58 protein-coding genes and 1 pseudogene (1 of these 59 running past the window's edge) are annotated in these 57,671 nt (G+C 34.7%); 47 read left to right on the top strand and 12 right to left on the bottom strand.

Annotated elements, in window-relative coordinates; all coding sequences use genetic code 11:
- Positions 1-267 carry the start of an aldo/keto reductase gene (locus tag AAIE21_RS20220; protein ID WP_343268434.1) on the bottom strand. 660 nt of this gene lie to the left of the window's left edge, so only the first 267 of its 927 coding nucleotides appear in the window; the start codon lies at positions 265-267; its stop codon lies off the left edge, out of view.
- Positions 268-550: 283 nt separating this feature from the next.
- On the opposite strand from AAIE21_RS20220, the gene AAIE21_RS20215 reads away from it, so the two are divergent.
- The 7 genes from AAIE21_RS20215 (at position 551) to dltD (ending at position 7,747) form a co-directional block, all read left to right on the top strand.
- Positions 551-907, top strand: coding sequence for an FtsB family cell division protein (locus tag AAIE21_RS20215; RefSeq protein ID WP_343268433.1), 357 nt, complete (start codon positions 551-553; stop codon positions 905-907).
- A 179-nt stretch (positions 908-1,086) separates the two neighbouring features.
- The gene (locus AAIE21_RS20210) at positions 1,087-1,842 is read left to right on the top strand and encodes a serine hydrolase (RefSeq protein ID WP_343268432.1); all 756 of its coding nucleotides are present in this window, start codon (positions 1,087-1,089) and stop codon (positions 1,840-1,842) included.
- Between the two features lie 129 nt (positions 1,843-1,971).
- The gene (locus AAIE21_RS20205; protein WP_343268431.1) at positions 1,972-2,298 is read left to right on the top strand and encodes a DUF3870 domain-containing protein; all 327 of its coding nucleotides are present in this window, start codon (positions 1,972-1,974) and stop codon (positions 2,296-2,298) included.
- Between the two features lie 68 nt (positions 2,299-2,366).
- Positions 2,367-3,416, top strand: a complete 1,050-nt coding sequence (locus tag AAIE21_RS20200; RefSeq protein ID WP_343268430.1) for a dipeptide epimerase — start codon at positions 2,367-2,369, stop codon at positions 3,414-3,416.
- A gap of 70 nt (positions 3,417-3,486) precedes the next feature.
- Positions 3,487-4,488, top strand: a complete 1,002-nt coding sequence (locus AAIE21_RS20195; RefSeq protein ID WP_343268429.1) for a C40 family peptidase — start codon at positions 3,487-3,489, stop codon at positions 4,486-4,488.
- Positions 4,489-4,526: 38 nt separating this feature from the next.
- The gene (locus AAIE21_RS20190) at positions 4,527-6,149 is read left to right on the top strand and encodes a peptide ABC transporter substrate-binding protein (protein ID WP_343268428.1); all 1,623 of its coding nucleotides are present in this window, start codon (positions 4,527-4,529) and stop codon (positions 6,147-6,149) included.
- Positions 6,150-6,565: 416 nt separating this feature from the next.
- Entirely contained in the window at positions 6,566-7,747 is a 1,182-nt protein-coding gene (dltD, locus tag AAIE21_RS20185; RefSeq protein WP_343268427.1) for a D-alanyl-lipoteichoic acid biosynthesis protein DltD, read from the top strand.
- A 53-nt stretch (positions 7,748-7,800) separates the two neighbouring features.
- On the opposite strand, the gene AAIE21_RS20180 is transcribed toward dltD, so the two are convergent.
- The gene (locus AAIE21_RS20180; RefSeq protein ID WP_343268426.1) at positions 7,801-8,025 is read right to left on the bottom strand and encodes a hypothetical protein; all 225 of its coding nucleotides are present in this window, start codon (positions 8,023-8,025) and stop codon (positions 7,801-7,803) included.
- A gap of 294 nt (positions 8,026-8,319) precedes the next feature.
- On the opposite strand from AAIE21_RS20180, the gene AAIE21_RS20175 reads away from it, so the two are divergent.
- Positions 8,320-9,474, top strand: coding sequence for an HD domain-containing protein (locus AAIE21_RS20175; protein WP_343268425.1), 1,155 nt, complete (start codon positions 8,320-8,322; stop codon positions 9,472-9,474).
- A gap of 216 nt (positions 9,475-9,690) precedes the next feature.
- On the opposite strand, the gene AAIE21_RS20170 is transcribed toward AAIE21_RS20175, so the two are convergent.
- Positions 9,691-9,864, bottom strand: coding sequence for a hypothetical protein (locus AAIE21_RS20170; protein WP_343268424.1), 174 nt, complete (start codon positions 9,862-9,864; stop codon positions 9,691-9,693).
- A gap of 181 nt (positions 9,865-10,045) precedes the next feature.
- Here AAIE21_RS20170 and AAIE21_RS20165 point away from each other — a divergent pair, with 181 nt between their 5' ends.
- Entirely contained in the window at positions 10,046-10,732 is a 687-nt protein-coding gene (locus AAIE21_RS20165; protein ID WP_343268423.1) for a DUF421 domain-containing protein, read from the top strand.
- A gap of 65 nt (positions 10,733-10,797) precedes the next feature.
- Here the strand turns inward: AAIE21_RS20165 and AAIE21_RS20160 are convergent, their stop codons facing one another.
- Positions 10,798-11,562: a DUF1836 domain-containing protein gene (locus AAIE21_RS20160; RefSeq protein WP_343268422.1), complete on the bottom strand. Its 765-nt coding sequence runs from the start codon at positions 11,560-11,562 to the stop codon at positions 10,798-10,800.
- Positions 11,563-11,818: 256 nt separating this feature from the next.
- Between AAIE21_RS20160 and AAIE21_RS20155 the strand changes: the two genes are divergently transcribed.
- The 3 genes from AAIE21_RS20155 (at position 11,819) to AAIE21_RS20145 (ending at position 14,384) form a co-directional block, all read left to right on the top strand.
- The gene (locus AAIE21_RS20155; protein ID WP_343268421.1) at positions 11,819-12,268 is read left to right on the top strand and encodes a hypothetical protein; all 450 of its coding nucleotides are present in this window, start codon (positions 11,819-11,821) and stop codon (positions 12,266-12,268) included.
- A complete protein-coding gene (locus AAIE21_RS20150; protein WP_343268420.1) occupies positions 12,256-12,564 on the top strand; it encodes a YxcD family protein in 309 nt (102 codons plus the stop codon). The genes AAIE21_RS20155 and AAIE21_RS20150 overlap by 13 nt, the downstream gene beginning before the upstream one ends.
- 329 nt (positions 12,565-12,893) lie before the next feature.
- The gene (locus AAIE21_RS20145; protein WP_343268419.1) at positions 12,894-14,384 is read left to right on the top strand and encodes an alanine/glycine:cation symporter family protein; all 1,491 of its coding nucleotides are present in this window, start codon (positions 12,894-12,896) and stop codon (positions 14,382-14,384) included.
- A gap of 210 nt (positions 14,385-14,594) precedes the next feature.
- Here AAIE21_RS20145 and AAIE21_RS20140 read toward each other — a convergent pair whose 3' ends face one another.
- Positions 14,595-15,401 carry an alpha/beta fold hydrolase gene (locus tag AAIE21_RS20140; RefSeq protein ID WP_343268418.1) on the bottom strand — a complete coding sequence of 269 codons (807 nt, stop codon included), beginning with the start codon at positions 15,399-15,401 and terminating at the stop codon, positions 14,595-14,597.
- A 181-nt stretch (positions 15,402-15,582) separates the two neighbouring features.
- Between AAIE21_RS20140 and ppaC the strand changes: the two genes are divergently transcribed.
- The 3 genes from ppaC to AAIE21_RS20125 all read left to right on the top strand — a co-directional run bounded on the left by ppaC (position 15,583) and on the right by AAIE21_RS20125 (position 17,688).
- Positions 15,583-16,515 carry a manganese-dependent inorganic pyrophosphatase gene (ppaC, locus tag AAIE21_RS20135; protein ID WP_343268417.1) on the top strand — a complete coding sequence of 311 codons (933 nt, stop codon included), beginning with the start codon at positions 15,583-15,585 and terminating at the stop codon, positions 16,513-16,515.
- A gap of 240 nt (positions 16,516-16,755) precedes the next feature.
- Complete coding sequence (locus AAIE21_RS20130; protein WP_343268416.1) at positions 16,756-17,208, top strand: DUF6884 domain-containing protein; 453 nt, start codon at positions 16,756-16,758, stop codon at positions 17,206-17,208.
- A 96-nt stretch (positions 17,209-17,304) separates the two neighbouring features.
- Positions 17,305-17,688 carry a hypothetical protein gene (locus tag AAIE21_RS20125; protein WP_343268415.1) on the top strand — a complete coding sequence of 128 codons (384 nt, stop codon included), beginning with the start codon at positions 17,305-17,307 and terminating at the stop codon, positions 17,686-17,688.
- Between the two features lie 41 nt (positions 17,689-17,729).
- Here the strand turns inward: AAIE21_RS20125 and AAIE21_RS20120 are convergent, their stop codons facing one another.
- Both AAIE21_RS20120 and AAIE21_RS20115 read right to left on the bottom strand, forming a co-directional pair.
- The gene (locus tag AAIE21_RS20120; RefSeq protein ID WP_343268414.1) at positions 17,730-18,089 is read right to left on the bottom strand and encodes a cytoplasmic protein; all 360 of its coding nucleotides are present in this window, start codon (positions 18,087-18,089) and stop codon (positions 17,730-17,732) included.
- Between the two features lie 1,076 nt (positions 18,090-19,165).
- Positions 19,166-20,428, bottom strand: a complete 1,263-nt coding sequence (locus AAIE21_RS20115) for an APC family permease (RefSeq protein WP_343268413.1) — start codon at positions 20,426-20,428, stop codon at positions 19,166-19,168.
- Between the two features lie 133 nt (positions 20,429-20,561).
- On the opposite strand from AAIE21_RS20115, the gene AAIE21_RS20110 reads away from it, so the two are divergent.
- The 12 genes from AAIE21_RS20110 (at position 20,562) to AAIE21_RS20055 (ending at position 32,889) form a co-directional block, all read left to right on the top strand.
- On the top strand, positions 20,562-21,476 hold the full coding sequence (locus AAIE21_RS20110) for a LysR family transcriptional regulator (RefSeq protein ID WP_343268412.1): 915 nt from the start codon (positions 20,562-20,564) through the stop codon (positions 21,474-21,476).
- A gap of 49 nt (positions 21,477-21,525) precedes the next feature.
- Positions 21,526-23,643 (top strand): DNA helicase RecQ, encoded by a 2,118-nt coding sequence (gene recQ / locus AAIE21_RS20105; protein WP_343268411.1) that lies wholly within the window; start codon positions 21,526-21,528, stop codon positions 23,641-23,643.
- 23 nt (positions 23,644-23,666) lie between these two features.
- Complete coding sequence (locus tag AAIE21_RS20100; RefSeq protein ID WP_343268410.1) at positions 23,667-24,056, top strand: gamma-glutamylcyclotransferase family protein; 390 nt, start codon at positions 23,667-23,669, stop codon at positions 24,054-24,056.
- 279 nt (positions 24,057-24,335) lie between these two features.
- Positions 24,336-26,420, top strand: coding sequence for a TerD family protein (locus tag AAIE21_RS20095; RefSeq protein ID WP_343268409.1), 2,085 nt, complete (start codon positions 24,336-24,338; stop codon positions 26,418-26,420).
- Between the two features lie 173 nt (positions 26,421-26,593).
- Positions 26,594-28,690, top strand: coding sequence for a HelD family protein (locus AAIE21_RS20090; RefSeq protein ID WP_343268408.1), 2,097 nt, complete (start codon positions 26,594-26,596; stop codon positions 28,688-28,690).
- 81 nt (positions 28,691-28,771) lie between these two features.
- The gene (locus tag AAIE21_RS20085) at positions 28,772-29,113 is read left to right on the top strand and encodes a DUF952 domain-containing protein (RefSeq protein WP_343268407.1); all 342 of its coding nucleotides are present in this window, start codon (positions 28,772-28,774) and stop codon (positions 29,111-29,113) included.
- Between the two features lie 89 nt (positions 29,114-29,202).
- Complete coding sequence (locus AAIE21_RS20080) at positions 29,203-29,982, top strand: serine hydrolase (RefSeq protein ID WP_343268406.1); 780 nt, start codon at positions 29,203-29,205, stop codon at positions 29,980-29,982.
- 131 nt (positions 29,983-30,113) lie between these two features.
- The gene (locus AAIE21_RS20075; protein ID WP_343268405.1) at positions 30,114-30,530 is read left to right on the top strand and encodes a GNAT family N-acetyltransferase; all 417 of its coding nucleotides are present in this window, start codon (positions 30,114-30,116) and stop codon (positions 30,528-30,530) included.
- A 63-nt stretch (positions 30,531-30,593) separates the two neighbouring features.
- Positions 30,594-30,971 (top strand): MmcQ/YjbR family DNA-binding protein, encoded by a 378-nt coding sequence (locus tag AAIE21_RS20070; protein WP_343268535.1) that lies wholly within the window; start codon positions 30,594-30,596, stop codon positions 30,969-30,971.
- Positions 30,972-31,014: 43 nt separating this feature from the next.
- Positions 31,015-31,626 (top strand): DUF4241 domain-containing protein, encoded by a 612-nt coding sequence (locus tag AAIE21_RS20065; RefSeq protein WP_343268404.1) that lies wholly within the window; start codon positions 31,015-31,017, stop codon positions 31,624-31,626.
- Positions 31,627-31,781: 155 nt separating this feature from the next.
- A complete protein-coding gene (locus AAIE21_RS20060; protein ID WP_343268403.1) occupies positions 31,782-32,261 on the top strand; it encodes a PRK06770 family protein in 480 nt (159 codons plus the stop codon).
- Between the two features lie 238 nt (positions 32,262-32,499).
- Positions 32,500-32,889 (top strand): ribosomal maturation YjgA family protein, encoded by a 390-nt coding sequence (locus AAIE21_RS20055; protein WP_343268402.1) that lies wholly within the window; start codon positions 32,500-32,502, stop codon positions 32,887-32,889.
- A 70-nt stretch (positions 32,890-32,959) separates the two neighbouring features.
- Here AAIE21_RS20055 and AAIE21_RS20050 read toward each other — a convergent pair whose 3' ends face one another.
- On the bottom strand, positions 32,960-33,412 hold the full coding sequence (locus tag AAIE21_RS20050; protein ID WP_343268401.1) for a GNAT family N-acetyltransferase: 453 nt from the start codon (positions 33,410-33,412) through the stop codon (positions 32,960-32,962).
- Between the two features lie 223 nt (positions 33,413-33,635).
- On the opposite strand from AAIE21_RS20050, the gene AAIE21_RS20045 reads away from it, so the two are divergent.
- Both AAIE21_RS20045 and ppsA read left to right on the top strand, forming a co-directional pair.
- Positions 33,636-33,881, top strand: coding sequence for a hypothetical protein (locus AAIE21_RS20045; protein ID WP_343268400.1), 246 nt, complete (start codon positions 33,636-33,638; stop codon positions 33,879-33,881).
- Between the two features lie 310 nt (positions 33,882-34,191).
- Positions 34,192-36,807: a phosphoenolpyruvate synthase gene (ppsA, locus tag AAIE21_RS20040; protein ID WP_343268399.1), complete on the top strand. Its 2,616-nt coding sequence runs from the start codon at positions 34,192-34,194 to the stop codon at positions 36,805-36,807.
- A gap of 331 nt (positions 36,808-37,138) precedes the next feature.
- Here ppsA and rpiA read toward each other — a convergent pair whose 3' ends face one another.
- The gene (gene rpiA / locus AAIE21_RS20035) at positions 37,139-37,804 is read right to left on the bottom strand and encodes a ribose 5-phosphate isomerase A (protein ID WP_343268398.1); all 666 of its coding nucleotides are present in this window, start codon (positions 37,802-37,804) and stop codon (positions 37,139-37,141) included.
- 12 nt (positions 37,805-37,816) lie between these two features.
- Positions 37,817-38,137, bottom strand: coding sequence for a 2Fe-2S iron-sulfur cluster-binding protein (locus tag AAIE21_RS20030; protein ID WP_343268397.1), 321 nt, complete (start codon positions 38,135-38,137; stop codon positions 37,817-37,819).
- Positions 38,138-38,285: 148 nt separating this feature from the next.
- Between AAIE21_RS20030 and AAIE21_RS20025 the strand changes: the two genes are divergently transcribed.
- On the top strand, positions 38,286-38,984 hold the full coding sequence (locus AAIE21_RS20025; RefSeq protein ID WP_343268396.1) for an RNA polymerase subunit sigma-70: 699 nt from the start codon (positions 38,286-38,288) through the stop codon (positions 38,982-38,984).
- Positions 38,985-39,005: 21 nt separating this feature from the next.
- Positions 39,006-39,587 carry an ATP-dependent Clp endopeptidase proteolytic subunit ClpP gene (gene clpP / locus AAIE21_RS20020; RefSeq protein ID WP_343268395.1) on the top strand — a complete coding sequence of 194 codons (582 nt, stop codon included), beginning with the start codon at positions 39,006-39,008 and terminating at the stop codon, positions 39,585-39,587.
- Between the two features lie 50 nt (positions 39,588-39,637).
- Here clpP and AAIE21_RS20015 read toward each other — a convergent pair whose 3' ends face one another.
- The gene (locus AAIE21_RS20015; protein WP_343268394.1) at positions 39,638-40,495 is read right to left on the bottom strand and encodes a glycine betaine ABC transporter substrate-binding protein; all 858 of its coding nucleotides are present in this window, start codon (positions 40,493-40,495) and stop codon (positions 39,638-39,640) included.
- A gap of 349 nt (positions 40,496-40,844) precedes the next feature.
- Here AAIE21_RS20015 and AAIE21_RS20010 point away from each other — a divergent pair, with 349 nt between their 5' ends.
- The 6 genes from AAIE21_RS20010 to AAIE21_RS29635 all read left to right on the top strand — a co-directional run bounded on the left by AAIE21_RS20010 (position 40,845) and on the right by AAIE21_RS29635 (position 45,234).
- The gene (locus AAIE21_RS20010) at positions 40,845-42,050 is read left to right on the top strand and encodes a quaternary amine ABC transporter ATP-binding protein (RefSeq protein ID WP_343268393.1); all 1,206 of its coding nucleotides are present in this window, start codon (positions 40,845-40,847) and stop codon (positions 42,048-42,050) included.
- Complete coding sequence (locus AAIE21_RS20005) at positions 42,043-42,882, top strand: ABC transporter permease (protein ID WP_343268534.1); 840 nt, start codon at positions 42,043-42,045, stop codon at positions 42,880-42,882. Before AAIE21_RS20010 ends, AAIE21_RS20005 begins: the two co-directional genes overlap by 8 nt.
- Positions 42,883-43,127: 245 nt before the next feature.
- On the top strand, positions 43,128-43,607 hold the full coding sequence (locus tag AAIE21_RS20000) for an HIT family protein (protein WP_343268392.1): 480 nt from the start codon (positions 43,128-43,130) through the stop codon (positions 43,605-43,607).
- On the top strand, positions 43,591-44,451 hold the full coding sequence (locus AAIE21_RS19995) for a PP2C family serine/threonine-protein phosphatase (protein WP_343268391.1): 861 nt from the start codon (positions 43,591-43,593) through the stop codon (positions 44,449-44,451). Before AAIE21_RS20000 ends, AAIE21_RS19995 begins: the two co-directional genes overlap by 17 nt.
- The gene (locus AAIE21_RS19990; protein ID WP_343268390.1) at positions 44,448-44,894 is read left to right on the top strand and encodes an NUDIX domain-containing protein; all 447 of its coding nucleotides are present in this window, start codon (positions 44,448-44,450) and stop codon (positions 44,892-44,894) included. The genes AAIE21_RS19995 and AAIE21_RS19990 overlap by 4 nt, the downstream gene beginning before the upstream one ends.
- Before the next feature lie 13 nt (positions 44,895-44,907).
- On the top strand, positions 44,908-45,234 hold the full coding sequence (locus tag AAIE21_RS29635; protein ID WP_481858698.1) for a DUF4181 domain-containing protein: 327 nt from the start codon (positions 44,908-44,910) through the stop codon (positions 45,232-45,234).
- Between the two features lie 107 nt (positions 45,235-45,341).
- Here AAIE21_RS29635 and AAIE21_RS19985 read toward each other — a convergent pair whose 3' ends face one another.
- Positions 45,342-46,184, bottom strand: coding sequence for an oxidoreductase (locus tag AAIE21_RS19985; protein WP_343268389.1), 843 nt, complete (start codon positions 46,182-46,184; stop codon positions 45,342-45,344).
- A gap of 212 nt (positions 46,185-46,396) precedes the next feature.
- On the opposite strand from AAIE21_RS19985, the pseudogene AAIE21_RS19980 reads away from it, so the two are divergent.
- The 10 genes and pseudogenes from AAIE21_RS19980 to AAIE21_RS19935 all read left to right on the top strand — a co-directional run.
- Positions 46,397-46,612: pseudogene (locus AAIE21_RS19980) on the top strand (MFS transporter); the annotation flags it as partial.
- Between the two features lie 211 nt (positions 46,613-46,823).
- On the top strand, positions 46,824-47,642 hold the full coding sequence (locus tag AAIE21_RS19975) for an alpha/beta fold hydrolase (RefSeq protein ID WP_343268388.1): 819 nt from the start codon (positions 46,824-46,826) through the stop codon (positions 47,640-47,642).
- Between the two features lie 304 nt (positions 47,643-47,946).
- Positions 47,947-48,945, top strand: a complete 999-nt coding sequence (locus tag AAIE21_RS19970) for a thiamine pyrophosphate-dependent dehydrogenase E1 component subunit alpha (protein ID WP_343268387.1) — start codon at positions 47,947-47,949, stop codon at positions 48,943-48,945.
- Between the two features lie 17 nt (positions 48,946-48,962).
- Entirely contained in the window at positions 48,963-49,997 is a 1,035-nt protein-coding gene (acoB, locus tag AAIE21_RS19965) for an acetoin:2,6-dichlorophenolindophenol oxidoreductase subunit beta (RefSeq protein WP_343268386.1), read from the top strand.
- Positions 49,998-50,024: 27 nt separating this feature from the next.
- The gene (locus AAIE21_RS19960; RefSeq protein WP_343268385.1) at positions 50,025-51,230 is read left to right on the top strand and encodes a dihydrolipoamide acetyltransferase family protein; all 1,206 of its coding nucleotides are present in this window, start codon (positions 50,025-50,027) and stop codon (positions 51,228-51,230) included.
- Positions 51,231-51,245: 15 nt separating this feature from the next.
- Entirely contained in the window at positions 51,246-52,625 is a 1,380-nt protein-coding gene (gene lpdA, locus AAIE21_RS19955) for a dihydrolipoyl dehydrogenase (protein WP_343268384.1), read from the top strand.
- A gap of 168 nt (positions 52,626-52,793) precedes the next feature.
- Positions 52,794-53,342, top strand: a complete 549-nt coding sequence (locus AAIE21_RS19950; RefSeq protein ID WP_343268383.1) for a GNAT family N-acetyltransferase — start codon at positions 52,794-52,796, stop codon at positions 53,340-53,342.
- Positions 53,343-53,695: 353 nt separating this feature from the next.
- Positions 53,696-55,552 (top strand): sigma-54-dependent Fis family transcriptional regulator, encoded by a 1,857-nt coding sequence (locus tag AAIE21_RS19945; RefSeq protein WP_343268382.1) that lies wholly within the window; start codon positions 53,696-53,698, stop codon positions 55,550-55,552.
- A gap of 263 nt (positions 55,553-55,815) precedes the next feature.
- Entirely contained in the window at positions 55,816-56,253 is a 438-nt protein-coding gene (locus tag AAIE21_RS19940; RefSeq protein WP_343268381.1) for a hypothetical protein, read from the top strand.
- Positions 56,254-56,596: 343 nt separating this feature from the next.
- A complete protein-coding gene (locus tag AAIE21_RS19935; RefSeq protein ID WP_343268380.1) occupies positions 56,597-57,283 on the top strand; it encodes a PspC-like choline-binding domain-containing protein in 687 nt (228 codons plus the stop codon).
- The last annotated feature ends 388 nt before the right edge of the window (positions 57,284-57,671 follow it).

Genomic DNA, 57,671 nt, shown 5'->3' with positions numbered 1-57,671 from the left:
GTGATGGCCAATTAAACCTCCCTTTGTGGAAAGAACGATATCATTTCGATGTTCTTTTATTGCTTGTGCTACTAATTTCTCACTATGACCCAAACCATACACATCAGCGGTATCGATATAATTTACTCCGCATTCAATTGCCTTTTTCATTGCAGTAATAGAATGTTTGTCATTTACAGGCCCCCATTCATCACCACCAATTGCCCATGCTCCAAATCCGATTTCAGAAACAGTTAAACTGGTTTTTCCTAATGTGCGGTAGTTCATTTGTTTACCTCCTTAATAAAAGGAATCTCTAATAAATTATTCAGTGAAAAAGCGAATGTGTTTATGAGATCCTTTTGTTTAGCTTAAAAACATAAAACACTAATTTATAGCACAAAAAATAAAATTTTCATCTGAAATATAGAGATGTCGTCGAAAGCTATCTCTAATTGGTTAATTTATGAGATTTTTTTATGGAGGAGCTTATTTTACAAAAAGAGAATTTAGGTTAGTAAGAAAGTATGTCTGTGGTAGTGAAATAAAATGGGTTAGGGGGATTTAAAAAATGAGGAAACTCAAGAAAGTAAATGTTCCTAATACACCACAACAGCAAATACAGTCCAATGAATATCGAGTTATGAATAAGAAAAAATTACGCCGGTTTATTTTCGTTTTTATTTTTATTTTTTTCGCCACATTTTATGTTCAATATATTCTTAATAAGCAACAAGAAATAATTGTAGAAAAGCGAGATACGATTAACAATCAGCAAAAGCAATTAATTTCTTTAAAAAAAGATTCACGGTATTTAAAGAGCGAAGTTAAAAATTTGACAGACGATGAAGAAGAAATTTTAAAGTTTGCGAGAAAAGAGTATCAATTCTCTAAACCGAATGAAACTATATTTGTACTACCTAAGTAGATAAGCAGTGTGGAAAAGGAAAACGTCTGTTTAAAAAACAGTTAGCAAATTGAACAGCACCTCTAATTGTTAGACACAACCTAACAATTGGAGGTGCTGTTTTTTTGACTGCTTTTAAGGCGAAGTGTGTCATAATTGAACATTTGTAGGTGATATAATTTTCAAAAAGGAGGGGTTATATGAAAAAAGCGAACTTTATATATGAACTAGAGAAACGAATTAAAAGTATAAACGGAAATGTAAGCATCATGATACAAGGAGAAATTATATATCGGTACAATGAACAATTGGTGCATCCATCAGCTAGCCTTATTAAGTTACCTATTCTTTCATACGCTATAGAAAAAGTAAAAGATGGAACTTTAGAACCATATGAATTAATTCCTATTTCATCTCTCGAAAAAACTGGAGGAAGCGGTATTGTTGCTTCATTACATACACCAAATATAACGATACAAGATCTTATTACACTGATGATTACGGTTTCTGATAATACTGCGACAAATTGGCTTATAAATAAGTTGAAAATGAATTGCATTCAAAAACATATTGATTCACTGCAGTTAAATGGAACGAAACTGCAACGATATATGATGCAAACACCTAAAGAAACAGGAAAGAATGATAATTTCACAACAGCTGAAGATATTGTATCTTTACTAAGACAATATGAAAACGAAGAACAGTTTTATAAACCACTTCAAAATCAACAATTTACATATAAATTATGTGGAAAATTAGAGGGGATTAAAGGGGTTTCCATAGCGAACAAAACGGGAGAACTGCAAACTGTTACACATGATGCTGCAAGGCTGAACATAAATAACCGAATGCTATATGTAGTTGTTTTAACTTCAAATGTTGACTGTGTAAGTCATACGAATTATATATTTTCAGAGATTGGAAGTCTAATCGTGCAATATTTACTAAAATAAATATTGTTAAAATTCTGTTAATTGTATATAATATACGGTAAGCGGATACATTTCTTAATTAACGATGAGTATACAGCTTATTCGCCTGTTAAGAAAACCGTTATCCTTGTATAAGAAAGGAAGATTTATGTGTACGCTTCTAATACGGTTTATATCGTAGGGGACGCAAAAGCACCTCAAAACAATCCTATTACAGAAAAGTTTAAAAGTTACTTTGTTGCATTTGTTGTGGAAAAAGATACAGGGAAAATTGTGGATGCGGATTGCTCAGCAACCATTTCCTTAACTGCCCAATTTGTAAAACATTTATTTCTACATAGGAATATAAATGATTCACAATTAATAGAAGAAATAAAAAATCGTTATTTCGGATCATCTCAAAAAGCATTGCTTGTAGCATTAAAAGATGCACAAAAAAAATATAATCAAATCGCTGCTTTGTCTACACATTCATAGACAAAATCCAGCCATAAGATTTCATTCTTATGGCTGGATTTTTTTATTGGACAGAAAGGATGAATGAAATGAAAATCATGGATCTAACAGTAAAACGTCGTTATATCAAGCTTCATACACCATTTAAAACAGCCTTGCGCACTGTAACTGAGATTGAAAGTATTGATGTTTTGATTCACACAGATGAAGGGGTTGTAGGAAAAGGGGCTGGGGCTGCGACTCCGGTTATTACCGGGGATTTTGCGAGTGGAATGGAAGAAGCTATTTTAGGACCAATTCGCTCTGTATTAATCGGGAAAGATTTGCAACAATTTCAAACATTGTTGTTACAGATTCAAATGAGCTGTATAGGAAATACGAGTGCGAAGGCAGCAGTTGATATGGCTTTATATGATGTATATTGCCAGTTTCATAATATCCCATTATATGCGTTACTAGGTGGACAGAAAGAGATTCAAACGGACATTACAGTAAGTGTTGATGACCCTATATTAATGGCAAAAGAAGCAAAAAGTCATGTAGAAAAAGGATTTCACACATTAAAAATTAAAGTTGGTAAATCAGCAGAATTAGATTTAGAACGCATTGAAGCGATTAGAAATGTTGTGCCGAAGGATGTAACTTTACGATTAGATGCAAATCAAGGGTGGAGTCCAAAAGAAGCTATATCGATTATTCGAGAAATGGAAAATAGAAATTTAAATATAGAATTTGTGGAACAGCCCGTTCATGCGAAAGATTGGGAAGGAATGAAATATGTAAAAGATCATGTGCAAACACCAATTATGGCTGATGAAAGTGTTTTTTCGGCGCAGGATGCTTTAAAACTTGTTCAAGGACAGTACGCTGATTTATTAAATATTAAATTAATGAAATGCGGCGGGATACGAGAAGCGTGGAAGATTGCTGATATTGCTGGCGCTGCCGGTGTAAAATGCATGGTTGGTAGCATGATGGAATCATCGCTTTCTGTGGCAGCAATTGCACATGTAGCGGCCGCTCACCCAAATATTCATTACTTTGATCTTGATGCTCCTTTATGGTTAATGGAAGAGCCAGGCGGAATCATATATAACGGACCAAAGGTAAACCTGCATCATGCAGTGAATATAAAATAAAGCTTTAGTTGTTGTCTTACAAGCTATAACCTGTTTGAGCAGGAAAAATATGAATAAAGGGGATGTGCTTATGAGGAAACTCATTACTGGGCTTTTTAGTAGTTTGTTAGTATTTTCATCTTTTTCTGTTGTAAAGGCTGAAGAGGTGAAAAATAATCAAGCGTATGTTGATGTAGCAGCTGCAACATTATGGACTGGACCAAATCTACTTCGTCCAATTGATGAGCCAAGTGCGACGAATCCTGTTAATCTATGGAAATGGACGAAATCGATGACACTCGATGAAAAGCTTTGGTTAACAAGTACAAATAAATTAGAAACACAAGCTTTATTGGGGCAGGAAGTAACAATCATTGACCGGCAAGGTGAGTGGGCAAAAGTAGTTGTCCATGGTCAGCCAACGCCAAGAAATGAAGCTGGTTATCCAGGATGGGTGCCTGTAAAACAGTTAACCTATAATCAAGAATTTGCAGAGAAAAAAGAGCAGCCATTTGTTCTTATTACAAAACCGACAGCTATTTTATACATTAATCCATCTGATAAGTATAAATCTTTAGAGGTTAGTTATAACACACGCCTACCACTAATAAGTGAAGATAATATGTCGTATCGAGTATTGTTACCGAACGGACAAAAAGCATGGTTACGGAAAAATGATGGGAAGGTTTATAAATCGCAAAATGACATTCCTGTTCCAACAGGCGATGATTTAGTGAATACTGGGAAGTTATTTTTAGGATTGCCGTATATATGGGCTGGAACAAGTGGTTTCGGCTTTGACTGTTCTGGTTTTACACATACGATTTATAAATCTCATGGTATTACAATTCCACGTGACTCCGGTCCACAATCCAAAGCAGGCATCGCTGTTGGAAAAGAAAACTTACAAAAAGGTGACTTAATATTCTTTGCTTACAATCAAGGAAAAGGAAGTGTTCATCACGTAGGAATGTATATTGGCGATGGGAAAATGATCCACTCTCCAAACGCAGCGAAGACGGTTGAAATTATTCCTGTGAACACGCCAGGATACATTGAAGAATATGCAGGAGCACGTCGCTATTTACCTTAATATGAAAGATTAGTAGACATTTAAAAGGGGGGGTTAAAGTGAAAAAGGTTGTTCGTTTTTCATTAGTTAGTACTTTACTACTTTCTTCATTTTTAGCTGGTTGTGGAAAAGAAAAAACGACTACAAAACCAAAAGAAGAGAAGAAAATATTACAGTTAACAGAGACAGGGGAAATTCCATCATTGAATTCCTTAAAAGTAACAGACGCTGTTTCATTTAACGTATTAAATAATGTAATGGAAGGATTGTTTAGACTTTCAAAAAATGATGAGGTCATTCCTGGGATTGCTCAAAAGCATGAGGTTAGTAAAGATGGGAAAATATACACATTTCATTTGCGTGCTGCGAAATGGTCAAATGGCGATCCTGTAACAGCCCATGATTTTGTGTATGCTTGGAAGCAACTTGTTAATCCAGAAACGGGATCTGAATATGCATATATTATGTATGATGTGAAAAACGCAGAAAAAATAAATAAGAAACAAATCGGATTGGATGAATTAGGAGTAAAGGCTCAAGATGATAAAACATTTACTGTAGAATTAGAACATCCGGTTCCGTACTTTACAAAATTACTTTGTTTACCATCCTTTTATCCAATTAATGAGAAGTATGCAAAAGAAAAAGGAGATAAATACGGTTTAGAGGCAAATACAACTGTATATAACGGTCCATTTACATTATCAGAATGGAAGCACGAAGCAAGTTTTACGATGAAGAAAAATAATCAATATTGGGATAAAAAAGAAGTGAAATTAGATGAAGTAAACTACCAAATTGTTAAAGAAATTTCGACGGTAGTAAATCTATACCAAACAGATAAAATTGATCGTGCTGTTATTTCAACAGAATTCGTTGATAAATATAAAAATGATAAAGAATTGAAACAATATACAGATCCGGTCATGTATTTTTTCCGCTTTAATGAAAATGTCCCAATTCTAAAAAATAAAAATGCACGCCTGGCACTTAGTATGGCTTTTGATAAAAAAGGGCTTGCAACTTCCTTTTTAAACGACGGATCAGTACCTGCCAACTACTATGTTCCAAACGGCTTTTTAAAGGGGCCAGATAAAAAAGATTTTAGAGAGACTGGGGCGGAGTTTAATAAAACGAATGTGAACAAGGCAAAGGAATATTGGGAAAGAGCAAAGAAAGAAACAGGAACGAATGAAGTTACGTTAGAAATGCTAAACTATGATTTAGAAAACTTTAAAAAGGTAGGAGAATATATTAAAGAGCAACTAGAAAAGAGTTTACCAGGCCTCACGGTGAATGTGAAACTACAACCGCATTCTCAAAAACTAGCGTTAGAGAAAAAGAAAGAATATGAAATGTCATTATCACGTTGGTTGCCTGATTATCCAGATCCGATGACTTACTTAGAAGTCTTTATTTCAGAAAGTGGTGTCAATAATACGGGTTATTCAAATCCAGAATATGATGCATTAATTAAAAAGACAAAAATGGAACTAGGAAATGATGAAAAGGCACGCTGGAAAGCGATGCAAGATGCAGAAAAAATGCTGCTTGACGATGCGGTAATTGCACCGGTGTTCCAGCGCGGATTATCTTATTTGCAAAAACCATATGTGAAAAATTTATATGTACATCAATTTGGACCCGCTACTAGTTTGAAATGGACGGATGTGAAAAAATAAAATGAAGTATACAAAACAGACTGTGCTTGGACAACAGTCTGTTTTTTTGTGTGTGGAAATGTCTCATTCTTGAAATAAAGTAGAGGAGATTCATGCTATAATTTACTTAATTTGTCGAAAAATAAAATTATTACTGAATTTAGAGTGTGAAATGAATAGAAAATCTTGTATAATTAAAATGTTTATTTGGAAATATTTTCTACAAACGATGCGCACATGGGGTGTTATGGGAGGGGGAAATACATGTAAATGATAGATGAATAGAATGGAGCATTTTTTACGTACTAAAGGAGAAGAATAAGAATGATGACGTGTCGTAAACAAGGGTTAGAGTTATTAGTAGACATGAAATACCGAGTTAGTAAGAGTGTGATTATAAGCGGCTCTATTATTGGTAAAAGAAAGCGGGTCAACAAATGAAGATGAAAAATGCTTTTGGCCCAATTATTGTAGCGTGTGTAATCTTTATGGTTATATTGCTTATTCCATCTAAACATTTAGTGTCACTCATTAGTAATGAAAAGGTAGAAGATGCGGCGACTTCATTACAAAAAGAGAAGTTACAAGGTGTTTTCTTACAACAGAAAATGTTAGAGAATTCGAAGTATTTACCGATGTATGGTTCCTCTGAATTTTCCCGGATGGATGCATATCATCCGTCTAATTATTTTAAAGTAAAACCAGAAGGATTTACACCATTTCTAATAGGGACGGGCGGGACGCAGAGTCTTGCTCATATTTTAAATGTGACTTCTACGATGGATCAATTAGAAGGAAAAAAAGTAGTCTTTATTCTTTCACCACAATGGTTTACACAGCATGGAGTAAATGAAGGCAACTTTAGTAGTAACTTCTCTAAACAGCAAACATATCATTTTATTTTTAATGATGAGATAAAACCTGAAATGAAAAGGAAAATTGCGAAGCGGTTGCTAGATTTTAAGGTTGTCCGCGACGATTATATATTAAAAACCTCATTAGAAGGTATTGTATATAATGATACAACTCATAAGATAAAAGCCGGAGTATTTCAGCCGGTTGCCTATATAAACCGAAACATTGCGGATCATAAAGATTTAGTGAAATCTTTATTCAATATAAAACCTAAAAAAGAACAAAGAAATATGGAATTACGTTCACTTTCTTGGGAAGAAACAAGAAGGCATGCTGAACAAGTTGGGAAAATCGAGTCTACATCAAATACATTTGGAATTGAAAATCCATATTACTACAAAAACAAATTTCAAAAGAAATTACATGGATTTAAAGGATATAAGGCAAAAGAATCTTATGATAAATCGCCAGAATATGGAGATTTACAAATTGTTTTAGAGATTTTCAAGCAAAAGAACGTGAAACCGCTCTTCATTTCTGTTCCTGTAAATGGACCATGGTATGACTATGCAGGATTTCCAAAAGAACGCCGTGAGGTTTATTATAAGAAAGTTCGGGAACAAGTTGAAAAAGCTGGATTTCCAGTTGCAGATTTTACTGGTCATGAATATGATAAGTATTTCTTAAAGGACACCATTCATTTAGGATGGAAAGGCTGGGTATACGTGGATGAAGCATTACAGCAATTTCATGCAGGACAATAAATTTTAGAGTGAAGCAAAAAAACAGGAACAGCTTTTTTAGCTGCTCCTGTTTTTTAATATAAAGGATTTTGTTGTGGACACTTTGGAAATGGATGTATATCTTGAATTTGTCTAAAATCATAATGTTTCATTGCGAATTGCGATTGATATAAGTATTCATACAAATAAATATGTCCACCATGCACACCGCATAAAACTCCAGAGGTTCCTTGACCATTTACTAGCGAAACACCGACAGGTTGACCAATTAAATATTGTACTTTTTGTTGCCAGGGCATATGTGTATCACTCCTTTTAATGTAATGTACGATGTGGAGCGCTAAATGTTGCTTATCCTGGTGCTTATTTCTTAGGGGTGTCTATTTTATTATCTGTTAATCTATAAGTAATGTTTAAACAGTGTTATTTATATGGAATGCCCCTTGTTAAAATGACGGAAAATTCATATAATATATAATTGAATTTATCCCGCTATTTGCGGGCAGTAAGAGCCCGATTCGTTCAACTAATAATTAGTGGGGGATGAAGACCCCCCACTGATTAAAGTTTCACTTTATCTTTGGGAGGTTTATATGAAATTTACAGACCCTATTTATAAAGCAATCCATATTCAAGATACAAAAATTTTAGATTTAATAAATACAAATGCTTTTCGGAGATTATCGTCAATTAAACAACAAGGAAATACTTATTTCCTACATCCTAGTGCTGTACATACAAGATTCGGACATTCTTTAGGCGTATATGAATTAATGAATAAAGTAATAAACCATCTTACTTCTATTGGAGATATTAGAATTTCTGAGCATGATAAGAAGGTGGCAACTGTTGCTGCACTGTTACACGATATTGGACATGGGCCTTTTTCACATTGTTTTCAAAAAATTTCTGGAGAAGATCATGGTGAGTGGACAATAAAGATTATTGAAGAAGACGAACAAATTCGTGGCATCTTAAACAGAATTCCAAACTTGTTAGAAGATGTTGTGAAGGTGCTAAAAGGAGAAGGGGAATTTCAAGTTATTGAAGAAATTATGTATTCATGGCTTGGCATTGATCAACTAGATTATTGGAACAGGGATTTATATTATTCATCATTGCAGCTGGAACCAGTCTCAATTGATAACCTTATATTGACGCTGCGCTTTGTGGATGATCGATTAGTTATGGAAGAAGAAGGAATTCCGTATATTGAGCATTTAGTGAAAGTGAAGAAAAATCTATACGATACAGGATTTGGACATCCTTTTGTTGTTGGGAAAGATTTGTTATTACGAGAGATTTTCCGCATAATGCAAGAAGAAAAGATTCCATTTGTTACTTCTGATTTAAAAGTGTTCTTTAATAAGCAGGAAGGAGAACGACTTCTAATAGATTTCTTAATTTTAAATGACGAGACCATTTACAATGAGATAAAAATACTCTCAATGAATAAAGACACAGAGGCAGCAGCTTTAGCACATCTCTATCTTTCCTCATCCAGTAGTCTACAATGGATGGAAGGTAAGCCGCTTAACGCTAAAATGAATAGAGAAGATGTTTCAATTTTAGACGTTATCATTGAAAAGAAAAATTACAGCTCTTACACAGGTGGTATCTTTGTACAAAAAGATGATGGTCTATATGATATTATGCACAGCTCAAATTATATTAGAGAAATAGCTAGCCTGCCGTTAAAAGAACATATTTATTTTTTGGAAAAAGATAGAATAACCATAAAAAAATAGGGGCAAAAGTGCTCCTATTTTTTTATGATCTCGTAGAGACATGGAAAAGTGATTCTAAAAATCGATATGATCTGTTACTAGCAATAACAATTATGGATAAATTCAAATACATTTTTCTAACATGTGTCATCCTAATATTGGAAAGGGATGTATATTAATAATTCTATGTTTAATGTATGAAAAATTTATCTGTGGCCTTTGTATTACGATAATCAATTATTGATTGTTGTTTGTATTATTTTCATTTTGTCTTTCATCTTGCTGTTTTTGTTCAGAAGGCTCTTCTGTTGGATCTGGTTCTTGTTCATCCACACCATTATTGCAACCAAATAATAATCCTGTTGATAAAACTGTAGCCATTAGGGCAAATAAATATTTTTTCTTTTTCATGAAATGTTTCCTCCTTTTTATCAAACTGCCATTAATATTTACTTGGAAAGAGGATACTATGTAGTATTTAGGATTACTTTTTTTTCCATTCCATTTGGAAATATCATATTTTGGTGAAATCAATAAAATTTAAAGAATAGGACAAAATTGTACTAACATCAATTGTTAGGAGATATTAGTGATGAAGCTGTCTTATTTAACACTAGAATTAATAACTGGATTTTTTCTTTTATTTGTCCTTATAAAAGTACTTGGTAAAAAAATAATAAATCAAGCTACACCATTCACATTTATTGCGGCGATTGTTTTAGGAGAGTTACTAGGGAATGCGTTATATGATGATAAGGTCGGAGTGCGATATGTTATCTATTCCATGTGTTTATGGGGAACTTTATTGTTTGGGGTTGAAATTTTTGGGCAAAAGTTTTTAAAAATGCGCGGATTTTTTGAAGGGAAACCGGCGGTGTTAATTCGAAATGGGATAGTAAATCGCGATCAGCTCAAAAAAAGTCGTATGAACTTAAATCAGCTTCAAAGTTTATTACGACAATCCGAAACTTTTTCAATGCGTGAGGTGGCATATTGTTATTTAGAAGCAAATGGTTCGCTTAGTATATTGAAAAAGTCAGCTTATCAAAAGACAACGCAAGAGGACTTCAATCTTCCGAGAACGTCTGTTCATGTGCCTGTAACAATTATTAGAGATGGAGAAGTATTACAGGATGAACTAAGTGATCTTGGAAGAGATGAACAATGGATAAAATATGAACTGAAAAAACAGGGGGTTACTGCGTATAAACATGTATTTATTGCAGAATGGTTAGAAGGAGATGGATTATTCGTTCAAACTTTCGATTGTAAAATATAGTGGTTTGAGATTGCTGTTTATACCCTCGTATAATAAAAAATAGGAGCATTGTATGCTCCTATTTTTTATGGTTTCACATCTAAGTTTTGTAAAAATAATGTTGCGGATACATAGCGCTTTGCTAACATTTGTACATATGCCGTATGCACAGAAAGCGTTGCGATAATAATCGCATTCCGAATGGCTTCTCGTTGTTCGTTATTGATTTGATCAAACTTGCTTGCGATTTTATCGGCTTTTTCTTTTACAGTATTTTCAATTGTGTGAATGGTATCAGTTGCGTTTAATTGTAAACAGCCACCTTGATTCAATTCTTCAAATAATGAGGAATAAGCGACGTATAAATGAACAGGATTAATTAAATCATCACTACGATCGGCTGGGTCATTTACAATCAGCCTTAATAACTTACGTATGGATTCAAAGTCCAGTGCGGTTTTTAAATCTTCTACAATGAATAGTAGTGCTGCTTGTTCAATTGAGTATTTCTTTCCTTTTTGCGGTGAACCAATCATTTCTTTTATATCTCGTTTTACCCAGTTTTGCATAGCTGTTACAGAAAAACTGGTATTTTCAATTTGATTACCAAGCGCGACAATCTCATTTAAAGAAAAACCGATATCTGTATCTTCAATTTTAATCAGTTTTTCAAAAATAGGTGAAAGAGCGGTTGTAATAAAAGCTGTAACACTTTGTCCGCTTTCAATATCTTTTTTATGTGACTTTGCCCAAGCTTCTTGTAAAATACCAAGAGGCTTTTTTGTATTCCATCCTCTTAGAGAAAGAAGGAGCGTTGCCATTTCGTTTCGTGTGAGATGAAATGTTTCCATCTTTTCACCTCCAAAATTTAAAAAGTTCTTATGACCATATAATATGTTTTGTTTCGTTTAAAGTCAATTCTGTTTTGCTTAATTTTTCCTGTTTCATTAAATTGTCATGAATAAATAATACTTGCTAATTTTAATAAAAGTTCATATAATGAGTTCATAAGAACTTTTTAATTGTCTTTAAAATAAATCTATCATTCTTATTTTAAAGAAAGATAGATTTAATATATATCTATAGTAAAAGGAGAATGGATATACTATGTTGAAAAAACTCGTTACAGTAATGACTGCATTAATGGTCGTTTTTGGGGCTAGCAGCTTTGTTTTCGTAGATCATGCAGCAGCGAAAAGTTACAAATCTGGTAAAAAATCATTTACACCAAGTTCAGGTCAAAAGTCAAAAGTTGATTTAAACAAAAAAGATTCCAATGTAAATGCACAGAAAACAAATCCTGATACAAAAACAAAAGCATCAAACACAGCACCAAAAAGTAATAAAGGAAGCTTTATGAAAGGTTTATTACTTGGTGGTCTTGGTGGCTTACTAATGGGAAGTTTATTCGCGAACATGGGAGCACTTGGTTCTGTATTAGCATTCATGGTAAACATGTTAGTAATGGCTGGTATCGTAATGTTAGCGATCCGAGCATTTAAATACTTTAAAAACCAACGTAAGAAACAGGCGGAAGAAGCAACATGGAGACGATAAAAATTTCGGAACAAGAGCTGATAAATGCGCTATGTGTATATATCGCTGAAAAGCGTCAAGTTGGCCCAGAAGAGGTATTAGCTGAATTGATGTATGATGATGACTATGGTTTTTCTGCGGAAGTAGAAGTAAATGGTCGCAAACAAATATTAATTCAAGCAAACTTAATTGAAGCACTTCGCTTATGGCTTGATAGGGAATACAGTGTCAATCCATTTGCGGTAAGATTACAGCTTGAGTTAGATGATGAAGAAGGTATTTTCGCATTAGCGAATTTAAATAATTCGGATGAGTAGTGAAAAGGAGTTGTTGAGAGTAATCTCGGCAGCTCTTTTTATGTAGATTTTTAAAAGAAAGGAAAAGTAAGCAAAGGTGAATGCCTTTGCTTTTTGTTTAAAGATAATTATTAATCAATCTGCATCTATATGGGGGCTCTTTTCTGAATTTTGAAGAAAACAATACTTAAACATATATGTAAAAAAGTAATAAAAATTCAAAAAAAGTTTACACGGATGTGTAAAAATATTCTGTCTCACAAATAGGCATCCCTAAGTATGCAAAGATTTATCATGAGTTGGTATGTGAATTGCATGATGAAATGGTGAAATTATTTAGGGGGGATTGGATGGAGAAATTGGTAGAATGGTTAGTTGGACAAGTTTGGAGTATTGGGCTAGTCATTTTCGCGTTAGGAGCAGGGGTATTTTTTTCGATTGTTACTCGTTTTTTGCAAATTAGGTACTTTAAAGAGATGATCAAGTTATTGTTTGAAGGGAAGACTTCAGAGACAGGGATATCATCTTTTCAAGCTTTTTGTTTAGCTTTATCAGGGCGTGTCGGAATCGGAAACATTGCGGGTGTCGCAACAGCGATTGCTTTTGGAGGTCCAGGAGCTGTTTTTTGGATGTGGGTCATGGCTTTATTAGGGGGAGCGAGCGCTTTTGTCGAATCGACTCTTTCTCAATTATACAAAAGTAAAGTGGGAAATGAGTACCGAGGCGGGACACCTTACTTTATAGAAAAAGGTCTAAAGTTAAAGTGGTTCGCTGTACTTGTGGCAATTGTTGTTACTCTTTCATATGGCATTTTATTACCGGGAATTCAATCAAGTAGTATTGCGGTTGCATTTGAAAACTCCTCAAGTGTAGGTAAAAATATTACAGGTATTTTATTGGTAGTATTACTTGCAGCTATTATTTTTGGTGGTGTTAAAAGAATTGCCGGCGTTTCACAAACTCTTGTACCTTTTATGGCAATCGGATATGTAATCGTAACGTGTATTGTATTATTTGCAAATATTACTGAAATTCCTAGTATGTTTGCCCTTATTTTCTCTAGTGCACTCGGGATGGATCAAGCTTTTGGAGGGATTGTAGGTGCAGCGATTGCTTGGGGAGTAAAAAGAGCTGTGTTTTCCAATGTCGCAGGTGTAGGAGAAGCAACGTATAGTTCTGCGGCAGCTGAAGTATCACATCCAGCTAAACAAGGGTTAGTACAAGCGTTTTCTGTTTATATTGATACGATTGTAGTTTGTACAGCAACAGCGCTTATGATCTTGATTACGGGGATGTACAATGTCATACCAGAAGGGAAAGCTCCAATTGTTCAAAATATGGGAAGTGTTGAAGCAGGTCCTATCTATACACAGCAAGCTGTTGAAACTGCATTACCAGGTTTTGGCCCATTGTTTATATCGATAGCTATTTTTTTCTTTGCGTTTACAACGCTATTAGCCTACTACTATATTGCAGAAACTACACTCGTTTATCTTGATCATAAAATGAAGTTGCATTGGTTAAAGGCAGTATTAAAGGTTGTTTTCTTAATTATGGTTTATATCGGAAGTGTCGAATCTACTTCTTTTTTATGGAATCTTGGTGATTTAGGGATAGGAAGTATGGCTTGGCTTAACCTTCTCGCAATTTTACTTTTAACAAAACCGGCTTTAAAAGTGTTGAAGGATTATGAAAATCAGAAAAAAGAAGGGAAGGATCCGGTGTTTGATCCAAGAAAAGCAGGATTTGAAGACATTGAATTTTGGGAAGAAAAATGCAAAGAACTAGAAAGAAAAAATAGTAAGGAAAAAGTTACGATTGATCAAAGTGTAAAATTTTAATTCTGAAAATTCTTTCTGTTTTAAGTTGATTAAAAATCGAGAACAAAGGTTTGTTCACCTTTGTTCTCTTTGCGTTGGATTTTTTTCATAACTGATAAAAAATTCATTGATATTCACTGGAATAGGTAATGCCGATATAACGAAAAAAATGGTATACATGTATTTACTGTACAAACAGATGGCGCTTGGACGATTGCAATGAAATTCCAACTATGAAAGTGATTGAATAAAAGAGTGTAACACACTGTTAAAATGATCAGCTTCTTCTAAGAACGGACAATGACAGCTGTTTTCGAAAATAACAAGTTGGGAATTAGTAATCTGTTCATGTAAATGTTCTCCCGCAGCCACTGGAATTAATTTTTCTTCTCTGCCGAAGCAAAGTAAAGTTGGTTTGGTAATTGTCTTTAATTCTTCACGGTAATCCACAACAGATTGATCAAACAAAATAGCGCTCGCAATAGATGCTGGGACTTTTGTTACCTCTTCAAGCATCCAAGTTGCATCTTCTGTAGAAAGGGGGTTTTTAAACATGAGAGGAATAAATCCCTTTAGAAATTCAGTTTGATTTGTTTGAACTTCTCTCATGAAATGTATAAGCGTTGGGAAATCAAAGGCACCGATGGGAAAATCAGGCCATTTAAAATCTGATGCAAGTTCATCTACAATAACAGAAGCTTTAATATTTTCCTCTCCAAATTGTTTTATATATTCCCATATAACAAATGCTCCCATTGACCAACCGACTAAGATAACATCTTTTAAAGATAAACTTTCTATAAAATCATGTACATCTTGGGCGTAGTTTGCAATTGTATGCCCATTTTCAATATGTGGAGAGCGCCCGTGACTTCGTAAATCAATTGAAATCGCACGATATTTTTCACTAAAATAAGGGATTTGTTTATGAAAAAAACGGCTGCTCATCCAAACACCGTGAATAAAAAGAACAGGCGTACCTTTTCCTTGCTCTTCATAGTATAATTCCACACCATTTTCAAGCTTTATAATAGGCATAATAATAAACCTCCTTTTCATGATTTTATTCGTTTTTTCAAACTTTTTTCCTCTTATATAAGAAAAGAGAGATGTTTTTTTGTAAATATGATAAAAACTTGATTTTATTTATAAAAAATGTGTTTAAAATATTGTCATATTTGCTTCTTTAAGATATCCTTTTCATGAAGAGGTGGAAATCATGGAAAAAGTACTAGTTTTCGGGCATAAAAACCCAGATACAGATGCAATTTGTTCTGCAATTGCTTATGCAGAGTTGAAAAAAGAATTAGGAATGAATGCTGAGCCTGTACGTTTAGGTGAAATCAGCGGTGAAACTCAATTTGCGTTAGATCATTTCAAAGTAGAAGGACCGCGTTTTGTTGAGACAGTAGCAAACGAAGTGGAAAACGTTATTTTAGTTGACCATAACGAACGTCAACAAAGTGCTAACGATATCGAATCTGTTCGTGTGTTAGAAGTTATCGATCATCACCGTATTGCTAACTTTGAGACAAGCGATCCTTTATACTACCGTTGTGAGCCAGTTGGTTGTACAGCTACAATCTTAAACAAAATGTACAAAGAAAATGGCGTTGCAATTCGTAAAGAAGTTGCAGGTTTAATGTTATCTGCAATTATCTCAGATTCTTTATTATTTAAATCTCCAACTTGCACAGAACAAGACGTAGCTGCAGCTCGTGAATTAGCGGAAATCGCTGGTGTTGACGCAGACAGCTACGGTTTAGAAATGTTAAAAGCTGGTGCAGATTTAAGCGGTAAAACGATGGAGCAATTAATTTCTCTTGATGCAAAAGAATTCCAAATGGGCGATGCAAAAGTTGAAATTGCACAAGTAAACGCTGTTGATACAAACGACGTTCTTGTACACCAAGCAGAATTAGAAAAAGTAATCTCTGCAGTAGTAGAAGAAAAAGGTTTAGACCTATTCTTATTCGTTGTAACTGATATCTTAACGAACGATTCTGTTGGTCTTGCTATCGGTAAATCAGTACAAGCTGTTGAGAAAGCTTACAACGTATCATTAGAAAACAACACTGCTACATTAAAAGGTGTTGTATCTCGTAAAAAACAAATCGTTCCTGTATTAACAGAAACGTTCCAAGCTCTATAAGAGTAACTTTGGATGTAAAAGAACAAGCAGATGTACAGTCTGCTTGTTCTTTTTTGTTTTTAGGAAGGATAAAATTTCGGATATTAAGGTCTGTTCTTTTCATATTTCATTTAGGAAAAATAGAACTTGGGTAGGAAGAAAAGTAAAAACTGATATTTTTATCTATGGATGAAAACTGATATGTTTTATTATGAAGTAGATTATAGGGGATTGAAGGAGAAAAGAGGTAAAAAGGTAATAATGAATAGATTATGTATTATTCCATGTGGAAAAAAGAAAATTTGGGACAAATACCCTGATAAGGGACCAACAGAAGCGAAAAATGTATACACTAGTCCATTCGGAAAAGCGTGCCAAGCATATGCTTCTCAGTTTTTTACACACTGGGTTATTTTATCGGCAAAGCATGGCTTTTTACGACCGACTGATATAGTGAAAGAAAACTATGATCTTGCTTTCGACTCGAAAAGCGATGAGATTATTGGTATAGAACAATTAAAAAAGCAGATGATTGATAAAGGGCTGCTAGAATTTGATGAAATTGTTTTACTTGCAGGAAAGAAGCATAAAAAAGTAGTGACAAAGTTATATCCGGAAGAAAGTATTTCGTATCCATTAGAAGGCTGTAAAGGGATTGGATATATGTTGCAGAAGTTGAAGTGTGCGGTTGAAAATCATAACGAGATTCAGTAAAAGTTAAAAACCTCGATTGATACTTTACATACAAGTGTTGCGTATCGTTAGAATATAGGCTTATAAAAAAGAAAAGCTGGATAAGGAGATAGTAAAATGTCCTACAAAAATGAAATTGATAAATTACTATGTATGCTTGATCGGTTAAAAACTCATGAGGTAGAAATCTTAGATATTACTGATGAAATGATGCCTGTTTACATATTTTCTAGAGATGAGTTTGAAGAAGGACAATTAGGTTATCGTGTAGGAGGGGTAGAGAATGAATCTCTTATTGGAAATGAAGAAGGAGATTGGAAAGAAAGCTGGTTTGTTATTGGATATGAAGAATTAATGGGTGATCCATTTTTTGTTGATGTAAAAGATGTTAATTTTCCAGTGTATACAGCTGAACATGGAGTAGGCGAGTGGGAGCCACTTTTACATAGTGAGTCACTAGAAGAATTTTTAGCTGAATTAACATATCGAGATGAAGATTAATAATTCGTTCATGAAAAAAAGGGGCTGTAGAAATCCCCCTTTTATTTATAACTTATTACTTGCTCCATAAGTTTTCTTATCTCTTTAACTGGTGGTTTTTTATCGTATACATCAACATATGAAAAATGATAATTTAAATTTCTAATAAGACCTTTTCCAACTTTTGCACTTAGGAAAGGAAATACTTGTCCAGTGTAGTCTTCGAGAGATTTACAATAGTATTTTTCATCCAAATAAATACTATATTTACATGTTAGCTCTACTAGTGGGTTACCTTCAGAATCATATACATCTTTAGATTCAATAATGTCTATTAGTGCAAATCTATCATTAAGATAAACTTTTTTCTTTTTTTCAGGCTTATTAGAAAGAATAAAAGCGAGACCTAGTGCGTTAATCAATACGTTTCCTCCTACAAATAAAAAAGATATTAATAAAATATATCGATATATGTTAAATGTAAAGTGGTAAGACATATGGTAAAAGATTACTGTAAATATTATTAAGGGATTTCTAGAAGATAAAAATAGTATAGGGTTGGATTTATATAGAATTTTTAAAAAAATAGTCTGGAGTAAATTGTAGGAAATTTAGTTGAAGTAGATGTTAATAAAGTGAATATAAAAGAAATGAAGCCCTGCAAGGGAAGTTGCAGGGCTTCATAAGGGTATTGTCGAGAATGTCGAACTCGACAAAGTAATCGTAACATGAACTTCTTGGAAAGAAACCTGGTAAATGTGTCCAAATTAATGGAGGTCTAGTGCGGATTATATAAGAAATCTTTCAACCAAAGTCAAAGAGACCTACTTCCCGCAGCAGGTCTCTTTGGCTAGATAATGTTGATGAGCAATAACCCATCTGGAGTACCTTTATCGTAACAAATGAAATTAATTTTGTGTATTGAGAAAAAATGAAACTGTAATTTATATTGGCTTTATTTATATCAAATTTCTTTATTATAATGTTTTGCACTACTTGTATATTGAATAATACAATGAAAATGACCTGCAAGTACAAAGCAGGTCGTAAGAAGGGTTTTAGTTCAACAGATTACTTACATGCTACCAATTGTGATGAATGAAGTCTATAGGTTACATGTTGAGAAACTTTGTATAAAAGGAATTTAAGGTGAAACGATACAACCTTTTATTAAACATATTGGATGATAAATAGTCATTCATTATCTCAAATGTATAGTGAATAATGAACGATATCAACGTTTTGTATTCTTGAAAAAGAGATTGAAAAGAGATGTGAAAAGCTTCCTATATGAGAATAAAGGTCGATATTTATAAAGAGATTCATATTTCCAATCATCGCAATTAGGAACTTTGAGTTGTTTATTTGAAGAACGAAAACCAATTAGATTATTGTTACGTTTCATAAATAAACCTCCCTTAATTTGATGCAGATATATTATGAAAATGAATGTGTAATTTGTGTGCGAAATCGTTTTAATGAGAATCTTTTCTTTTCATTATCGTATTGAAATTTCCTTTTCATAAGTATTTGGTCTGTTTTTGAAGTACTGTAATCCATAGAAAGCAACTAGTATTCCAATACTTATTAAAATCCAGATGGAAGAGAAAGAGAGAATGATAAGGAAACAGACAATTAAACTTAAAGAAAGAACTTTGTTAAAGAGACCTGGTAATAATTTATATGCTGCAAAGATTCCACAAATGGCATTACAGATAAAGAAAGCATTTGCAATGGCTACGATTTGTTCAACTGTAATAAGATGGTTATACAGGCAGATGAATACAGTAGTATGTATACTTATTAATAACAGTAAAGAAATGATTGGTACATTCGATTTTGTACGATAGGAAAGTTTAGATAATTTCTTTATATATTTTGCCTCAGAAGCGATGAGCCGTGAGACACCGCCAACAACCAATAAATATGTACTCATGCAAAGTACAGTAGTAATAAAGGCAATAAGAGGAATAGCAAACTCTCCAAATAAAGTAGTTAATATGGCTGTTATTCGTAAGTCTTCTTGATTTGAACTGGGAATTTCAATCCATTGTGTGGCGCTTGCTACGACAAGACAAACAATCGTTACAGTAAGTGTACTTATCGCAATTGCTTGCGGAATCGTTTTCTTTCGGTTTTTGACATCCATACTGTAATTCCCAATAATCTCCCAACCTACTAAAGCCCAAAAGAGCAATAAAATACTATATCCAAAATCTCCAAAAGAAAAAGATGTTTGAAATAGCTGTTCCGATCGGAAATGAGGGATAGAACGAATTCCACCGCTTAGTAAAAGAACGGTTGCAGCTGTTGAAAATACAAATGATATTTTTCCAATAGATGATATATCTAATAATAAAATCAATACACAAAGGCTCATTAAAAGAAAACCAATTCCCTCTAACGGAACATTAAAGTGTGGAAATAAAGCAGCGATATATTGACTGGCTGTCATAAGAACAGCCGTAGGTCCTAGACATCCTGCTATGATAAAGAAAATAGCAGTTAATTGTTTCATAGAAGGTCCAAAAGCTTGATCTACTGCATGTGCAACTCCAGATTCACTAGGGAAGTGAATGCTTAACTTACCAAACAAGGAAGCAAAAAGAAATCCAACTCCCATAATAAGTAGCCAAGCGATAATGGCATAATCTCCAGTTGTTTTGTAAATAAGTGGGGGGAGTAAAATGATTCCTGATCCTAAAATTGGACCAATAATTAAACCACTGAGAAGTACAGGCCCTAATTTTTTCTTTCTCATATTTACATACATCTCCTTTTGAAAAGTTAAAATATTGCGTTTCTTTTATTGTAATTGGAGTATATCTATCAGTAAAATAGATATATATGAAGTTAATAATCGGAAATCATGATGTTAGAATGGGGAGATTGAAGTGGAGATTCGACATTTGAAAACTTTTAAAACGATTGTTGAGTTAGGAGGATATACAAGAGCAGCCGATTATTTAGGATATGCACAATCTACTGTAACAGGGCATATTCAAGCAATTGAACAAGAAATGGGACAGCCTTTATTCAATCGGTTAGGGAAAAAAATGGTGTTAACAGATGTAGGAAAGCATTTACTGCCTTATGCAAATGAAATGATTGCTTTGTCTGAGAAAGCAAAACAAATCCCAAGTGTGGATAATGAGATTACTGGAAAAATTGTAATTGGTGCTCCAGAGTCATTAACAATTTACCGACTGCCCTCTATTCTTCATGAATATAAAAAGAAGTATCCAAAAGTAAAAATCACATTAAAAGCTTCAACGTGTTGGGAATTGCGAAATGATTTAAAGAGTGGAAATATAGATATTGCTTTCCTCTTAGACACCGAGCGCCGTGAAGAGGATTTATATATCGAACAACTTGTTATGGAGCAAATGGCGTTTGTTTTTCCGAAAGATTACACTGTGAGACAAACAGATTCGCAAAATGTCCAATTTTCTCAAGAGGAAACTTTTTTGTATACAGAACGTGATTGCAGTTACCGAGCATTCTTTGAACATTATTTACAAAAACAAGGCATCCAACATGAAAGTACATTTGAATTTTGGAGCATTGAGGCAATAAAACAATGTGTAATGTGCGGATTAGGGATTTCTTTATTACCAATTATTACGGTCCAGCAAGAGTGGAAAGATAAGAGATTAAACGCTGTTATTTCAAATGAAACAAAGTTTGCAACGCAACTTGCGTATCATAAAAACAAATGGTTTTCTCCAGCCCTGCATGAGTTTTTAACGATTATACGTAAGCACGCAAAGGTATGGAGAGAAGTAGAGAGTACAATGACTTTTAAGTAATGATATAATACTAGTAGACGAAAGACTAAGAAAAGCAGGTGAATCTTTTTTGTTTACAAAAGCACAAGAACTTTTAGCGTCCTATTTTGGTTATCCATCATTCCGCAGAGGGCAAGATGAGACAATTAAAAATGTATTGGATGGAAAAGATACCGTTTGTATTATGCCAACAGGCGGTGGTAAATCGATTTGTTATCAAATTCCGGCGTTAGTATTTGAGGGGACGACATTAGTTATATCGCCGCTCATTTCCCTTATGAAGGACCAAGTAGATACGTTAGTACAAAACGGAATCTCAGCTACATATATTAATAGTTCTATTTCAATTACAGAAGCAAACCAACGAATTCAATTAGCAAAACAAGGTCATTATAAATTGCTATATGTGGCGCCAGAGCGGCTTGATTCAATGGAATTTGTAGATCAATTAATTGATATGAAGATACCGATGATCGCAATTGACGAAGCACACTGTATTTCGCAGTGGGGACATGATTTCCGCCCAAGTTATTTACATATACATCGTATATTAGATTATCTTCCAGAAAAACCGCTTGTACTTGCGTTAACTGCGACTGCAACGCCACAAGTGCGTGAAGATATTTGTCGTGCTCTTGAAATTAATCAAGAGAATACAATTATGACAACCTTTGAAAGGGAAAATTTATCATTTTCAGTAATTAAAGGGCAGGACAGAAATGCATATTTAGCAGATTATATTCGTCAAAATAAAAAGGAATCTGGAATTATTTATGCAGCGACAAGAAAAGTTGTGGATCAATTGTATGAAGATTTATATAAAGCAGGCGTTTCAGTTGCACGTTATCATGCAGGAATGAGTGATCATGATCGCAATGAACAGCAAGAGCGATTTTTACGTGATGAAGTAAGTGTCATGGTAGCGACATCTGCATTCGGTATGGGAATCGATAAATCAAACATTCGTTACGTGATTCATTATCAACTTCCAAAAAACATGGAAAGTTATTATCAAGAAGCAGGACGTGCTGGTCGTGATGGATTAGATAGTGAGTGTATTTTGTTATATTCTTCTCAGGATGTACAAGTACAGCGCTTTTTAATTGATCAGTCTACCGGGGAATCACGTTTCTCAAATGAACTGGAAAAACTACAACATATGACAGATTACTGTCATACAGAACAATGTCTACAATCATTTATTCTAGAGTACTTTGGAGAAGAACCGAAAGAAGATTGTGGGCGCTGCGGGAATTGTACAGATGAACGTGAAAGTATAGATGTTACGCGAGAATCACAAATGGTATTATCATGTATGATTCGAACAAACCAACGATTTGGAAAACAAATGATTGCGCAAGTGTTGACCGGATCAAAAAATAAAAAAGTGATTGAATTTAATTTTCATACGTTACCAACTTACGGTCTTTTATCGAATCGTAGTGTAAAAGAGGTAAGTGAGTTTATTGAGTTTTTAATTTCAGAAGAATGTATTGCGGTAGAACACGGGACGTATCCAACCTTAAAAGTAACAGCGAAAGGGAAAGAAGTATTACTTGGAAATGAAAATGTGTTACGTAAAGAAAGAGTGGAAACAAGACAAATTGTCCAAGATCACCCATTGTTTGAAGTACTTCGTGAAGTGCGCAAAGAAATCGCACAAGGAGAAGGTGTACCACCGTTTGTTATTTTCTCTGATCAAACGTTAAAAGATATGTGTGCAAAAATGCCGCAAAGCGATGCAGAACTCTTACAAGTAAAGGGGATTGGGGAACATAAACTTGCGAAGTACGGTTCTCACTTTTTACAAGCGGTCATTCATTTTATCGAACAAAACCCTGATTACGCTGATACGATTAAAACAGAAATTGTTACGGAACGAAAAAAATCTGGAAAAGCATCAGCAAATTCTCACTTAGAAACATATGCAATGTATAAACAAGGAACTGAATTAAATACGATTGCGAAAGAACGAGGCTTATCACGTCAAACGGTTGAAAATCATTTAATTCGTTGCTTTGAAGAAGGAATGGAAGTGGATTGGCCAAGTTTCGTTCCAGCAGAATACGAATCTTTTATTGAAACAGCAGTACAAAACGCAGAAGGCGGATTGAAATCTATTAAAGAACAACTTCCAGATGAAGTGAGTTACTTTATGATTCGAGCTTATTTACAAATAAGAAAATAGAGAAGAGCTAAGGGGATAGGGAAATGCACTATGTATTTGTTTACGGTACATTAAGAACACAACAAGCAAATGCGCATTACTTATATGGATCAGTATGTGTTGCTGAATTCGCTTGGACATGTGGCCGATTATTTGATACAAATGAAGGATATCCTGCGATGATTTCTTCTGCAAAGGAAAAGGTGTATGGAGAAATATATGAAGTCAATGATGAAGTGTTGCGAAAGTTAGATGAACTCGAAGAATATACAGGGAATCCAAAGAGCGATTTGTATAATAGAATTACGCAACTGATTAATTTTGAAAATAAAGAAGTACATGCATATGTATATACGGCACAGAATAAAAAAATGTTACAGAAACCAATCACTTCTGGCGATTGGGTAAAGTATAAACATGAAATAGAAATGTAGCGAAATTGTTAAAGGAAGGATTCAATCATAGTAATCCTTCGTAAAGCTAATAATCAGGAAGCATCTTTACTTGGCAAAATAATTTGCATCTTGTATACTATATGTGCACAGGCCATCACGCTCCTTCCTTCTATTCACTCTTTGGAAATTAGGGGTGTGGCTTTCTTGTGCATTTTATATTACATACTAACTTTGAAAATCAGGAACAGCTTTTTGCAAATAGTGGCAAAAAAGTTAGTCCCTGATTTTTTTATTTTTACATATAGAGGATGATGAAACTTGAAACAATGGAACAAGATGTATTTGAAACAATCAAAAGTAATGCTTCCGGACGGGAACAGGTCACTTCCTGCACCAATACTTGCTAGTGCACTGAAGAATATTCATAGCCTAGGTTTTACTTTTTCATCTAGGCTGTTGCAGGCAATACAATTACTAGCGATAGAGGAGTTTCTACCGTGGTATCAAGACCTACTATCGCTATTAGAAGAGAGAGTAGGTAGTCATGTCACATATAAACCATTTTATCCGAATTTTCCAGAAGAGGTGATGGATGAGGAGGAGAGTAAGCTTTATATAAATGCGATTTTGCATTATTGGTTTGGATTAAGACCAGACACAATAAAGATAGAGCGACCACCTTTTGCAGAAAAACATGAATTGCGAGTATTGTCACTTGGAACATTTTCAGGCTTTTTAAGCACGATAAAAGAACGTATAGCTGCCAATAGTAGTTTATCCCAAGATGATAAAGAAGATATAAGTGAAGTATTAGCAAACTATAAATATTACTATGAATTATTGCCAAGTGAAATTCCTCACCATGAAAATAAAGCTGTAGTATTAAGTACGCTTGTAAAATATCGTGATGTATCGTTTGATCTACTTACTCCTTACATACAAACATGTACAGATGTACTGCGGCTTATTGTTGCATACAGTGAAGGTGATGTAAGTTTAGCAACTCCAACAAAGTTTCAAAGAATACCAAGGAAATTACGCCGTCTATTTTTATCTTGCATTGAGAAATGTGGAGATTCAAGTGAAGATATGGTTCGTCATAGAGAGATGTGGAAGCGTGTAGCAAAAGAACTACACCCTTTTCAATATAAAAAACGATATCCAAAAGCTTGTGCGGCATTTCATGTTGTCGTGAATGATATGCGAATTCACACGTACCGAAGTGAAGTAGAAGCATTATTAAACGAAGGGGATATTACAAAAGCTGCTCAAGTTTTAGCTTCACGTCCTGGTGAATTCGGAAGACGGTTAGATCAATTTTTGCGCCGAGGTGATATAGAAGAAATTTTATCACAATATAGTGCAATAGCCACTCAAATCAGCACGCCCGTTCTACTGCAAATACACTCGCATTTTCAAAATCGTGTTGTACAAGAGCCGATGCGTGTCTTTTTTCCAAAAGGAAATATAGCAAACGTATTTGCAAGAGAAAATACACTTCCTCTACTTAGTGAGAATGTATGCGAACGGGTAGTAAAAATTACTGAAGAAGCATTGTGTACACATTTTAAATCACTTCCTTCGTTAGGGAAAGTATATGTGGATCCAAATTTAAAACAATATTTGGTTCCGTTTTCTCAACGTTCTGCGAGTAAAAGTTTGCGGACACTCGTGCGAGGCAGTGTTGAACCAATAGCGAATGGTCATACACTTCGTTTCTTTTTATATTGGAGCGAAGGGGTAGTGGATGGAAAGAAAACGGGTCGTGTAGATATTGACTTATCAGCTGTTTTATACGGAGATGATTGGAACTATATGACGCATATTGATTATACAGCTCTTAAATCAAATTTATTCCAAGGTGCTCATAGTGGGGATATTACGTCTGCGCCAAAAGGAGCATGTGAATTCATAGACTTAGATATACAATCGATTCGAGATTGTGGCGGAAGATATGTTGTAATGAACGTTTTTTCTTTTACAGGACATTTATTTGCAGAATTGCCAGTCTGCTTTGCAGGCTGGATGTTGCGAAGCAAACCGCAGTCAGGAGAAATATTTGACCCACGAAGTGTGATAGATCGTTTAGATTTAACAAGTAACTCGACAATTTCAATCCCGATTATCTTTGACTTAAAGGAAAATAAAATGATATGGGCTGATATCGAGTTAAAACAGTACCCGATGTATGCGAACAATGTGGATGGTAATGAGAAAGGAATTGTATTAATGGGGAAAGCTTTAACATCTTTAATGAAACCACATTTATATGACTTATTCGTTCTACATGGAAAGGCTCGTGGTATTCTCGTAGATAAGAAAGAAGATGCTGATACAGTGTTTTCCGTAGAGGCCGAAACGATGTTGCAACATGGTACAATTATGTCCGAATATATGAAATGAAAAATATGTTTTATTCAGATAAACATTATTTTTATAAAAGAGGCAAAGGATTCACCCTTTGCCTCTTTTATATTTTAGAAAATTCCCAATTAAACTATTGACTTTATAAATGTATTTTTTATACAATTATACTTCGACTGAAAATTTCGAACGGACAGGAGGGAATCATCACAATGAGTACTATATTTGAAGAAGAATTACAGAGAATGAAAGATACTTTATCTACAATGGATGAGCAGCTAGACAAACTAGAAAAGGTACCGGTTTATTATGGAGAGGATTTTAAAGAGCAAATCCTTGAGAGTATGAGGGAGTCAAGTCGGAGAAACTTACGTGTTGGCGTACAAGAACCATACTTTGGTCGACTAGATTTTCAGGAAGATGGACAGTCAGAGCCAAATCCGATTTATATCGGTAAAGTCGGTGTTTCAGATGAAGAAACGATGAAACCAATTGTTATTGACTGGCGTGCACCTGTTGCGAGTATGTTTTATTCATTTACTGGTGGTGAAGAGCCGGCTTTTTATCATTCACCAGATGGATTAGTAGAAGGTGATGTGTATTTAAAAAGAAACATTGCCATTCGTAAAAGAGAACTAGAACGTGTTGTTGATACATATGTAAAAGGAAGTGAAGATGTATCTCTTGCAGATGATTTTCTTCTATATCGATTAGGTGAGAATAAAGATAATAAATTAAAAGATATCGTTTCGACGATACAATCTGAACAAAATGATATTATTCGTGCAGAGAAGAACTTGCCACTATTGATTCAAGGGGTTGCAGGGAGCGGAAAAACAACAATCGCTTTACATCGCCTTGCTTTTTTAATTTACGAATATCGTGAGCAGCTTGAGGCGGAACGAATGATTGTATTTGCACCAAACAGTTTGTTTTTAGATTATATTTCTAGTGTACTTCCTGAACTGGGCGTCGGAAATATTAGGCAAACAACATTTCAAGATTGGGCACTGCGCACATTAGATGATGCGGTGAAGTTAAAAGATACGGAAGAAAAATTGAAAGAAGCTTTTTCAATCAATCGTGATGATAACAAGGTTATGCTTGGTAAATTAAAAGGGACGATGAAATTCAAGGGATTTATTGAAAAAAGTATAATTCACTTTGAAGAAAATTTAGTGCCAGAAAAAGATTTTGAAGCATGGGATCAAGCTATTATTACAGTAGAAGAGATCAAAAAATGGTTGCAAGTGGAATATAAGCACTATCCATTAATGAAGCGTAGAGAAAGATTGGTTGGCCGAATAAAACGTTGGATGGAGATTGAACTTAAAAAGTTTGAAGGAACAAATGAGAAAAAGGCATTAAAAAAAGAGGCGACCAAGAGATTAAATGCTTATATGAAATTTTGGCCTAAAATGAGTCCATTGTCACTTTACGGTTCGATGATGAAGCAAAAAGAAATACTGGACGTGTTACCAGAAGAACTTGTTCAAGAAACAGAAAAGAATTGCCGTAAAAAAGAAGTGTATGTAGAAGATTTAGCACCTCTTATTCATATTCACCATCGATTGGCAGGTATCGAAATCGGACAAAAATTCCACCATGTTGTGATTGATGAAGCGCAAGATTTTTCACCCTTCCAAATTCATATATTAAAAGAAATTACAATGGGTAACTCGTTTACGATTTTAGGTGATTTATCGCAAGCGATATATGATTATCAAGGAATTGAAAACTGGAATGACTTTAGAGAAGTATTTCAAGAAACAGGTTATTATGAACTGACGAGAAGTTATCGATCTACAAAAGAAATTATCGAGTTTGCAAATGAAGTCATTAAAAACGCGGACATTCCAGTAGGGCTTGCAACGCCTGTTTTTCGTAGCGGTGAGAAAGTAAAGGTTATTTCTACAGATGACCAATTTGCGGAGATTGTACAAACACTACAAAAAATGCAACGAGAAAATGTGAAGACGATTGCTGTAATAGGAAGAACAGATGATGAGTGCCGTGATATATATGAGAAGCTAACTGCTGTAGGAATAACTGTCAATGTCATTGAAGCAAATCAAAGTAAATATGAAGGCGGTATTTCAGTTGTACCAGTTTATTTAGCAAAAGGATTAGAATTTGATGCAGTTCTTCTTATTGATGTTGATGAAGTACATTATAAAGGTACAAAGCATGATGCAAAGTTATTATATGTTGGATGTACGAGATCTCTTCATGATTTACGGATTTTCTATTCTGGGGAAGCATCACCTTTAATCCAAGGAATATCAGAAGAGTTTTATGAAAGTAAATAGTAGATGTTTAAAGAGGATTTTCAAGTAATAAGCAGGAAAGTCCTCTTGTTTTTTTATAAATAGGGAAGAAGGAGATTGAATATGATTACAAAGATAATGAGAAAAAGTGCATGGGAAGTAGCGAAAGTAAAAAGAGAAATAATTGAAGACTCACTTACGAAAGAAGGCTTTATTCATTGTTCTTTTTTAGAACAATCGCTTGAAGTTGCAGAAAAGCATTTTAGTACTGACATAGAACTAGTTGTACTTGTAATTAATCCAGAATTCGTTCATGCGGAAATAAAATATGAACTGGCGTCGAATGGTCAAAATTATCCACATATATATGGAGCTGTAAATGCTGATGCTATTGTGAAAGTAGTAGAACTTCAGAAAGAAAATGGCGTCTATGTTTTACCAGTAGATTTAGAACAAAAAAAGTAGAATACATTTGTTAACCTTATAAAAGGATTTTCGATTCGTATTATCGAAGTACTGAAAGGGATAAAACGAAATCGAGAAGAGGCGTACAAATGGAGGAAGTAATCAAGAAAATAAAAGAAATAAAAACGGGTCAGGTAGGTATCGTTGTTTATTCAGCAGAAAATCAAAATATTGTCGCTTTATATAATGATGACATTTTGGTTCCATTAGCGTCAGCAGCAAAAATTGCAATTGGATTTGCTGTAGCTAAAATGGTTGAAGAAAAACAGATACGCTGGAGTGATGAAATCGAAAATATAGCATTTAGTCATAAAGAGGATAGTAAAGAAATATATCCACATCTACAAAAAAGAACTGTATTAACATTAAGAACTGCCGTAGAAGTAATGATTGCATGTCATGACAATTTTATTGCACAATCAGTTGTGGGCTTTTGCGGGGGATGGGAAGAAGTAAATAAGAGAATTCAAAGTTCTTTTTCAAAGATTCATGTTACGAAAGACCCAAGGGATGCGAAAAACGTTGGGAAATTAAAACAAGTTCTTAAACTTTTAATTCAAATATTCCAAGGATATGAATCGAATCCGGTATTATGGGAACCAATTATAAATGGAATGGTGAGACAACAAGGGAACTATGAGGGAATACCAAGTTATCATTTGGCACATATGACAGGTGGATTACCTACTGCTTTTATAAATGTCGGTATACTAGGAACATTTCATGAAAATCCATTACTTTATGTGATTGGTGGAATGGAGTTACCCGATCGTAATGAGAATCAAGAAGCTGATTCTAAAATAATGGAAGTTTTAAGGTGTCTGTATAAAGAGTGTTTTAGAAAAGAAATGAAATATATTCATATATAAGAAGAGGGATTTGTTATTGTTAGTATTTTGGCTAGAAAAAATAAAGATAATTAAATAGTGTGGACTAAAAGTTTCTTAAATAAAAGAACTTTTAGTCCTTATTTCATTGATAGGAAAGGAAGTAGTATTATATGAAAATTACTGAACAGTACACGCCAAACGAAAATGAGTATATAAAAAATAAAGTAATTCAATACAATATGTCTGTACTACCAGATGAAGTAAAAAGCCCATTAGAGTATGTAAGCTTTCTAGTAAAAGACGATGCTGGCAAAATATTTGGCGGCATAACAGGAACGATGTATTTTTATCATCTTCATATTGATTTTTTATGGGTGGATGAGTCAGTACGCCATGAAGGATATGGTAGTCAACTATTAAATAAAATAGAAGAAATTGCAAGAGAAAAAGGATGTAGATTGATACTGCTTGACTCATTTAGTTTTCAAGCCCCTGAATTTTATAAGAAACATGGTTACAGGGAGTTTGGGGTAGTTGAAGATCATCCGAAAGGTTATAGTCAGCATTTTTTAGAGAAACGTTTATAAGTTTAATATAATTATATTATGTAAATTGTTAGTTAGAAGATAATTATAACTATGCATTAGAAGATAAGAGGTGAAAAAGAAAGGGAGTCAACACGTACATACTGTCTTTCAAAAAGAAAAGCAACGGAAGATTCTCCAGACGGTTGGAATGCAACATGTATGAGAATTCATAATAAAATATTTGCGATTGTTAATCATGAAAAAGGGGAGAAAGCAGCGATTACATTGAAATGCGATCCAAATGTCGCATTGAGGATTCGAGAAGAATATCCAGATTCAATTATCCCTGGCTATCATATGAATAAAAAGCATTGGAATACTGTTTACATAAATAAGGGGTTAGGTCAAGACGAAATTAATAGAATGATAGATTGGTCTTATAATTTAGTTCTGCAATCTTTCTCAAAAAAGAAGCAGAAAGAGATTTTGGGAGAGAAATAAACGATGTCTTATCCATTAAGAAAATGAAAGGAAGAGAAACAGTATGTCAAGACTATTACATGAATTATCTAAACCGGATAGTGAAGTTTTACGTCCTGAAGTATTGGAGCATTTGAAAGTTACTTCGGGTAAACTGGTTGCTTGTGATCCTCTTATCTTTAATAAAAGTCACTTCGAACATACAATTCAGCCCGGTACATATCCAGTTGTGGCTTGGTGGAACGACGGCTTAATTGCGGGCACTGAATTGAAATTAGCGGAATCAAAAGTGATTGAGTGGAAGATGGCAACAAAACCAGGGCAGAGTGTAGATGAGCTAGAGGAAGGATATATTTTTGGTTACCCAGTCGATACAGGACTAGGATGTTTTGCAGATGTGGAAGCAATTGATAAATTAGAAGAAATAGAAGATAGGCTACAACAAGAATTAGGAGACGAATTTATAAGCTTGTATGATGATTTGATAGACGACATTCTAACAGAACATGATGATGAATGGGGAAACTGTGTAGTTTGTGAGGAAACAGGAAGTAATGTGATTATGTTCCGTTCCGGTTATGGTGACGGTTTTTACCCTTCTTATTGGGGGATTGATGAAAGAGGGAATATCGTTTCAATTGTTACTGATTTTAATGTGTTATATAACGAGGATTGAGAATGAAAGAATTGCTGTTTTTTCATGAGATAAATTAGATTTCTAAGAGGGATCTAAATGTACCTAGTAAAAAAATATAATTGCAAATGATACATTATATAAATACCGCAATATAGATATAGGTATATAGTTCTTCTTTTAAGGAGAGAAAAGGTTTGAAAAAGTGGATTAAAATCATATCAATCTTAGTTATTACTATAGTTACTGGTATTTTTATTGGTTACAAAGTGGGTACGTATGTAGGTTCAGATGGTGAGGAAAGGCAGACTGAGAGAGTTAAAGGAGAAAAGATAATATTTGACCTCAATTCTGATCGTCATATAATTAATGCAATGCACAAAATGACTCATCAAAAAGTATTATCTCACGAAAAGCAAGGATTTATCAAAATGACTCCAGAAAACATCGAAGAAGTGCGAAGAATGATCGATGAAAGTAATAGTGGAACCTTACAATATAAAGAACAGTACCTCAAGATTTTGACCCGTTGGTACGAAGGTGATTTCTCTCAAGCGGTTGAGGAGCATAATTTATTATGGGAATGGGAAAATACTAGCAATGGTAAAGCATACGAATTAGCTACACGGGAGCAAGAAGAAGAATACATTCTAGAACAAGCGAAGTCTGAAAAATAATAAAGGGGTAGCATCACATTACTATCAATCTAAGATGACTTTATACCCATATTCATAGAAAGCGTTATTCTTTTGTAGAAATACAGAGAAAGGATGGCGTTGCTATATGAATCTATTGATTTTAGATGAGTTTCATTTGTTCGTTGAAGAATTACAGCGAAATCTATCTCCATATATTCTTCAACAACTTGCACAAGAGATGTTTTTTTAGTTTGTGGTGATAAGAGAGGATTTAAGAATGGATTATAAACGAAATAGACTACTGTATGCGGTATTAACTATAACAGTAATCATCTTAGGATTGGCATCAAGAAAATTTGCATACGCTTTACCAACTCTATTGAATGATTACTTAGGAGATGCATTATGGGCTCTCATGATTTTCATCGGATTTGGATTCCTTTTTCATAAAATGGAGACCAAAAAAGTTGCTTTATTGAGTTTGCTATTTTGCTATGGGATTGAAATGAGTCAATTATATCATGCGGAATGGATAGATAATATTCGTGCAACGACTTTAGGAGGACTTGTATTAGGGTATGGGTTTTTGTGGAGTGATTTATTGGCTTATACAATTGGAGTTGGTGTTGGTATGCTTTGTGAATTCGTTTTTCAAAAAAGATTATAAGTGTGACAGTAGTATAATAACAAAATTTTAAAATCCCTTTTCACTGATGTAGAAAAGGGATTTTAATCTATTATTTAATAACCTCATTAACAGATAAATCTTTCGTCATAAGAATATGCGGGATACCATCTTCCACAAATACATCTGAAGAAGTATGATAACCTAGTTTATTATAAAAGCCTTCTGCATGTGTTTGACCGTGTAATTTAACTTTAGAGATTTCTTTTTCTCTAGCAATCTCTTCTAATGTTTGGATAATGACTTTACCTAAACCGTATTTTCGGTAGGGTTGTAATATACAAATTCTTTCTAGTTTACCTATGTTATCAACGAATCTAATACGTCCAGCTCCTACAGGTATTTCATTAAAATAAACTAAAATATGATGACATAAATCGCCTAATGTATCGAATGTATCAAATTCATCTTCTAGTGGAACGCCTTGTTCTTTGACAAATACTTCTTTTCGAATTTGAAAGGCAATTTCTAAGTCAGTAATTTCTTTTATTTGTTTTGATTGCAACTTATTCAGTCCCTTCTGGTAGGTTCGGAAAATTATGATACTGTTTGTATATCATTTATATAAGAGTATAAAGGATATACACTTTTATATACTAGGGTGTATTATTCTTTTATTTTATATTTACTAACATTTTTAATGTAAATGTATTGGTATACACATTCACCTCGAAAAACTTGTCTCATATTATATAGAGATAGATTTTTCATTTAAAGGATGTGGTGGCATGAAAAGTACAGAGGAAGAGATTCGAGATTTGCATGAAGAAATTGATGATTTACAAGTAACCATAAGAGAAATTACAAAAGATATTCGACTTTTAGAAACACGTGTAATTATAAATAAAAAGGATATATCTACCATTAACAAGCGATTAGAAAGAATTAATATGAAGGCGACTTGGATTTTGCGGATTATAATAGGGGCAGTTTTAACAGGGGTATTAGGTTTGATAATTAAAGGAACGTTATGATATAAATTAATATTTTTACAGAAAAGAGGGACGGTTTCCTTCTTCAACTAACGATGCAGGATAGTTCAAGAACGATTTGTTACAAAAAAGGACAGTTACGATAAATAATCGGTAACTGTCCTTTTCCCTAATTTAATTATACCATTATTAACTCACCATTTTTAGTCTGTTTTTTATTTATTAAATTGTTAGTATTAATCAAGTGAAGTTGCTTCTTTGATGATACATTTAAACGTAATGAGTTGATCAGATGAACAATTTTTGTCATACGATTCGTCTTGGTATTGAGCGATGAATGGGAGGGAAAGAAATGAAATCATATGTTCTAGAGTTTCGGGAGATTGATAAAACGAGACAAATGGTGGTCGGAGGAAAAGGGGGTAATTTAGGGGAACTATCGAAGATTCATGGAATACAAGTGCCAGAAGGATTTTGTGTTACGACAAAAGCTTATAGAAAATCCCTCGAAAAAAATGAAGCCTTCCATGCATTGTTGGATCAACTAACACTGCTAAAAGTAGAGGATCGAGATCAAATTGGTGAAATCAGCAGGGAGATTCGGAAAATCATTTTGGAAGTAGAAATTCCTTCCGATGTTGTGAAAGCTGTTGCTCACTATCTCTCCCAGTTTGGCAATGAACATGCTTATGCAGTTCGTTCCAGTGCAACTGCTGAAGATTTACCACACGCCTCCTTTGCTGGTCAACAGGATACCTATCTAAACATCAAAGGAAAAGATGCAATTTTACAACATATTAGCAGGTGCTGGGCTTCCCTATTTACTGATCGTGCAGTAATTTATCGCATGCAAAACGGATTTGACCATCGAAAGGTTTATCTGTCTGTTGTTATTCAAAGGATGATTTTCTCGCAAGCTTCCGGAATACTATTTACAGCTGATCCAGTTACCTCAAACCGAAAGGTGCTGTCGATCGATGCTAGCTTTGGACTGGGTGAGGCACTTGTCTCTGGCTTAGTGTCTGCGGACAATTATAAAGTGCGGGAAGGTAGTATTGTGGAGAAGACGATTTCTACCAAAAAGTTGGCTATACATGTACGAAAAGAAGGCGGAACGGAGAAAAAAGAAATTGAGCCGAGTCAGCAGAATCTATCTACACTTTCAGATGAGCAAGTGTTAGAACTTGAAAGGGTCGGTAGGAAGCTGGAAGCGTATTTTGGCTGTCCGCAAGATATCGAATGGAGTTTGGTTGATGATACATTTTATATTGTCCAGAGTCGTCCAATCACTACTTTATACCCCATCCCTGAAGCGAATGATCAAGAAAATCACGTCTATGTATCTGTTGGGCATCAACAAATGATGACTGATCCCATGAAACCATTGGGAATGTCTTTATTCCAGTTAACATCTTTTGGACCCAGGTTTAAAGCTGCTGGAAGGTTATTTGTTGATATCACGCATAATCTGGCTTCGCCTGTCAGCAGAAAAACGATAATAGATACCTTGGGACAATCCGATCCGCTCATAAAAGACGCACTCATGACTATAATAGAGCGAGAAGATTTTATAAAATCGTCACCAGATGGTGAGAAAGTACCGAGTCCTAGTAAAAGCAATAAAGATATATCGTCTTCAGGTTTTCAAGCACAAATCGAAAACGATCTGACAATCGTTTCTGATTTGATTAAGAGTAGTCAAACATCGATAGAAGAGTTAAAACAAAACATCCAAACGAAATCAGGATCAGATTTATTTGATTTTATTTTAGAAGATATCCAGAAATTAAAGAAGATTTTATTTGACCCACAAAGTTTGGGTGTGATTATGGCTGCTATGGATGCTTCATCATGGATCAATGAAAAAATGAACAAGTGGTTAGGTGAAAAAAACGTAGCAGACACGCTTTCTTTATCTGCATCAAACAATATTACTTCAGAAATGGGTCTGGCGCTATTGGATGTTGCAGATGTGATTCGTCCTTATCCAGAAGTAATTGATTATTTACAACATGTAAAAGATGATAACTTTTTGGATGAACTGGTTAAATTTGATGGTGGACAGGAAACCCAAGACGCTATCTATGCTTATCTCAACAAATACGGAATGCGATGTGCTGGAGAAATCGATATTACTAAAACTCGTTGGAGTGAAAAACCATCTACACTTGTCCACATGATTCTCAATAACATCAAAGAATTTGATCCTAATTCTGGCAATCGGAAATTTGAGCAAGGGCGACAGGAAGCTTTGAAAAAAGAACAAGAGTTATTAGATCGATTGAAGCAATTACCGGACGGTAAACGAAAAGCCAAAGAGACAAAACGAATGATCAGCATAATACGGAATTTCATCGGTTATCGTGAATATCCAAAATACGGCATGATTAATCGTTACTTCGTTTATAAGCAGGCTTTACTGAAAGAAGCCGAACAACTCGTACAATCTAGCGTTATTCATGAAAAAGAAGATATATACTATCTCACTTTTGAAGAACTTCACGAAGTCGTACGTACAAACAAACTGAATTACCAGATCATCAGCAAACGAAAAGACGAGTACAAATTATATGAAAAACTAACTCCCCCACGTGTTATCACGTCTGATGGTGAAATTATTGCGGGTGAGTACAAACGAGAAAATCTCCCAGCCGAAGCGATTTTAGGTCTGCCTGTTTCTTCCGGAGTTATAGAGGGAAGAGCACGTGTCATCTTAAACATGGAAGATGCTGATTTAGAAGATGGAGATATATTAGTCACCTCCTTTACTGACCCTGGCTGGACACCATTATTTGTATCCATAAAAGGTCTAGTCACCGAAGTTGGTGGACTGATGACCCATGGAGCAGTTATCGCACGTGAATATGGCTTACCAGCAGTTGTCGGTGTGGAAAATGCTACGAAGATGATCAAGGATGGACAAAGGATCAGGGTGAATGGAACAGAAGGGTATATAGAAATACTATAATTCTTTACATTTAAATCATAAAAGAAGAGAATGCGAATTAGGAGAATCATGGAGATCTTGGTGGATATGGAGGGGGGATTCAGAGAAAAGGCTGGTTACTTGAATTAGAGGAAAAATATAATGATTTTCTGTAAAGAGGTATATATGACAACGTTTTGTTTCTTTTTAACTAAAGAATTCTAAAAGAATTATAATCAAACTTTTTTATAAAAACTGAATTCAGATTTATAACAAGGGAATCCGTTTTTATTAAACTTTATTCCAAAACTACAGTTATCAATACAGAAAGGCTGACTTCAACGATGATACGTAATTATAGTCAGCCTTTTCATTATAATTCTTTTATACCGTTTTCCGTAGCAATAATTGCTTTATCCACCATATTAATAAATAGGCCAGTTTCAATTACACCAGTTATCATTTTTAACTGCTGATGAGTTTCGAGTGGCTTAGTTATTTGGTTTGGAAAAACACAATCTAAGATTAGATTACCATTGTCTGTTATAAATGGTTGATTGTTTTGCATACGTAAAATTGTCTGACAACCAAATAATCGAATTCTTTTTGCGGTTTGTTCCCAAGCGAACGGTACGATTTCAATCGGAAGAGGAAAGATACCTAAATCCGTTACAAGTTTCGATTCATCAGCGATTATGATAAGTTTCTGGGAAGACACGGCAACTATCTTTTCACGAAGAAGAGCACCACCGCCCCCTTTAATTAACTGTAAATCTGGGTTAATCTCATCAGCGCCATCAATTGTAAGATCAAGAGAATCTATTTCACTTAAAGAGACTAAAGGAATAGACAGTTGTTCTGCCAATTTCTCAGTTTCGATTGATGTTGGTACAGCTTGAATCGTTAAACCTTCGCTAACTAGATGACCTAATTTTTGTATCGTCCAATATACAGTGGAACCAGTACCAAGGCCGATTTTCATTCCATCCTTTATGAAGTCGGCAGCATGTTCACCAGCTAAGCGTTTTAATTCCGTCATCGTTTTTCCTCTTCATTCTGCTGGTCGTGGTCCAGCATCTAATCCGGAATTTTCAACTGTTAATATGGGACGAACGGTGAGATCTGTATGTACATGCATTTGACACGACAATCGTAAATGGTCTTCAATTCCTTTTTCAGTAATCGCATTCTTTTCAACATGTGTAGGTTCGCGAAAATTTCCATCTATAATTTCAACGCGGCAAGTCGTACAACGTGCTTTCCCTCCGCAGCGATGAAGAATATGGACACCGTTATCTTCAAGCGCAAGTACTAATTTTGTTCCTTCTTTTACATCAAATGTTCCGCTACCTAGAACGGTTAATTTTGGCATATTGTTGCCTCCTCATGTAAAATTCTACATAACATATTTATGACCCCACTTTCGTAATCATAAACGTTATAAATTTTTTTAATGAGACCCGTAACTTTTTTATCGATAAAATCGTTTATTAAGTAAGCGCTGAAAAGGAGTGGTTATTTTGTGCACAAAAGTAACTCGAATGTTAAAAAATCATATCGATATGAATCATTTAAATATAAACTTTATCATTGAAAATTATGCGGAGTTAAAAAGATACTGTACGTTTTTAACAAAAAGCAAATGGGACGGAGAAGATCTTGCCCAAGAAACGGTTTGTAAAGTACTCCAAAAATATGTAGGTGCAGAACATAAAGAGGTTTGTATTACGCTTCTATATAAAATTGCTCGAAATCAATGGCTAGATCAAATGAAAGCAAAATCAGTTAAGAAGAAATTAGAGCAGGAGATTACATTTGAAGAATCACATGAAAAAATTGCTGATGTGCATGAGATGGTGGAGAAAGTTTTATCTTTATTAAATGTACAGCAATCCGTCATTTTCTTATTAAAAGATGTTTTTCAATATAGCTTATCAGATATTGCGGAGATATGTTCAATATCAGAAGGTGCAGTAAAGGCTTCGTTGTTTCGAAGTAGAAATAGATTGAAAACGGTAAGTGAAGAAGAGGAGATTGAATTAGCAGGGCAGGAGGATGATGTTGAAGTAGTTGTAACAGCTATTCGTGAACAAAGACCAGAATTATTGACAAAACTTCTTCCAACAATCGACTTTACACATCTATCATCGAAGCAGCCAGTACTACTATTCAATACGAAAACACCTTCTTCTTACGGTGATATGCGATGCGCAGCTTAAAAATTAGATGGAGGGATTATGATGAATACAATTCCTTATGTTGTAGAACAAACAAAATTAGGAGAACGCTCCTATGATATATATTCAAGATTGTTAAAAGACCGTATTGTCATGATTGGATCAGAAATTAATGATCAAGTAGCAAGTAGTGTAGTGGCACAGTTATTATTTTTAGAAGCAGAAGATGCGGAGAAAGATATTTTTCTTTATATTAATAGCCCAGGTGGTTCAACTACAGCAGGATTTGCGATATTAGATACGATGAATCTTATTAAACCAGATGTTCAAACACTTTGTATGGGATTTGCAGCGTCATTTGGAGCATTATTGTTACTCGCCGGAGCAAAAGGAAAAAGGTTTGCACTTCCAAATAGTGAAATCATGATTCATCAGCCGCTTGGCGGAGCGAAAGGGCAAGCGACGGAGATTGAAATAACGGCAAAACGAATATTAAAGTTAAAACACGATATTAACAAAATCATATCGGATCGAACAGGTCAGCCAATTGAAAAAGTAGCGCATGATACAGAAAGAGATTACTTTATGACAGCGGAAGAAGCGAAAACATATGGTATCGTTGATGCTGTTATTGAGAAAAAATAATTTAAAATAGACCAGAGACTATTATCTTTGGTCTATTTTTGTATGAGAAATTAGTCTTTTATCCACTGATCTACTAATGCCTGGTTCTTTTTAATCCATTTTCGAGCAGCTTCTTCAGGGTCCTTCGTTTTATTTAACATCACCATCAATGTACCAAGCTGTTCATCATTCATTTTCCATTTATCGAAGTATTTCACAATTTCCGGATAATCTTTTTCGAAACCTTTGCGTACAGAGTAATAAATGTCGTCTTTTTCACCATATACTTTCTTAGGGTCTTTTAAATATTTTAAATCAAATTCTGAAAAGCCCCAATGTGGATTCCAAAGCGTAACAGCGATTGGTTTCTTTTGCGTATATGCCTTTTTTAACTCACTCATCATTGCCGCTTCTGAAGATTGGACAAGTTTTAGCTTTATATCATATTCTTTCATTGCTTTATCGGTTAAATTCATAAGGCTACTACCAGGTTCAATTCCAACAATTTTGTTGTTCAATTCATCCTTATGGGCGTTTAAATCCTCGATGCTGTTAATGTCTTTCATATAAGAAGGGACGACTAAACCAAGTCCAGTTCCTTCATACCATTTCGACTTTAAGACAATGTCATTTTTATACCGATCATTTAAGGGTTTATCGGTAACCGGAAGCCATACTTCTAAATTTGCATCAACATCGCCGCGAGCTACACCAGTCCAAATTGCTGCTTTTTCTAAATACATGAGTTCAACTTTATAGCCTTTTTGTTCTAATAAAACTTTCCACATATTTGCTACCGCAATATTTTCTTTCCAACTTGTTACACCAAGTTTGATTTTCCCTTTTGTATTAGCGTTTGTTGCATTACAAGAGGTAATAATCATACTGATAAATAACAAAATGCTTATAAGCCATATTTTCCGTTTCATTGAATCCTCCCGTTTCATAAATAGAATTTTTGTATTTCGTTTTGTATAGCGTTGCTTGTATAAATAAATCTATAAGTGAACCTTCTTATTATGAACGGAAAAAAGAATTTTAAAAAAAACTTAATTATCCTATATAAATGGGCAGTAATATTCTCGCCTTAAAATTTATCCAAAACAACGAAGTTAAGTAGGAAATCAATTGCTCGTAAAAGTTCGATTGGTGAGGGCTAATAATTAGTGGGGATGACGCTCCCACTGATTAAAGTTTCACTTTATGTCATTTCTATGTAATATTTCTGTTGAAAATCGTTACACTATGTGAATAGATGGGTAGAAAAGGAGTCGTTCTATGGGAAATGCAAAAGTTCGTGTTGAAAATGTAACGAAGGTATTTGGAAAAAACCCGCAAAGAGCAGTTGCACTATTAAAAGAAGGAAAAAGTAAATCGGAAATATTGAAAGAAACAGGAATGAATGTTGGTGTAAAAAAAGCCACTTTTGAAGTAAATACGGGGGAAATCTTTGTGATTATGGGATTGTCCGGAAGCGGAAAATCAACGCTTGTACGAATGTTAAATCAGCTAATCAAACCAACTGCGGGTCATATTTATATAGACGGAGAAGACATTGCAACGATGGGAAAAGAAGCGCTTAGGAGAGTTAGAAGAACAAAACTGAGCATGGTTTTTCAAAAGTTTGCGTTATTTCCGCATCGTACAGTTATACAAAATGTTGCCTATGGTTTAGAGATACAAGGAGTTTCAGTAGAGGAAAGAGAAGCAAAGGCACTGGAATCACTTAAGTTAGTAGGGTTAGATCACCATAAAGATAGCTTTCCGGGACAATTGAGCGGTGGTATGCAGCAGCGCGTTGGAATTGCAAGAGCTCTGACGAATGATCCAGATGTTCTTCTTATGGACGAGTCATTCAGCGCATTAGACCCACTCATTCGAAAAGAAATGCAGGATGAACTGTTAGAGCTACAAGATAAAATGGAAAAAACGATTATTTTTATTACGCATGATTTAGATGAAGCGCTTCGAATTGGTGACCGTATTGCATTAATGAAAGATGGAGAAATTGTACAAATTGGAACTCCAGAAGAAATTATGATGAGTCCAGCTAATGAATTCGTAGAGAAATTCGTTGCAGATGTGAACTTAGGTAAGGTTATTACCGCTGAATCGATTTTAAAAAGACCAGAAACATTATTAATTGACCGTGGACCACGTGTGGCGCTGCAAATTATGAGAAATGCGGGTGTGTCTACTGTATATGTGGTCAATAAAAAGCATGAATTTTTAGGTATTTTAACGGCAGATGATGCGAGCAAAGCGATGCAAAAGCAATGGCCAATTGCTGATTTGTTAATAAAAGATATTTCTCATGTTTATTTAGATACATTGCTAGAAGAAACATATGCAAAAATGGCAGAGATGAAGTTTCCATTACCAGTTATTGATGAGAAAAATAGGCTAAGAGGGATTATCAAACGTGAAAGTGTCATTCAAGCCCTTGCAGGAAATATTGAGGAAGAGGTGAATGACGATGAATAGTATTCCGCGCATTCCGTTAGGTGAATGGGTTGATGCGTTTGTAGCTAGCTTATATGCGCATTTTGAAGGCCTGTTTAGAGGGTTTTCATACGTCATTGGTGGTTTCGTTGATTTACTAACAAATTTTTTAACATTGATTCCAGCATTTTTAATGATTATAATCGTATGTTTTCTCGTTTGGTATACAACACGCAAAATATCTTTAGTGGTTTTTTCGTTAATCGGTTTATTATTTATTTTAAACATTAACTATTGGGGACAAACGATGCAAACATTGGCGCTTGTTCTCACATCAGTTATTATTTCCATCATTGTCGGAATTCCAATTGGTGTTTTAGCATCCCAAAATGAACGATTTTCAAAAATATTAAAACCAACATTAGACTTTATGCAAACAATGCCAGCCTTTGTTTATCTTATTCCAGCGATTACATTTTTCGGAGTAGGTGTTGTTCCTGGTATTATCGCATCTGTTATTTTTGCGATGCCACCAACGATTCGTTTTACGGATTTAGGAATTAGACAAGTACCAGAAGATTTAATTGAAGCTGCAAATGCATTTGGTTCAACTACATCTCAAAAGTTATTTAAAGTGCAATTACCGCTTGCAACGGGAACGATAATGGCCGGTGTAAACCAAAGCATCATGTTGTCCTTATCAATGGTTGTTACAGCTTCACTTGTAGGAGCACCAGGACTTGGGGTAGATGTATATCGTTCTGTAACGCAAGTTAACATTGGAATGGGATTTGAAGCTGGACTAGCTATTGTAGTCATTGCGATTGTATTAGATCGGATTACGCAAGGATTTCATAGGAAAAGAAAAGTGTAAATAGAAATGAAACACGCACCGTAAGCGAGGTTACGGTGCGTGTTTTTTTATTTGAAGGAAAGTATAGAATGAAACAGAGTTACATACGAACAATTACTGAACTTCCAGCTGGTAGACAAACTTGATTTTGTTGTTGTTCCATCGTTTTTATTATAGGAATATATAATGGTTTTCTTCTGAATAGCCTGAAATATATGGTGTTTTATGGTATTGTAATGGTAAATTCAAGGAATAGAGGTATATATATGTCTACACAAAGTCATTTTGAAGAGCACTGTTTTATATGCCAGAAACATAAAGGGGAAATTAAGGTGCCAGGCGGGGCAATTTATAAAGATGAGCTCGTATATGTGGGACATGTTCATTGGGAAGAAGACGAAACGTATCTTGGATATGTAATGATTGATATAAAAAGACATACGCCAGGGCTAGCTGAATTAACAGAAGAAGAAGCGAAATCTTTTGGTTTAATTACGAGTAGAGTAAGCCGTGCATTAAAAGAATGCGAGGGTGCAGAACATATTTATGCTTTCGTTTCTGGTAATGGAGTAAATCATATGCACATGCACATAATCCCGCGTTATCAAAATACACCGAAGGAATTTTGGTTACCAACTAAGATCGCAAATTGGAAAGGTGCACCTTATGGACAAGCAGAACAAATACAAAAATTATGTGAAAGAATACGAACGTATATGGTAAACGAATATGCATACAACAAATAATACTCAATACTCATGGGTTGGTAGTAATGAAATGTGTTTAGGGGAAATTTCAGTTCAGCGGTATGGTGATATAGTACTTGGTAGATATGGTGGAAATATGAGTGCAGGTGCAAAGAAGAATGAAGACGGTGCCTTGGTTTGGTCAAATAGAAATTGGGAATTTGCGATGATATTAGATGGACACAATAGTGCAGAAAGTGTCGCTTTAGTAGTAAATACAATCCAAAATGCCTATGCGAATATAAAAGTTTTACTAGAAGAACCAATTGAAACAGCATTTCGTTCTGTTGAAAATCATATTCTTTCACTTTTTCAATCTCATTCGTTTAAACAGGCGTGTCAGCAAGTGCAAGGGGAAACAGCTTGTTTAATATGTGTACGAAAAGAAAATTATATTTGGTGGCTTTCTATAGGGGATTGTCTCGTGTATGTATTTCATGAAGAGTTACATAAACTAGGGCAACATGCACTGAATCAACGTTATTTTTATGAATGGGTTGGGAATGTGAATACATTTTCTTTACCAGTTCCATGTTATTCTTCAGGTGTTCGAGAGCTACGTACAGGAAGCAATAGAGTCGTAATGGTAACAGATGGTGTACTAGAATGCGGAGAACGTCGTTATGAAAATCCGTTTTATTTGTATAAAGATATGTATGAAAATAAAGCGGAGCTAACAGAATGTGTTCAAAAGGTCTTAGAGTATGTTCATCATCAACTTGGAAGAGATAGTGCGACAATAATTAGTTGGGACTATGAAAATGCTGTTTATTCCACGTATCCGAGCGACCAACCAGAGAAGCGCCAATCTGTAAAATTAGTACAACAGGGAGAGAGAAAATGAAAAGGCCGTTATTACGTGCAGAAGCTATCATTATGAATGAAGACCATTCGAAAGTGCTCGTCCAATGTGACGAGCAAGGAGCATTCTATCGTTTTCCAGGTGGAACAATTGAGTTTGGCGAGACGGCATGTGAAGCAATTATTCGAGAATTACTTGAAGAATATAATTTACAGGTCCTAGTTGAAGAATTAGCAATTGTAAATGAGTACATATTTGAAGTGGGTCGAGGGTTAAATCATCAATGTACGTTATTTCATTGGTGCAAACCTGTAAAGGCTATAAATGAAGTGTTATTCCATAAAGAACATGAAAATGTCGTTCTTACATGGAAGAGTATGCAGGAATTGAAAAATAAGCCAACTTATCCTGAGGGGATTGTTACTTTGATAGAACAAAAGGGTGGTAGTATTACACATTTACTTACGAAAAGTTCATATTTCTAATCAAAGAGAAGGGATGTCTCTCACTAAAGTAATTGTGTTGATTCTACTTGTATTATTGTTTTGGTTTTCAGAGGAAAAGATAAGAAAAAAATTAAAGATATCAAGGAAAAAGGGATGGAAAGTTCAACATATTAATAAACTTCATAAATGGGGAGAAATTAGTCTTTTTACTATTTACTTAATTACGAGCTTCATTTTAATAGTGAATTTTGATTACATTAATATAGGTTACTTACTCTTTGCATTTTTAATCGTATTACATGTGTTTCGAACATTTATGGAATGGAAATACGATAAAGAATCAAAGGAATACGTATTTTTTTTGCGGCTATATGTTTAACGATTTTATTCAGTGTTGCAATTTATTTGTTTTAAAGTATAGATAAAAAGCAAGAGTAGTCTCCCTATATTTGAATATATGTAACTGCTCTTGCTTTTTATTTGTCATTACATCTTTTTAAAGCTTCTAAGTACAAGAAACTCCCACACTCTCCACGGAAGAATCTTTTTCGCAATCATCATCAGTTTTACACCTTTTCCAATTGGATATCGAAGTGTTGTATGTTTTGCAGCAGCAATCGCTACAACCTTTTGAGCGACATCAATCGGATTGCCAAATGTATCACTCCCACTATTAATATGACGTTGTATTTTATCCATATAATCTTTATAAGGAGAGTCTGCTTCTGAATAATTTTCAGCAAGTTCTTTACCAACTTCCCATATGTTTGTGTTATAGGAACCTGGCTCAATTAGAGAAACATCTATCCCAAAGGGTTTTGCCTCTAGGCGAAGGGATTCACTCCAACCTTCTAATGCGTATTTTGAAGAAACATAGGGGGATAAACCTGGGAATCCAACTTGGCCACTAATACTACTTACATTAATGATTTTTCCGCTTTTTTGCTTTCGCATATACGGTAATACAATTTGAGTTATAGATATTGCTCCAAATACATTTGTCTCAAATTGTCTGCGATATTCTTCTACTGGAATTTCCTCTATAAATCCACCGCTCGCATACCCTGCGTTATTGACGAGAAGGTCAATTCGGTCTAATTCTTTTAAAAACAATTGGAATGTATGTATTGAATTTTGATTTGTAACATCCAGTTGATGAATCTTGATATTATCCTGTAAATGTAATGCAGTAGCTTGCGATAATAAGTTTTCTTGTTTATCAAGATTACGCATTGTAGCGATGACGAAATAGTTCTTTTTCGCAAGCTCAAGGGTAGTTAAAAGGCCAAATCCACTGGATGCACCTGTAATAATAGCGATTTTATTCATTTCCCGCTCACTTTCTTTTTTCTTACATCATAACGATTTACGTGTAGAAAATCTATTATTCTCTTACATTATATTAGCAATCATAGATATTGTTTCTCTACATACATTTGTTATGATTGAAAATAATTATCAATTAAAAGGTTATTTATTGTTTTGTAAAAGGGATGTGAACTTTATGGAAGCTAGCAATTTTTATGATATTTTTCATAAATGTTTCAATGGCAATTGGCTTTATTTCTATTTTTTATGCCGTAGGGCAAATGGTAGGACCAGGCCTTGCTGGGTGGATCATTGAAAGACATGGTTTTGCGGCATCATACGGTTTAGGAGTTCTCGGCTTCTTTATTAATCTTTGCATTGGAATGAGTTTAAAAAAGGAAGTAAGTACAGATTTGAAATCGTTAGAACATAAACCAGTAGAAAAATAATGGGAATATTTTTGGATACAAAAATTTGCTGAAACATAGTGTTCTAGTTTGTTTGAAAAGTCAGAGTTGCTAGTTATTAACAGATTACGATACAATTGGAACGTACATTCTGTTTAGTGTAGAGTGTGCTATCTTCCTATTTCAATTGGTAATTCTTATTGATTAGAAAAGGAAGCGCGCGAGGTAGAATTTTGGATGAGGAGGATTTATTATGATATGTCATGTTCAAGATGCGGAAATATACTATGAAATCATTGGCGAAGGAAAACCGATTGTTATGCTGCATGGATGTTCTCTTGACCATAGAGCGATGAAGGGATGTATGGAACCATTATTTCATAAACATCCCGGTTATAAGCGGATATACATTGACTTACCAGGTATGGGGAAATCGAATGCACCAAAGTGGATAAATAGTTCTGATAGTTTATTCGATCTCTTAACTTCATGTATAGAAAAGATTATTCCTAATGAAAACTTTTTGCTTGTTGGAGAGTCATATGGTGGCTATTTATCTAGAGCGATGACTTCCAAAACCCCTCATCGCATTGACGGTTTATTGCTAATATGCCCTGTTATAATTGCAGAGCATGAGAAAAGAACAGTTCCAAATTCTAATCTCATTAAAAGTGATGATACATTTTTGAATAGTCTTCCACTGGATGAAAGAAGAGATTTTTGTGAACTAGCAGTAATAGCAAATGAGTATACATATAATCGATATAAAGAAGAAATTAAACCAGGACTTACAGTAGCCGATGATAAGTTTATCGGAATTTTACAAAAGAATTATAGTCTAACCTTTCCTTTAAATGAACGAAAATATGTAAATCCGGTTCTTGTACTTGCAGGACGGCAAGATATAGTTGTAGGATACAAAGATTTATTAGAAGTTATTGAAGATTATCCACGAGCAACATTCGCTGTTCTAGATATGTCGGGGCATAATTTGCAGATTGAACAGCCTGAATTATTTGAAGGTTTAGTGAAAGAATGGCTAGTGAGAGTAAATACTACGCAGTTTAAATAATATTTTTTAGTCATTTACACCTATATAATTAAGAAAAAATTTCACAATGAATTATATTTTTATGCTAATAAAAGTCCAGTCCGGAATATTGATTAATCTATTAAATTTGAAAGCTTATGAGGGAATGTCGTTTTGCTTGTTGGTTTCTAACATCGTGTACAAAAGTGGACATAATGAGACAACTGTCTCATTATGTCCACTTTTTTCTCTTTTCAAAAGAGAAAAAGCCTAGCATTCTAACGTTTTAAATTTGGCACGATACTTGCAATATAAAAGGCGAACAAGAAAATAGGAGGGCTGAAACATGTTAAAAACAACTGAAAGTAAAGGGAATGAAATGACACAAGAACAAGCTCGTTGGATGTACGAAAAAATGTTAGAGATTCGTAAATTTGAAGATAAGGTGCACGAATTGTTCGCGCAAGGTGTATTACCAGGTTTCGTTCATTTATATGCCGGGGAAGAAGCGGTAGCAGTTGGTGTGTGTGCCCACTTAACAGATAGCGATAGTATTACAAGTACACATAGAGGTCATGGGCATTGTATCGCAAAAGGTTGTGATTTAAATGGGATGATGGCAGAACTCTTCGGGAAAGCGACTGGGTTATGTAAAGGAAAAGGCGGTTCGATGCATATCGCTGATTTAGATAAAGGGATGCTTGGGGCAAATGGTATTGTAGGAGGTGGATTTCCACTTGCATGCGGCTCGGCGTTAACAGCCAAGTATAAAGGGACGAAAGATGTGAGCATTTGTTTCTTTGGAGATGGAGCTAACAATGAAGGAACGTTTCATGAAGGTGTGAATTTAGCTGCGATCTGGAAACTGCCGGTTATCTTTGTTGCTGAAAATAATGGTTACGGTGAAGCTACACCATTTGAATATGCGTCTAGTTGTAAATCAATTGCAGATCGTGCGAAGGCTTATGATATTCCTGGTGTTCGTGTTGATGGGAAAGACCTTTTAGCTGTATATAAAGCAGCGGAAGAAGCGGTTGAACGTGCGCGTAATGGAGAAGGACCAACTTTAATTGAGTGCATGACATATCGAAATTACGGTCACTTCGAAGGTGAAGCACAAACATATAAAACAGCAGAAGAAAGAGAAGAGCATTTAAATGAAAAAGATGCGATTGTGAATTTCCGTAAACATTTAATTAATGAGGGTTTACTTACAGAAACTGAACTTGTTGACATGGAAAAAGTGGTGGATGAAGCAGTGCAAAAAGCAATTGGGTTTAGTGAAAATAGTCCGTACCCAGCTGATGAAGAACTATTAAAAGATGTATATGTTTCTTATAAATAAGAGGAGGGTGAAAAATAATGACTAGAATTGAGAGTATGTCAACTGCAATTAATGAAGCGATGAAATTAGCAATGCGACGTGATGAAAATGTTATTTTAATCGGGGAAGATGTTGCAGGAGGTGCACAAGTGGATCACCTGCAAGATGATGAAGCATGGGGTGGCGTGCTTGGAGTTACAAAAGGACTTGTACAAGAATTTGGCCGCAATCGCATTTTAGATACGCCGATTTCTGAAGCTGGTTATATGGGAGCTGCGATGGCTGCTGCTGCAACAGGGTTACGTCCAATTGCTGAATTAATGTTTAATGACTTTATTGGTAGCTGTCTAGATCCAGTATTAAATCAAGGGGCGAAATTCCGCTACATGTTTGGCGGTAAAGCGAAAGTACCTGTTACGGTCCGGACGATGCACGGCGCTGGATTCAGTGCAGCAGCGCAGCATTCTCAAAGCTTATATGCATTATTTACAAGTATTCCTGGCATTAAAGTGGTTGTTCCGTCAACACCATATGATGCAAAAGGGTTATTGCTAGCGTCAATTGAAGATGATGATCCAGTAATCTTCTTTGAAGATAAAACGCTTTACAATATGAAAGGCGAAGTTCCGGAAGACTATTACACAATTCCATTAGGAAAAGCAGATGTGAAACGAGAAGGCTCTGATGTGACGATTGTAGCAATTGGGAAACAAGTTCATACGGCGCTAGAAGCTGCGAAGCAGTTAACGAAGAAAGGATTTGAAGTGGAAGTAATTGACCCGCGCTGTTTATCACCGCTTGATGAAGAGACAATTTTGAAATCTGTTGAAAAAACAAATCGCCTAATTGTAATTGATGAAGCGAACCCAAGATGTAGCATCGCAACAGATATTGCGGCAATTGTTGCGGATAAAGGGTTTGACTTATTAGATGCGCCAATTAAACGAATTACAGCGCCGCACACACCAGTTCCATTCTCACCACCACTTGAAAAATTATATTTACCGACACCTGAAAAAGTAATTGAAACAGTATCTGAAATGATTGGAGACCGTTCTTTATTAAATGTGTAACGAAACAATGAGAAGGGAGAGAGAGGTATGGCTGTAGAAGTTGTAATGCCGAAACTAGGAATGGCAATGAAAGAAGGAATTGTAACAGCTTGGAACATAAAAACAGGCGATAACGTTACGAAAGGCGAATCAATCGCAAGTATTAACTCCGAAAAAATTGAAATGGAAATTGAATCCCCAGCGGATGGAACTGTTTTAGATATAGCTGTGGGAGAGGATCAAGGTGTTCCTCCTGGTACTGTTATTTGTTATATCGGCAAACCCCATGAAGCAGTACCGCAGCATGAAGAACAATCTACTTCAGAAGATCTAGCACCTAAAATGGAAATATCTTCCAAAGATATACAGCATTCAGAACCATATGCAAAAGAAGGAACAAAACAAAGAATTAACATTTCGCCAGTAGCTCGGAAAATTGCCAAAGCTGAAAATCTTGATATTACTAAACTAGTAGGAACAGGGCCTGGGGGAAGAATTACGAAGGTTGATGTTTTAAAAGTAGTAGAAGAAAAAGCTACAATTCCAAAAGTACCTGAGCAAGAACAAAGTAAACAAATTCTTGTTACTGGTATGCGTAAAGCGATTGCGAGTCGTATGCATGCAAGTTTACAAAACAGTGCGCAATTAACATTAACAATGAAGGTAGATGTTACAGATTTAGTTGCATTACATAAAGAAGTGGCTGATAGCGTACAAAAACGATATGAAAATAAATTAACGATTACGGATTTTGTTTCTCGAGCTGTTGTTTTAGCACTGCAGGAGCACAAAGGAATGAATAGTGCGTATATCGATGACACAATCCATCAATTTGAACATGTTCATTTAGGAATGGCTGTAGCATTGGACAATGGTTTAGTTGTACCAGCAATTCGTTTTGCGAACAATTTATCGCTTGTACAATTATCAAAAGAAATTAAAGTAACTGCATCAAAAGCAAGAGAAGGTAGTCTAAGTAGTGATGATATGCAAGGGACAACATTTACAATTAGTAATTTAGGTGCATATGGAATTGAATATTTTACACCGGTATTAAATACACCTGAGACTGGGATTTTAGGTGTAGGGACAATTGAACATGTTCCTGTATACAGAGGAGAAGAATTACAAAAAGGTAGCATTCTACCTTTAAGTTTAACATTCGATCACCGCGTATTAGACGGTGCACCGGCTGCTGTGTTTTTACGTACGATTAAACAATATTTAGAAGATCCAGTGACAATTCTTTTATAAAAAGAAGGTGAGAGAATGAGTAAATTAGTTGTAATCGGCGGGGGACCAGCTGGATATGTCGCTGCAATTACTGCGGCTCAAAATGGAAAAGAAGTTATTCTCGTTGAGGAAAATGCGCTTGGCGGTACATGTTTAAATGTAGGATGTATGCCAACGAAATCGTTGTTAGAAAGTGCGGAAGTACACGATATCGTGAAACATGCAAAGGAGTTTGGAGTAAGGCTTCCAAAAGATGATATTTTAATTGATTGGAAACAAATGCAAAATCGGAAACAGAAAATCGTTACACAGCTTGTACAAGGCATCCAGTATTTAATGAAGAAAAATAAAATTAAAGTAATAACAGGAAAAGCTCGCTTTCAAACGGATTATCGTTTGCAAATTATACAGGGTAGTAAAGAAGAAACTTTAGATGCGAATCAATTTATTATCGCATCTGGATCAGAGCCTACTGAATTGCCATTTGCACCATTCGATGGAAAATGGATTTTGAATAGTAGTCATGCGATGGCCCTTGAGCATATACCAGTATCCTTACTCATTGTTGGTGGTGGAGTAATAGGGTGTGAGTTTGCTAGTATTTATAGTAGGCTCGGAACGAAAGTAACAATTGTTGAAATGGCACCGCAACTTCTTCCAGATGAAGATGAAGATATCGCAAATATTTTAAGAGGAAAATTAGAGAGTGATGGTGTTCACATTTTTACTGAAACGAGTTTAAAAGGTTTGAATAATCATAAGAAACAAGCATCATTTGAAAATAAGGATGGTTCTCATCAGTTAAACCCAGAGTATGTTCTTGTTTCAGTTGGTAGAAAACCACGTGTGAATGATTTGGGACTTGAAACAGCAGGAGTAGAATTTTTAAGTAAAGGCATTCCTGTAAATGAGCATATGCAAACAAATGTTTCACATATTTACGCTGCAGGTGATATTATTGGTGGGATTCAGCTTGCTCATGTCGCTTTCCATGAAGGAGCTACAGCTGCACTACATGCGTGTGGTGAAGAAGCGAAAGTGAATTATCACGCAGTACCGCGGTGCATCTATACAGCACCAGAAATCGCAAGTGTTGGTTTAACTGAAAAATGTGCACGTAATCAATATGGAGATATTCTCGTTGGCGAATTTCCATTTAACGCAAACGGAAAAGCACTTATTCTAGGAGAACAAATTGGAAAAGTGAAAGTAATTGTTGAGCCGAAATATCAAGAAATCATTGGAATCTCTATTGTTGGACCCCATGCAACAGAATTGATTGGACAAGGAACTGTCATGCTTCATACGGAAGTAACAGCTGATATCATGAGAGATTTTATCGCAGCGCATCCGACGTTATCGGAAGCAATTCATGAAGCGGTGTTACAGGCGATAGGACATGCTGTGCATGCGTGAGAAGAAAGTACAGAAAAACGAGTATAGAACCTAATCGGTTTTGTACTCGTTTTTAATTATTTAATTCTTCTTTATGTTAAAATATAGTAAAAAGTCGTGACGTTTAATAGTAGACTTGTTTAACTTTAAGGTAGTGTTAAATTATTCGATATATCAAAGGAGTATACTATGATAATTAACAAACAGGAATTTTATGCAAATGGAATCCGTTATATTGTTAGATCCGCACTTGAAAAAGATGCAAAAGATTTGTCTGATTTAAGATTACAGATTGATGGCGAGACCGAAAATATGGATAGAGAAAAAGGAGAGGCATTCATAGATATACCAGGGTTTAAAGAAATTATAAAAAAGGATACTGAAAGTCCGAGGAACTTATTTTTAGTTGCTGTAGTGAATGATCAAATCGTCGGGTTTTCAAGATGCGAAGGAGTGTATTTAAAGAGATTCTCTCATAAAATAGAGTTTGGAATATGTGTATTAAAAGAGTTTTGGGGACATGGGATTGGTAAAAATCTTTTACAAAATTCTATTTCTTGGGCTGACACCAATGGAATTAAAAAGATTACTTTGAATGTGTTGGAAATAAATGAGAAAGCTATTAAACTGTATAAAAAGCTAGGATTTGAAATTGAAGGGGTATTAAAAAATGATAAAAGGCTTGCTGATGGTCAATATTATAATACTATCATTATGGGGAGATTTCACGGGGAATAGTTTATAAAATTACGTATATATGTAAAGGAGTGAGAATCTTGCAACTTAAAATAAAGTTTTATATAAGTATGGTGTCCACTGTGTTGTTTATTATAGCAAGCACTATATTTTTTCAGAACGATCATCCAATGAAATGGTTATGGGTGTTTATTACAGCCAGTTCTATTGCGCAAAATGTAGTGTTATATAGAAAATATAAAAGTGTGCATTAAAATATTCGAATTGTTAACATGTTTGTGTCATCTTCCTCATTTTATTGAAAACGTTTTTATGGAGTTTTATAATAAAATTATATTTCCTCGCATGAACTCCTAAAAATGAATCTCCAAAATAATAAAAAAGGAGATGATAGAATGTTAGCTTCACCGTTTTACTTACATACTTGGAAAAGGTTTGTTGATGAAGGTGTTCTTGATTCTGCTAGAATAAATAAAAGAATTTCAGAATCTTGGCATCGCTCTAAACAAGCGAATGTCAATCCGCATATGAATAAAGGTCAGAATATTTTAACTTCAATTGTATTTGATAAGCAAAAACAAAAAAGCGAAATTTTCCTTGATATAGCTTTACCACATTTACAAAATATGAAAAAAACAATTGATGAATTACAGATGATGGCACTGTTAATTGATCCTGATGGATACGTACTTTCTCTAACTGGAAATAATAGGACGTTAAAGCAAGCAAAGCACATTAATTTTATTGAAGGTGTGAAATGGACAGAAGCAGCTGTAGGAACGAATGCAATTGGTACGGCACTTGCTATAGAAGAAGCGATTATGATAAGTGGTACAGAGCATTATTCTGTTGCATCCCATAGTTGGAGTTGTGCAGCTGCACCCATTCATAATGATGATGGGAAATTAATTGGTGTCCTTGATTTTTCATGTCCTATCGAGTTTTCGCATCCATATATGCTAGGTATGGTAACCTCAATTGCTCATGCAATTGAACGTGAATGTAGCATTCGTGTACATCAGCATGAATTACAATTAATTCATCGTTTTTTAGATGTAATTGACAGTGAGGAGCCAGTAGTGATTTGTAATCATCGGCAAGTTGTCATTTCTGCAAGCAAACCAGTTCGAGAACTAGTCTCTAATTGGTCACGCATGAAGGTAAATGATTTATTACAGTATGGATTTCAAAGTCGGATGGAGGTACCTGTATATAATAATGATAGGATGATAGGGAAGTGTATATACCTATTAAAAAATCAATCTCAAAAAGTGTACCACGCTGTACAAATGCAGAAGGAAGTACATTTCCCAGGAGTTGTTGGAACGAGTGATTCATTCCAACGTACGTTAGAAGAAATTAAACTTGTTTCGCAGGCTGATGCAAGTGTTTGTGTTTGCGGAGAAACTGGAGTCGGGAAAGAATATGTCGCAAGAGCAATTCATGAGAATAGTACAAGAAAAAATGGTCCGTTTGTTGCGGTTAACTGCGGGGCATTACCGAAAGAATTAATGGAAAGTGAATTATTTGGTTATGTGGAAGGAGCCTTTACAGGGGCACGCCGCCAAGGATATAAAGGGAAGTTTGAACAAGCGAATGGTGGAACGATTTTTCTTGATGAAATAGGAGAAGTTCCCCCGGAAATGCAAGTAGCTCTATTGCGGGTTTTACAAGAGCGTAAAGTAACACCGATTGGAAGCACGAAAGAAGTGCCGGTAGATATTCGCATCATTACGGCAACGCACCGTGATTTACTGCAGCTAGTAGAGGAAGGGGAATTCCGCCAAGATTTATACTATCGCTTACATGTATATCCGATTTATGTACCTTCTTTATGTGAAAGAAAAGAGGATATTCCCTATTTTATTCAAGATTTTTGTAAAAAGAAAGACTGGGATGTTCAATTTCCAACAAACGTATACGAGCAATTCCTACATCATAAATGGGCAGGAAATATTCGTGAACTACTAAATGTATTAGAACGTATATACATTCTTTCGCAAGGGCGAGAAATATGCGAAAACCAAATTTCTTTCTTGTTACAAACAATGAATGTAAATCAAAAGAATGTGGAATTAAAAGAACAAAAAGCCGTGAAACATGAACATACATTAACGTTTCGTGAAAAAATACAGCGGGATGGAATGATTGAAGCACTTCAAAAAACAAAGGGAAATGTCTCGCTTGCGGCAAAGCTATTAGATGTCCCGCGAAGCACATTTTATAAACGAATGCAGCGATTTCAGTTGTAAAAGAAGCAGGTTTCTATCAATCTGCTTCTTTTATATATGTGCACGTTCTGTCGGAATATGCGCTTACCGGGGAAATAGTAAACGATAAAAGGTGTTATACATTTAAGTTAATCATGATGATAAGCGAAACAATTGTGCGCGATATGTACTTCTTCGTTGAACAAATCCTATTTTTCTTGCTAACTGATCCAGAACATGTGGTGACATATGTCACTGTATTCCTTTAGAAAACAATTGTAATTTCTTAGAATAGGAGATAATAAATGAAAAAAATAATATTAGGATTATTAGTAATATTTTTGCTTATATTCATGTACATGTCTTTAATAGATGATAAAGATAAAGTTTCTTTTACTCCTGATCTAATTTCAAAGATAAAATACTTAGAAACCGATTCTGTTGCTGGAGATACATTTAGAGATTATGGTAAAGAAGCACGCACAGTGTTTCAAAAGCTAAGTAATCAAAAAAAGATTGTAACAAAAAAAGATTTTTTGACAAAGAAATTTTTTGAAGAATCTTCTCAACGTAATGTTGAGTTTATATTAGAGGATGGTAAAAAAATCAAATTCAAACTATTGTTTTTTAGTGTTGAACAATATTATGAAGAAGCGTTTGTTCAACGTATAGGGGATGACACCATTTACTATTTAAATAAAGTAGATGCAACAGATATAGCAATGCAATTTACAAATCGTTAATGTTTTTCTTAAAAAGTTATGTTCTATATCTAATAAGTATAAAGTAAAAACATCCCAAAACGATTTGGGTACGGTTCATTCTATTAGAACGTGAGAAGACATATGTCGTTGTAATTCTTCAGCAATCGGTTAAAGTTCATCAAGAATCGAGAGATGCATAAACAAACGTCATCCTTTCCTATAATTCTATAGAAAGGATAACGTCTTTTTTGTTTCATGGATAGTGCAAAACTTTAGTTTAAATATGGAAAAAGAGAATTATATTTTTATTAAAACATAGAAAACAAACATTTTTATTGTTAAAATGAGGAATAATATATATTATGGGGAGGAATTTTGTCGTATGAAGAAAAGAATACTATCAATTTGTGTAGCTGCTAGTTTATTAGTGCCAGCTTCTTTTTATGTGGAAAGAAATGTACAAGCTGAAAGTAACAATATTGTACAACAAGCTGTACAAAGTAATAAAGGCTGGGTGAATGAATATGGAGTGTGGTATTACTATGAAAACGGTGTGAAAAAGAAAGGTTGGCTAAATAGTGGGGGTTCATGGTATTACTTAGATAAAAATTATGGTTATATGCACACAGGTTGGTATAACGATGGATACAATGAGTATTATTTAGACGAGAGCAGCGGGGCAATGCAAACAGGTTGGATGTTTGTTGGATACAACTGGTATTATTTTGAGGGAACTGGAGCAATGAAGAAAGGTTGGTTAAATAGTGGAGGTTCATGGTATTATTTAAATCAAGAATCTGGTTATATGCATACAGGAGAACTCTACGATGGAAAAGATTTATATTACTTAGATAATCAAAGTGGAACAATGAAGACGGGTTGGGTATTTAATGGATATAATTGGATGTATATGAATGGGAATGGTAATGCACATGGTGGCTGGTTAAAAGAGGGGAACTCATGGTACTACTTAAATCCTAACTATTATTACATGTCTACCGGTTGGGATATAATTGATGGGAAATCCCATTACTTTGCTCACAATGGAGTTTGGCAGTACTCAAAATAGTAAGCGGCTCAAATACTAGATAGTATCTTTCATTTAATCTAAATAAATAAACATAAAGCAACTCCAAAATATACAATAAAAGTTAATTTTAGAGTTGTTTTTTTTGTTTACTTATATATTATTGGGGTCCACCACATTGCCATCAACCTAAGAAAACAGGTCACCCCAAAAACGATAAATAAGCTTTTTTGTTACAAGAAAGCCTAAAAATTTCGTTCTGGGGGGTGTAATAAAACTTTAGCTTGATGGCAATGTGGTAGGACCCCACATCCATCAACTTAAGGATTTAGACTATTTTTGAAGTTAAAAGCACGTTACTATTCTCTTATGTTAATGAGAAAGGGTGACGTGCTTTTTATGAATATGCATCAAAAACAAGAGTTATCTT

It is taken from the genome of Paenibacillus sp. 102, assembly GCF_039549175.1.
In the GTDB taxonomy this organism is placed as follows: Bacteria; Bacillota; Bacilli; order Bacillales; family Bacillaceae_G; genus Bacillus_A.
This window is presented reverse-complemented; position numbering and strand designations above follow the sequence as displayed.

Coding starts and splice junctions, on each gene's coding strand:
- AAIE21_RS20215 (WP_343268433.1), top strand. CDS start 551: ATGAGGAAACTCAAGAAAGTAAATGTTCCTAATACACCACAACAGCAA.
- AAIE21_RS20210 (WP_343268432.1), top strand. CDS start 1,087: ATGAAAAAAGCGAACTTTATATATGAACTAGAGAAACGAATTAAAAGT.
- AAIE21_RS20200 (WP_343268430.1), top strand. CDS start 2,367: ATGAAAATCATGGATCTAACAGTAAAACGTCGTTATATCAAGCTTCAT.
- AAIE21_RS20195 (WP_343268429.1), top strand. CDS start 3,487: ATGAGGAAACTCATTACTGGGCTTTTTAGTAGTTTGTTAGTATTTTCA.
- dltD (WP_343268427.1), top strand. CDS start 6,566: ATGAAGATGAAAAATGCTTTTGGCCCAATTATTGTAGCGTGTGTAATC.
- AAIE21_RS20180 (WP_343268426.1), bottom strand. CDS start 8,025: ATGCCCTGGCAACAAAAAGTACAATATTTAATTGGTCAACCTGTCGGT.
- AAIE21_RS20175 (WP_343268425.1), top strand. CDS start 8,320: ATGAAATTTACAGACCCTATTTATAAAGCAATCCATATTCAAGATACA.
- AAIE21_RS20170 (WP_343268424.1), bottom strand. CDS start 9,864: ATGAAAAAGAAAAAATATTTATTTGCCCTAATGGCTACAGTTTTATCA.
- AAIE21_RS20165 (WP_343268423.1), top strand. CDS start 10,046: ATGAAGCTGTCTTATTTAACACTAGAATTAATAACTGGATTTTTTCTT.
- AAIE21_RS20160 (WP_343268422.1), bottom strand. CDS start 11,562: ATGGAAACATTTCATCTCACACGAAACGAAATGGCAACGCTCCTTCTT.
- AAIE21_RS20155 (WP_343268421.1), top strand. CDS start 11,819: ATGTTGAAAAAACTCGTTACAGTAATGACTGCATTAATGGTCGTTTTT.
- AAIE21_RS20150 (WP_343268420.1), top strand. CDS start 12,256: ATGGAGACGATAAAAATTTCGGAACAAGAGCTGATAAATGCGCTATGT.
- AAIE21_RS20145 (WP_343268419.1), top strand. CDS start 12,894: ATGGAGAAATTGGTAGAATGGTTAGTTGGACAAGTTTGGAGTATTGGG.
- AAIE21_RS20140 (WP_343268418.1), bottom strand. CDS start 15,401: ATGCCTATTATAAAGCTTGAAAATGGTGTGGAATTATACTATGAAGAG.
- ppaC (WP_343268417.1), top strand. CDS start 15,583: ATGGAAAAAGTACTAGTTTTCGGGCATAAAAACCCAGATACAGATGCA.
- AAIE21_RS20130 (WP_343268416.1), top strand. CDS start 16,756: ATGAATAGATTATGTATTATTCCATGTGGAAAAAAGAAAATTTGGGAC.
- AAIE21_RS20125 (WP_343268415.1), top strand. CDS start 17,305: ATGTCCTACAAAAATGAAATTGATAAATTACTATGTATGCTTGATCGG.
- AAIE21_RS20115 (WP_343268413.1), bottom strand. CDS start 20,428: ATGAGAAAGAAAAAATTAGGGCCTGTACTTCTCAGTGGTTTAATTATT.
- AAIE21_RS20100 (WP_343268410.1), top strand. CDS start 23,667: ATGCACTATGTATTTGTTTACGGTACATTAAGAACACAACAAGCAAAT.
- AAIE21_RS20090 (WP_343268408.1), top strand. CDS start 26,594: ATGAGTACTATATTTGAAGAAGAATTACAGAGAATGAAAGATACTTTA.
- AAIE21_RS20085 (WP_343268407.1), top strand. CDS start 28,772: ATGATTACAAAGATAATGAGAAAAAGTGCATGGGAAGTAGCGAAAGTA.
- AAIE21_RS20080 (WP_343268406.1), top strand. CDS start 29,203: ATGGAGGAAGTAATCAAGAAAATAAAAGAAATAAAAACGGGTCAGGTA.
- AAIE21_RS20075 (WP_343268405.1), top strand. CDS start 30,114: ATGAAAATTACTGAACAGTACACGCCAAACGAAAATGAGTATATAAAA.
- AAIE21_RS20065 (WP_343268404.1), top strand. CDS start 31,015: ATGTCAAGACTATTACATGAATTATCTAAACCGGATAGTGAAGTTTTA.
- AAIE21_RS20055 (WP_343268402.1), top strand. CDS start 32,500: ATGGATTATAAACGAAATAGACTACTGTATGCGGTATTAACTATAACA.
- AAIE21_RS20045 (WP_343268400.1), top strand. CDS start 33,636: ATGAAAAGTACAGAGGAAGAGATTCGAGATTTGCATGAAGAAATTGAT.
- ppsA (WP_343268399.1), top strand. CDS start 34,192: ATGAAATCATATGTTCTAGAGTTTCGGGAGATTGATAAAACGAGACAA.
- rpiA (WP_343268398.1), bottom strand. CDS start 37,804: ATGACGGAATTAAAACGCTTAGCTGGTGAACATGCTGCCGACTTCATA.
- AAIE21_RS20030 (WP_343268397.1), bottom strand. CDS start 38,137: ATGCCAAAATTAACCGTTCTAGGTAGCGGAACATTTGATGTAAAAGAA.
- clpP (WP_343268395.1), top strand. CDS start 39,006: ATGAATACAATTCCTTATGTTGTAGAACAAACAAAATTAGGAGAACGC.
- AAIE21_RS20015 (WP_343268394.1), bottom strand. CDS start 40,495: ATGAAACGGAAAATATGGCTTATAAGCATTTTGTTATTTATCAGTATG.
- AAIE21_RS20010 (WP_343268393.1), top strand. CDS start 40,845: ATGGGAAATGCAAAAGTTCGTGTTGAAAATGTAACGAAGGTATTTGGA.
- AAIE21_RS20005 (WP_343268534.1), top strand. CDS start 42,043: ATGAATAGTATTCCGCGCATTCCGTTAGGTGAATGGGTTGATGCGTTT.
- AAIE21_RS20000 (WP_343268392.1), top strand. CDS start 43,128: ATGTCTACACAAAGTCATTTTGAAGAGCACTGTTTTATATGCCAGAAA.
- AAIE21_RS19995 (WP_343268391.1), top strand. CDS start 43,591: ATGCATACAACAAATAATACTCAATACTCATGGGTTGGTAGTAATGAA.
- AAIE21_RS19990 (WP_343268390.1), top strand. CDS start 44,448: ATGAAAAGGCCGTTATTACGTGCAGAAGCTATCATTATGAATGAAGAC.
- AAIE21_RS29635 (WP_481858698.1), top strand. CDS start 44,908: ATGTCTCTCACTAAAGTAATTGTGTTGATTCTACTTGTATTATTGTTT.
- AAIE21_RS19985 (WP_343268389.1), bottom strand. CDS start 46,184: ATGAATAAAATCGCTATTATTACAGGTGCATCCAGTGGATTTGGCCTT.
- AAIE21_RS19975 (WP_343268388.1), top strand. CDS start 46,824: ATGATATGTCATGTTCAAGATGCGGAAATATACTATGAAATCATTGGC.
- AAIE21_RS19970 (WP_343268387.1), top strand. CDS start 47,947: ATGTTAAAAACAACTGAAAGTAAAGGGAATGAAATGACACAAGAACAA.
- acoB (WP_343268386.1), top strand. CDS start 48,963: ATGACTAGAATTGAGAGTATGTCAACTGCAATTAATGAAGCGATGAAA.
- AAIE21_RS19960 (WP_343268385.1), top strand. CDS start 50,025: ATGGCTGTAGAAGTTGTAATGCCGAAACTAGGAATGGCAATGAAAGAA.
- lpdA (WP_343268384.1), top strand. CDS start 51,246: ATGAGTAAATTAGTTGTAATCGGCGGGGGACCAGCTGGATATGTCGCT.
- AAIE21_RS19950 (WP_343268383.1), top strand. CDS start 52,794: ATGATAATTAACAAACAGGAATTTTATGCAAATGGAATCCGTTATATT.
- AAIE21_RS19945 (WP_343268382.1), top strand. CDS start 53,696: ATGTTAGCTTCACCGTTTTACTTACATACTTGGAAAAGGTTTGTTGAT.
- AAIE21_RS19940 (WP_343268381.1), top strand. CDS start 55,816: ATGAAAAAAATAATATTAGGATTATTAGTAATATTTTTGCTTATATTC.
- AAIE21_RS19935 (WP_343268380.1), top strand. CDS start 56,597: ATGAAGAAAAGAATACTATCAATTTGTGTAGCTGCTAGTTTATTAGTG.